The sequence below is a fragment of the Bifidobacterium apri genome, from assembly GCF_009299485.1.
Lineage (GTDB): Bacteria > Actinomycetota > Actinomycetes > Actinomycetales > Bifidobacteriaceae > Bifidobacterium > Bifidobacterium apri.
In genome coordinates this window covers 230,686-288,356 of the sequence record NZ_WBSO01000003.1, presented here as the reverse complement: position 1 = coordinate 288,356, position 57,671 = coordinate 230,686, and the positions used below count along the sequence as shown (strand labels likewise).

The 57,671-nt window shown below is 56.4% G+C and carries 51 protein-coding genes, 1 tRNA gene and 1 pseudogene (2 of these 53 only partly in view); 20 read left to right on the top strand and 33 right to left on the bottom strand.

Going from position 1 to position 57,671, the window contains the following annotated elements:
* From DSM100238_RS09460 to DSM100238_RS03815, 8 genes are all read left to right on the top strand, one after another.
* Positions 1 to 204, top strand: the 3' portion of a protein-coding gene (locus DSM100238_RS09460; RefSeq protein WP_205730685.1) for a hypothetical protein. Its footprint begins 30 nt before the window's first position; 204 of the gene's 234 nt are visible here — the last part of the coding sequence; its start codon lies off the left edge, out of view; it ends in the stop codon at positions 202 to 204.
* 51 nt (positions 205 to 255) lie between these two features.
* Complete coding sequence (locus DSM100238_RS09455; protein ID WP_205730684.1) at positions 256 to 708, top strand: DUF4368 domain-containing protein; 453 nt, start codon at positions 256 to 258, stop codon at positions 706 to 708.
* Positions 709 to 872: 164 nt separating this feature from the next.
* Entirely contained in the window at positions 873 to 1,217 is a 345-nt protein-coding gene (locus DSM100238_RS03840; RefSeq protein WP_152355375.1) for a TnpV protein, read from the top strand.
* Positions 1,218 to 1,364: 147 nt separating this feature from the next.
* Entirely contained in the window at positions 1,365 to 1,799 is a 435-nt protein-coding gene (locus tag DSM100238_RS03835) for a GNAT family N-acetyltransferase (RefSeq protein ID WP_205730683.1), read from the top strand.
* Between the two features lie 44 nt (positions 1,800 to 1,843).
* Entirely contained in the window at positions 1,844 to 2,365 is a 522-nt protein-coding gene (locus DSM100238_RS03830; protein ID WP_152355373.1) for a GNAT family N-acetyltransferase, read from the top strand.
* Positions 2,366 to 2,563: 198 nt separating this feature from the next.
* Positions 2,564 to 2,920, top strand: a complete 357-nt coding sequence (locus DSM100238_RS03825) for a GNAT family N-acetyltransferase (RefSeq protein WP_205730682.1) — start codon at positions 2,564 to 2,566, stop codon at positions 2,918 to 2,920.
* 380 nt (positions 2,921 to 3,300) lie between these two features.
* Positions 3,301 to 3,474: a DUF3847 domain-containing protein gene (locus tag DSM100238_RS09740; protein ID WP_205730681.1), complete on the top strand. Its 174-nt coding sequence runs from the start codon at positions 3,301 to 3,303 to the stop codon at positions 3,472 to 3,474.
* Between the two features lie 170 nt (positions 3,475 to 3,644).
* Positions 3,645 to 3,971 (top strand): MobA/MobL family protein, encoded by a 327-nt coding sequence (locus tag DSM100238_RS03815; protein WP_205730680.1) that lies wholly within the window; start codon positions 3,645 to 3,647, stop codon positions 3,969 to 3,971.
* A 185-nt stretch (positions 3,972 to 4,156) separates the two neighbouring features.
* On the opposite strand, the gene DSM100238_RS09690 is transcribed toward DSM100238_RS03815, so the two are convergent.
* The 3 genes from DSM100238_RS09690 to serS form a co-directional block, all read right to left on the bottom strand.
* Positions 4,157 to 4,435, bottom strand: a complete 279-nt coding sequence (locus DSM100238_RS09690; protein WP_420809195.1) for an IS1/IS1595 family N-terminal zinc-binding domain-containing protein — start codon at positions 4,433 to 4,435, stop codon at positions 4,157 to 4,159.
* A gap of 858 nt (positions 4,436 to 5,293) precedes the next feature.
* Positions 5,294 to 5,378, bottom strand: a tRNA-Ser gene (locus DSM100238_RS03810).
* Between the two features lie 100 nt (positions 5,379 to 5,478).
* The gene (serS, locus tag DSM100238_RS03805) at positions 5,479 to 6,765 is read right to left on the bottom strand and encodes a serine--tRNA ligase (RefSeq protein WP_152355372.1); all 1,287 of its coding nucleotides are present in this window, start codon (positions 6,763 to 6,765) and stop codon (positions 5,479 to 5,481) included.
* Between the two features lie 145 nt (positions 6,766 to 6,910).
* Here serS and DSM100238_RS03800 point away from each other — a divergent pair, with 145 nt between their 5' ends.
* The gene (locus DSM100238_RS03800) at positions 6,911 to 8,164 is read left to right on the top strand and encodes a diacylglycerol/lipid kinase family protein (protein WP_376831050.1); all 1,254 of its coding nucleotides are present in this window, start codon (positions 6,911 to 6,913) and stop codon (positions 8,162 to 8,164) included.
* A gap of 93 nt (positions 8,165 to 8,257) precedes the next feature.
* Here DSM100238_RS03800 and DSM100238_RS03795 read toward each other — a convergent pair whose 3' ends face one another.
* Positions 8,258 to 9,139 (bottom strand): PRD domain-containing protein, encoded by an 882-nt coding sequence (locus DSM100238_RS03795; protein WP_152355371.1) that lies wholly within the window; start codon positions 9,137 to 9,139, stop codon positions 8,258 to 8,260.
* A 26-nt stretch (positions 9,140 to 9,165) separates the two neighbouring features.
* Complete coding sequence (locus DSM100238_RS03790; RefSeq protein WP_152355370.1) at positions 9,166 to 11,295, bottom strand: glucose PTS transporter subunit IIA; 2,130 nt, start codon at positions 11,293 to 11,295, stop codon at positions 9,166 to 9,168.
* A gap of 526 nt (positions 11,296 to 11,821) precedes the next feature.
* On the opposite strand from DSM100238_RS03790, the gene pgm reads away from it, so the two are divergent.
* Positions 11,822 to 13,516 carry a phosphoglucomutase (alpha-D-glucose-1,6-bisphosphate-dependent) gene (gene pgm, locus DSM100238_RS03785; RefSeq protein ID WP_152355369.1) on the top strand — a complete coding sequence of 565 codons (1,695 nt, stop codon included), beginning with the start codon at positions 11,822 to 11,824 and terminating at the stop codon, positions 13,514 to 13,516.
* 471 nt (positions 13,517 to 13,987) lie between these two features.
* Here pgm and DSM100238_RS03780 read toward each other — a convergent pair whose 3' ends face one another.
* The 7 genes from DSM100238_RS03780 to DSM100238_RS03745 form a co-directional block, all read right to left on the bottom strand.
* Entirely contained in the window at positions 13,988 to 14,785 is a 798-nt protein-coding gene (locus DSM100238_RS03780; protein WP_152355404.1) for a GntR family transcriptional regulator, read from the bottom strand.
* A gap of 226 nt (positions 14,786 to 15,011) precedes the next feature.
* Entirely contained in the window at positions 15,012 to 16,376 is a 1,365-nt protein-coding gene (locus DSM100238_RS03775) for an aspartate aminotransferase family protein (RefSeq protein WP_152355368.1), read from the bottom strand.
* 84 nt (positions 16,377 to 16,460) lie between these two features.
* Positions 16,461 to 17,972 (bottom strand): amino acid permease, encoded by a 1,512-nt coding sequence (locus DSM100238_RS03770; RefSeq protein ID WP_152355367.1) that lies wholly within the window; start codon positions 17,970 to 17,972, stop codon positions 16,461 to 16,463.
* Positions 17,973 to 18,052: 80 nt separating this feature from the next.
* Positions 18,053 to 19,132, bottom strand: coding sequence for a phosphotransferase enzyme family protein (locus DSM100238_RS03765; RefSeq protein ID WP_240812319.1), 1,080 nt, complete (start codon positions 19,130 to 19,132; stop codon positions 18,053 to 18,055).
* A gap of 251 nt (positions 19,133 to 19,383) precedes the next feature.
* Positions 19,384 to 19,668, bottom strand: a complete 285-nt coding sequence (gene brnA, locus DSM100238_RS03760; protein WP_152355366.1) for a type II toxin-antitoxin system BrnA family antitoxin — start codon at positions 19,666 to 19,668, stop codon at positions 19,384 to 19,386.
* Positions 19,669 to 20,149: 481 nt separating this feature from the next.
* Positions 20,150 to 20,596, bottom strand: coding sequence for a MerR family transcriptional regulator (locus DSM100238_RS03750; protein WP_152355364.1), 447 nt, complete (start codon positions 20,594 to 20,596; stop codon positions 20,150 to 20,152).
* 306 nt (positions 20,597 to 20,902) lie between these two features.
* Positions 20,903 to 21,994 carry a zinc-dependent alcohol dehydrogenase family protein gene (locus DSM100238_RS03745; protein WP_152355363.1) on the bottom strand — a complete coding sequence of 364 codons (1,092 nt, stop codon included), beginning with the start codon at positions 21,992 to 21,994 and terminating at the stop codon, positions 20,903 to 20,905.
* On the opposite strand from DSM100238_RS03745, the gene DSM100238_RS03740 reads away from it, so the two are divergent.
* A complete protein-coding gene (locus DSM100238_RS03740; RefSeq protein ID WP_152355362.1) occupies positions 21,981 to 22,205 on the top strand; it encodes a hypothetical protein in 225 nt (74 codons plus the stop codon). The two genes, DSM100238_RS03745 and DSM100238_RS03740, sit on opposite strands and share 14 nt — an antisense overlap.
* Positions 22,206 to 22,256: 51 nt before the next feature.
* Positions 22,257 to 23,354, top strand: a complete 1,098-nt coding sequence (locus DSM100238_RS03735; protein WP_152355361.1) for a ribonuclease H family protein — start codon at positions 22,257 to 22,259, stop codon at positions 23,352 to 23,354.
* On the opposite strand, the gene DSM100238_RS03730 is transcribed toward DSM100238_RS03735, so the two are convergent.
* Positions 23,341 to 23,691, bottom strand: coding sequence for a HigA family addiction module antitoxin (locus DSM100238_RS03730; RefSeq protein ID WP_240812318.1), 351 nt, complete (start codon positions 23,689 to 23,691; stop codon positions 23,341 to 23,343). The genes DSM100238_RS03735 and DSM100238_RS03730 overlap by 14 nt on opposite strands.
* A complete protein-coding gene (locus tag DSM100238_RS09685; RefSeq protein ID WP_376831048.1) occupies positions 23,657 to 23,845 on the bottom strand; it encodes a type II toxin-antitoxin system RelE/ParE family toxin in 189 nt (62 codons plus the stop codon). Before DSM100238_RS09685 ends, DSM100238_RS03730 begins: the two co-directional genes overlap by 35 nt.
* A gap of 696 nt (positions 23,846 to 24,541) precedes the next feature.
* Between DSM100238_RS09685 and DSM100238_RS03720 the strand changes: the two genes are divergently transcribed.
* Entirely contained in the window at positions 24,542 to 25,282 is a 741-nt protein-coding gene (locus DSM100238_RS03720; RefSeq protein WP_152355359.1) for an ATP-binding cassette domain-containing protein, read from the top strand.
* An 11-nt stretch (positions 25,283 to 25,293) separates the two neighbouring features.
* Positions 25,294 to 27,174: an ABC transporter permease gene (locus DSM100238_RS03715; RefSeq protein WP_152355358.1), complete on the top strand. Its 1,881-nt coding sequence runs from the start codon at positions 25,294 to 25,296 to the stop codon at positions 27,172 to 27,174.
* A 124-nt stretch (positions 27,175 to 27,298) separates the two neighbouring features.
* Here the strand turns inward: DSM100238_RS03715 and DSM100238_RS03710 are convergent.
* Positions 27,299 to 27,466 (bottom strand): annotated as a pseudogene (locus DSM100238_RS03710) (zinc-binding dehydrogenase); the annotation flags it as partial.
* A gap of 75 nt (positions 27,467 to 27,541) precedes the next feature.
* On the opposite strand from DSM100238_RS03710, the gene DSM100238_RS03705 reads away from it, so the two are divergent.
* Both DSM100238_RS03705 and hypD read left to right on the top strand, forming a co-directional pair.
* Complete coding sequence (locus DSM100238_RS03705) at positions 27,542 to 28,372, top strand: radical SAM protein (protein ID WP_338071665.1); 831 nt, start codon at positions 27,542 to 27,544, stop codon at positions 28,370 to 28,372.
* 102 nt (positions 28,373 to 28,474) lie between these two features.
* Positions 28,475 to 31,057: a trans-4-hydroxy-L-proline dehydratase gene (hypD, locus tag DSM100238_RS03700; RefSeq protein WP_205730678.1), complete on the top strand. Its 2,583-nt coding sequence runs from the start codon at positions 28,475 to 28,477 to the stop codon at positions 31,055 to 31,057.
* Positions 31,058 to 31,132: 75 nt separating this feature from the next.
* Here hypD and DSM100238_RS03695 read toward each other — a convergent pair whose 3' ends face one another.
* From DSM100238_RS03695 to DSM100238_RS03645, 11 genes are all read right to left on the bottom strand, one after another.
* The gene (locus DSM100238_RS03695) at positions 31,133 to 32,272 is read right to left on the bottom strand and encodes a proline racemase family protein (RefSeq protein WP_152355357.1); all 1,140 of its coding nucleotides are present in this window, start codon (positions 32,270 to 32,272) and stop codon (positions 31,133 to 31,135) included.
* Between the two features lie 76 nt (positions 32,273 to 32,348).
* Positions 32,349 to 32,927, bottom strand: coding sequence for a TetR/AcrR family transcriptional regulator (locus DSM100238_RS03690; protein WP_240812316.1), 579 nt, complete (start codon positions 32,925 to 32,927; stop codon positions 32,349 to 32,351).
* A gap of 144 nt (positions 32,928 to 33,071) precedes the next feature.
* Positions 33,072 to 33,812 carry a D-proline reductase (dithiol) protein PrdB gene (gene prdB / locus DSM100238_RS03685; protein WP_240812315.1) on the bottom strand — a complete coding sequence of 247 codons (741 nt, stop codon included), beginning with the start codon at positions 33,810 to 33,812 and terminating at the stop codon, positions 33,072 to 33,074.
* A 15-nt stretch (positions 33,813 to 33,827) separates the two neighbouring features.
* The gene (locus tag DSM100238_RS03680; protein ID WP_152355355.1) at positions 33,828 to 34,016 is read right to left on the bottom strand and encodes a CBO2463/CBO2479 domain-containing protein; all 189 of its coding nucleotides are present in this window, start codon (positions 34,014 to 34,016) and stop codon (positions 33,828 to 33,830) included.
* Positions 34,017 to 34,038: 22 nt separating this feature from the next.
* Positions 34,039 to 35,763 carry a D-proline reductase (dithiol) proprotein PrdA gene (gene prdA / locus DSM100238_RS03675; RefSeq protein ID WP_152355354.1) on the bottom strand — a complete coding sequence of 575 codons (1,725 nt, stop codon included), beginning with the start codon at positions 35,761 to 35,763 and terminating at the stop codon, positions 34,039 to 34,041.
* A gap of 44 nt (positions 35,764 to 35,807) precedes the next feature.
* Entirely contained in the window at positions 35,808 to 36,989 is a 1,182-nt protein-coding gene (locus DSM100238_RS03670; RefSeq protein ID WP_152355353.1) for a proline reductase-associated electron transfer protein PrdC, read from the bottom strand.
* A 270-nt stretch (positions 36,990 to 37,259) separates the two neighbouring features.
* Positions 37,260 to 38,549, bottom strand: coding sequence for an alpha/beta fold hydrolase (locus DSM100238_RS03665; protein WP_152355352.1), 1,290 nt, complete (start codon positions 38,547 to 38,549; stop codon positions 37,260 to 37,262).
* A 47-nt stretch (positions 38,550 to 38,596) separates the two neighbouring features.
* Complete coding sequence (locus tag DSM100238_RS03660; RefSeq protein WP_152355351.1) at positions 38,597 to 39,553, bottom strand: ABC transporter permease; 957 nt, start codon at positions 39,551 to 39,553, stop codon at positions 38,597 to 38,599.
* 1 nt (position 39,554) lies between these two features.
* Positions 39,555 to 40,685, bottom strand: coding sequence for an ABC transporter permease (locus DSM100238_RS03655; protein ID WP_152355350.1), 1,131 nt, complete (start codon positions 40,683 to 40,685; stop codon positions 39,555 to 39,557).
* 4 nt (positions 40,686 to 40,689) lie between these two features.
* Positions 40,690 to 42,576 (bottom strand): dipeptide ABC transporter ATP-binding protein, encoded by a 1,887-nt coding sequence (locus DSM100238_RS03650; RefSeq protein WP_152355349.1) that lies wholly within the window; start codon positions 42,574 to 42,576, stop codon positions 40,690 to 40,692.
* 77 nt (positions 42,577 to 42,653) lie between these two features.
* Positions 42,654 to 44,408 (bottom strand): ABC transporter substrate-binding protein, encoded by a 1,755-nt coding sequence (locus DSM100238_RS03645; RefSeq protein WP_205730677.1) that lies wholly within the window; start codon positions 44,406 to 44,408, stop codon positions 42,654 to 42,656.
* A 657-nt stretch (positions 44,409 to 45,065) separates the two neighbouring features.
* Between DSM100238_RS03645 and rpiA the strand changes: the two genes are divergently transcribed.
* Complete coding sequence (rpiA, locus tag DSM100238_RS03640) at positions 45,066 to 45,764, top strand: ribose-5-phosphate isomerase RpiA (protein ID WP_152355348.1); 699 nt, start codon at positions 45,066 to 45,068, stop codon at positions 45,762 to 45,764.
* A 208-nt stretch (positions 45,765 to 45,972) separates the two neighbouring features.
* Positions 45,973 to 47,274 carry an O-acetylhomoserine aminocarboxypropyltransferase/cysteine synthase family protein gene (locus tag DSM100238_RS03635; RefSeq protein ID WP_205730676.1) on the top strand — a complete coding sequence of 434 codons (1,302 nt, stop codon included), beginning with the start codon at positions 45,973 to 45,975 and terminating at the stop codon, positions 47,272 to 47,274.
* Between the two features lie 298 nt (positions 47,275 to 47,572).
* Here the strand turns inward: DSM100238_RS03635 and DSM100238_RS03630 are convergent, their stop codons facing one another.
* Both DSM100238_RS03630 and DSM100238_RS03625 read right to left on the bottom strand, forming a co-directional pair.
* The gene (locus DSM100238_RS03630) at positions 47,573 to 47,662 is read right to left on the bottom strand and encodes a 30S ribosomal protein bS22 (protein ID WP_004268639.1); all 90 of its coding nucleotides are present in this window, start codon (positions 47,660 to 47,662) and stop codon (positions 47,573 to 47,575) included.
* Positions 47,663 to 47,776: 114 nt separating this feature from the next.
* Entirely contained in the window at positions 47,777 to 48,415 is a 639-nt protein-coding gene (locus tag DSM100238_RS03625; protein ID WP_152355347.1) for a hypothetical protein, read from the bottom strand.
* Positions 48,416 to 48,513: 98 nt separating this feature from the next.
* Between DSM100238_RS03625 and radA the strand changes: the two genes are divergently transcribed.
* Positions 48,514 to 49,938 carry a DNA repair protein RadA gene (gene radA / locus DSM100238_RS03620; protein WP_152355346.1) on the top strand — a complete coding sequence of 475 codons (1,425 nt, stop codon included), beginning with the start codon at positions 48,514 to 48,516 and terminating at the stop codon, positions 49,936 to 49,938.
* 140 nt (positions 49,939 to 50,078) lie between these two features.
* Here the strand turns inward: radA and ribF are convergent, their stop codons facing one another.
* From ribF to nusA, 5 genes are all read right to left on the bottom strand, one after another.
* The gene (gene ribF, locus DSM100238_RS03615) at positions 50,079 to 51,383 is read right to left on the bottom strand and encodes a bifunctional riboflavin kinase/FMN adenylyltransferase (RefSeq protein WP_152355345.1); all 1,305 of its coding nucleotides are present in this window, start codon (positions 51,381 to 51,383) and stop codon (positions 50,079 to 50,081) included.
* A gap of 68 nt (positions 51,384 to 51,451) precedes the next feature.
* Entirely contained in the window at positions 51,452 to 52,456 is a 1,005-nt protein-coding gene (gene truB / locus DSM100238_RS03610; RefSeq protein WP_152355344.1) for a tRNA pseudouridine(55) synthase TruB, read from the bottom strand.
* Positions 52,449 to 53,066 carry a 30S ribosome-binding factor RbfA gene (gene rbfA, locus DSM100238_RS03605; protein ID WP_152355343.1) on the bottom strand — a complete coding sequence of 206 codons (618 nt, stop codon included), beginning with the start codon at positions 53,064 to 53,066 and terminating at the stop codon, positions 52,449 to 52,451. Before rbfA ends, truB begins: the two co-directional genes overlap by 8 nt.
* A gap of 287 nt (positions 53,067 to 53,353) precedes the next feature.
* The gene (gene infB, locus DSM100238_RS03600) at positions 53,354 to 56,128 is read right to left on the bottom strand and encodes a translation initiation factor IF-2 (RefSeq protein ID WP_376831056.1); all 2,775 of its coding nucleotides are present in this window, start codon (positions 56,126 to 56,128) and stop codon (positions 53,354 to 53,356) included.
* 216 nt (positions 56,129 to 56,344) lie between these two features.
* A complete protein-coding gene (gene nusA, locus DSM100238_RS03595) occupies positions 56,345 to 57,409 on the bottom strand; it encodes a transcription termination factor NusA (protein ID WP_152355341.1) in 1,065 nt (354 codons plus the stop codon).
* A gap of 159 nt (positions 57,410 to 57,568) precedes the next feature.
* Between nusA and DSM100238_RS03590 the strand changes: the two genes are divergently transcribed.
* On the top strand, positions 57,569 to 57,671 hold the 5' portion of the coding sequence (locus DSM100238_RS03590) for a hypothetical protein (protein WP_152355340.1). 713 nt of this gene lie beyond the right edge of the window; 103 of the gene's 816 nt are visible here — the first part of the coding sequence; its start codon is at positions 57,569 to 57,571; its stop codon lies beyond the right edge, outside the window.

The following is a 57,671-nucleotide window of genomic DNA, read 5'->3' as shown; positions in this document are numbered from 1 at the left end:
CCAACAACGGCAAGTGCATTTCTCAACACCTGTTCACAGTACACCAAAGTCCTGGTCGGAACGCTCCGCAAGACACAGCACCGTATCAATGAAGATGTGGTACTTTCTCTTGTCTCCGAAATGCTCAAAGCCATTGACGAGTATGCAAAACATGACCGTGCCGAATTTGTCCGAGTGGTACAGGAAGCGCAGCCCAGCCAGTAGGCGGCAGAGGTCAGGAAACAGCGCACACGCCTTGCTACCGCCCAGCAGAGAGTGTCCGAGCTGGAAGTCCTGCTCTGTAAAATCTATGAGGGCAACATTTTGGGAAAGCTGTCCGATAGCAGATACGCCACTCTGGACGCTCAATACGAAAAGGAACAGTCCGAGCTTACCGCTGAAATCTCTGCTTTGGAAAAGGCAATCAAGAGCTACGAGAAGCATGAAAAGGACGCTGACCGTTTTATCGCTCTGATTGACAAGTATGAGAACTTCGACAAGTTGACGATTGCCATGCTCAATGAATTTATCGAGAAAATCCTTGTGAATGAGCGTGACCGCAAGGGCAGCATTCAGACCACACAGGAGGTTGAGATGTACTTCAATTTCGTGGGTCGTTTCGTTCCCCCGGTATTTGGCGAAGCGGAGCTGGCCCCAGAGGAATTAGAGGAAATCTCCAAGCGTGAGGAACGCAAGGACAAGACTTCATCAGAACTACTTGAAGCGTAAAGCCAGCGGAGCACAGAAGCGATACGAGGCTAAAATCAAAGAGAAGAAAAGGCAGAAATTGAAGCCCAGAAAGCCGCCATTCGTGCAGAGGACATTGCAAAGGGCGTGTTCGTTCCGGTCAGCCAGCTACCCACACGAGAGCCGCAGCAAGGAGGACAAACACCATGAACATCACTTACTCGCAGAATGGAGATTATCGAATCCCCAACATCGTTATCCGCAAGACCAAGCCCATCGGACACTACGGCATACTTCGCAAAGAGTATCTGGAAATGCACCACCCGATATTGTTCAATGAGCTGGTGCTATCCGACAAGCTCTTTGAGCATTGCACCGAGATTGACGAAGCGGCACAAAACCGCATGGAGCTGATCATGCGGTCGCTGGCAAAGCAAAACGGCGTGACCGAACAACTGAAAGCCGAAAACCAAATGGAATGGGTACGGCAAATGAACGCTTGCAAGGCACAGGCAGAGGAAGTTGCGAAAGCGGAATTGATTTATTATTGAGAGAGGAAGTCCGGGCAGAAAGCTGTTCAGACTTTTCTCATATATTCCAAAGTTGCAATAGAATCGTTACAAGTTTATGGCATAATTTGAAAGCGTAAGTAGACAAGAAATCGGAATTTATTGGAGTGACTGAATATGATAAAAAAGATGACAATAGATGACTATGAAAAGCTTTTTGAAATGTGGCAAAGTACACCCAACATGGGCTTACGAAGTTTAGACGATTCAAAAGAAGGCATTTCCCTTTTTTTAAAGCGAAATCCTAATACAAACTTTGTTGCTTACGATGATAACAAGTTGATAGGAGCGATATTAAGCGGACACGATGGTAGACGAGGTTATATTTATCACACGGTTGTTTTGCCGGAATATCGCAGACAAGGCATTGCTACCAATTTGGTGGATATGGCCGTGAAGTCATTGCAAGAAGAAGGCATTACCAGAGTATGCTTAAATGTGATGGAAACAAATGAGCAAGGCAAGAAGTTTTGGATAGATAGAGGTTGGGAGAAAAAGGATTTTTTAGGATTTTATAGTAAATCGATAACCAATAAAGAAAATCTGCCTTTGTTCAGTATGTAAAGAATAATAATATTAAATTCATGTTTTAGGAGAAAACATACCGTATGATTAGGCAAGCAACCTTTAATGATCTTGAATTGATTGAAGATACATATAACGAGCATTTCAGACATGAAATGGAACATGGCGCTTTTACAGTTTTCAAAAAAGGTGTATATCCAACTAAATGGGACGCAGAAAAAGCTATAATTTCTGGAACATTGTATGTTTATGAAGTTGATGACAATATTGCAGGAAGCATAATTGTCGACAAAGTACAGCCCATTGAGTATGAAGACATTAAATGGGAACAGGCGTGCACAAACAATGAAGTTATGGTAATTCACTTGCTTATGGTGCGTCCCAGCATGACAGGAAAAGGCATAGCCTCTTCTCTTGTTAGGTACGCTATGGAAATGGCAAAGAATAATTCTTGTAAAGCATTAAGGCTTGACACTGGAAATCAAAATATTCCTGCGGTATCGCTATATAAGAAATTAGGTTTTCAAGTTGTTTCAACTGCTTCTATGAAAGTAGGCAATATCATAGCACATGAAGGGCATTTATTCCTTGAAAAAGTGTTATAAACAAATTTGTGGCAGGAGATGTTATTATGATAATGGAAATACAGGGAGCAACAACAAATGATATAGATAGTATCGAAAAATATATGGAAACATACACGATGAGGAAGAAAAGGAATTGACTACAATTGGTTGGATTCGAAATATACATCCGACCAGAAAAACAGCTGAAGATGCTTTGGAGCGAAAGATTTATTCGTCATGGAGGACGAAGGCAAAATTGTAGCGGTAGCTATCATCAATCAAATCCAGGCGGATGAATACAAGTATGCAACATGGAAACATAGTGCAAAAGACAATGAAATCATGGTACTGCATGGTTTGGCAGTTGACCCATACCAAAAGAGTAAAGGGTACGGTAAGGCATTCGTAGCATTTTATGAAAATTATGCAAAGCGGCATAATTGTATCGCACTGCGCATGGACACAAATGTGCGAAACGCAAAGACAAGAAATTTATATCGAAAGTTGGGATATGAAGAAATTGGTGTTGTAAAATGTGTATTTAACGGTATTCCTGATGTGCAGTTAGTATGCCTTGAAAAATACTTAGTGTAAGTATAAAAAGGCAGTACAACGTAAAGATGACTTCCAGTTTGTCGAGCTGATACAATCCCCTTAGGAACTAAAGGGTGCACTTCTATACTTTCTTTCGGGAGTAGTGTGTCCTGCGGAGCTTCATTCTCCGTCAGCAGAAGAAAACTACATGACCAAGAACGTTTCGTCACGATCTTCCGTCAAGGGAGCTACACTCCCATGCGACGCTTGTGCGTCTATCCCTTGTGGACTTGCTGGCGGCGAACGGTTTTGACAAACCGTTCGCCGCCAGCAAGTTTGAAAAACTGAATACCAAAAAACTGACCGTTTACTGGTCGCAATCTGTGAACAGTTGACGGTCTTTTTTTTATCCCCATTTTCAAAAAAGGAGATCAAACAACATGGCAAAACCGAAAACCCTCGAACAACTACGAGCCGATAAGGAGAGAGCCGAGACGCGGCTTGCACGGGAACAGCACAAGCTGGAGCGTCCGGAAAACCGAAAGAAGTATCTGGAGAAAGGCGAGAGACAAAAGCGCACCCACCGCCCTTGCAAATCCGGGCGGCACGATTGAGAGTCTTGCCCCGGAGGTCAAAGATCTCACACACACCGGAATAACAGAGCTGATGGAGTACATCTTTTTTTCTCTGTCCGAAGTTCAGCGAGCCGTCCGACACATGGCGATTACCCATATCAGTAAAGTCAACAGAGAAAAGCAGATGAACGTCAATGCCACTATTCCATATGAGTGTCACACAGACCAAACGAAGCGCAGGACAGTCCGTTATTGCTTCTGCCGCTTATCGAGCCAGAGAGCGTTTGTATAGCAAGTATTATGGCGAGTACAGCGACTACACCCGTAAGGGCGGCGTGATCTGTTCCGACATTCTCCTGCCGTCCCATGCACCGCCCGAATACGCAGACCGTCAAACACTATGGAACGCCGTGGAAAAAGCCGAGCGTGGAAAGAACGCTCAGCTTGCATACATCTTTGACATTGCCTTGCAGAATGAGCTCTCCCTTGAGGAAAACATCGCTCTTGCAAGGCAATTTTTATTGGGCAGTTTGTGAGCCGGGGCATGGTGGTTGACTTCGCGGCATATAGGAACCAAAGTCATTGCTTTAGACTTCTCGTTCAGGTGTTCAAGACGGGCATGTGCAGGTCAGTCATTCGATTGAGGTGCCGGGTTCCGGGGCGTCTCCGTCGAAGGTTCCGTCTGTTGTTTGTGTTCACTTAGATGTGGACGGTTTCGTCACTATTTCTGAACAGTCGTGGCGTTCATTTTGGACGGTGTGGTCGGTTGCGGAATTGGGCATCGATGCCGTCCGGTATGGCGATCCGGCTTGGCGCTCTTCATGTAGCATGCCCATTCGCCTGCGAGGACACGGTGTCGTCTGGGAAGGCCGCGTGTCGCGCCCGTCGTCCTGCAACCCGGACACATCCAGCGTTGGCGCCCGAGCCGGTCATGGCCGTTCTTCTTCATCCTCGACCCGCACAATCCACACTCCGGGGCCCTGTTCGATCGTGTCCTCATCACTCCATGAAGACACAGGAACCAAGTCCGACACCCCGACACACTTACGGCCACAACGCCCGCGGGGATTATCAGCAATAACTTTGGTTCCTATATGCCTCAGATGCGCTGTTGGGGTTCACCGCGGATGCATCAGCCACCGTGTCGCCGGAAGGACTGCCGAATGGTACGGCCTGTGTCACAGCGGGCGTGGCGGCTTAGCGGTGCAGCCCGGCGGCGCGGCAGGATGCAAGTCGAGCATTGCGGAAGCATTGCATCAGGCGGCAACAAACGGCTCGGCACCCCGCCAGACGGCGTACCACACAATCCGGTTACACCACACCCCGGCCCAGCATCAACAGTTTGTAAGGACAGACAGCGGCATCAAACGGCTCGGCATCCCATCAGACGGCGTACCACACAATCTGGTTACGCCACACCCCGGCCCAGCGTCAACAGTTTGTGAGGACGGCCGGCGGGAAGCACCGTGAAACCGCTGGAACCGCGCGGTTTTCGGGTTAAATGACAAAATGTGTGTTTTATTCTGCCGCTTATCCCTACTGCCGCAAGGCGTGTCGCGGAGTGATTTTGGATCCGGGGCATTATCGGCGTCCCTGCTTGACTTTTCCGGAAAACCTGATCCAGCGGTTTCAGATGACAGGCGAAAGGACATCATCCCAGACACCCTCCAAATAGCAACCGGTAGAAGGGATATGACACCGACATTCACACGGATGGGGGCTTGACGCCAGGGCCCACCGAGCAGGATGCGCCAATGACGCTACCTTGACACGCCGGAATAAAACACACATTTTGTCATTTAACCCCGGTTCGGCTTGATAACAAGAAACCCCGTGGAGTGGACTCCACGGGGTATTGCGGACAGGGCGAGATTCGAACTCGCGGTGGCTTGCACCACAACGGTTTTCAAGACCGTCTCCATAGACCGCTCGGACACCTGTCCATGCGTTCGCACGCACAATCTTGAAGTCTACCACGAGGTCTGCATTTGGCAGAACCCGCACCTGTTCATCGATATCAGCGTGCGAACACGAATGCGAGACTCAGGCCTCCCACTTGCGCGGTTCAATGACTTCCTTGCCGCCCATGTACGGACGCATGGCCTTCGGAATCTCGATGGAACCGTCAGCCTGCTGATGATTCTCGAGGATCGCGACCAGCCAGCGTGTCGTGGCGAGCGTGCCGTTGAGCGTGGACACTGCACGGGTGGAACCGTCCTCAGTGCGCTCGCGGATGTTAAGACGACGAGCCTGGTATTCGGTGCAGTTCGACGTGGACGTGAGCTCACGGTAGCGGTTCTGCGTCGGCACCCAAGCTTCGCAATCGAACTTGCGCGCGGCTGAAGCGCCCAGATCGCCGGCAGCAGTGTCGATAATGCGATACGGCACTTCGACCTTGCCCAGCATCTCCTGCTCCATCTGCAACAGGTGCTGATGCTCGGCGCGGGAGTTCTCCTGCTTGCAGTAAACGAACATCTCGACCTTGTCGAACTGGTGGACGCGGATGATACCCATCGTGTCCTTGCCTGCGGCGCCAGCCTCACGGCGGTAGCAGCTGGACCAACCGCAGTAGCGCAGCGGGCCGTTGTCGAGGTTGAGAATCTCATTCTCATGCATGCCGGCGAGCGCGACCTCGGACGTGCCGACCAGATACTGGTCATCAGGCTCGCGCAGACGGTAGATCTCGTCCGCATGGGAGTTGAGGAAGCCGGTTCCGGCCATGACTTCGGGGCGCACCAGCGTCGGGGTGATGGCGAGTGTGAAGCCGTGTTCCTCAGCCTGGTCGACAGCCATGGTGAGCATGGCGATCTGCAGGCGGGCGACCGCGCCACGCAGGAAGTAGAAGCGGGAGCCGGAAACCTTGACGCCACGCTTCATATCGATGCCGGCGACGCCCTCACCGAGCTCGAGATGGTTCTTCGGTTCGAAACCTTCCGCGGCGAAATCGCGAATGGTGCCGACCTTCTTGACGACCACATAATCGTCTTCGCCGCCCTCCGGGGCTTCGGATTCGACGATGTTGCTGAGTTTCCACATCGCGGTCGTATAGTCGGCAGCCGCCTTGTCAGCGGTGTCCTTGTATTCGGCGACCTTGTTGGACAGTTCCTTGGTCTGGGCGATGATCTTCGCCTTGTCTTCGGGGGCTGCGGTGGCGATCTTCTTGCCCATGTCCTTCTGTTCGGCACGCGCGGCTTCGAAGGCCTTGAGCGACTCGCGACGGGTCTCGTCGGAGCGGAGCACCTCGTCGACAAGTTCGACGGACTCCCCGCGCTTGCGCTGGGATTCCTTCACAATGTCCGGGTGTTCGCGAATGAATTGAATATCAAGCATAGTTCAAGACTAATGCGGCAAGCAGACACATCACAGACCCCTCTATGCGACACCGTTATCAGTGCGCGCGCATTTCGTGGAGGGACCGTCAAATTCTCGAGATTTGCCCATAGACATCCCAGTAAAACCGATAAGAATAGGCATTATGCAGTCGTCCAAGATGCCCATAGCGGTTGTTGTTATCGCAATCATCATCGCCGTCGTAGCGATCGGTATCGCCGTATTCTTCCTCGTGCGCCGGCTGCGCCGCCGGCATGTCGCCAAAGTGCTTGAGCAGCGTGAGGACGACCAAGTCCATTACGCGTTCATCATCAATCCGTCCAAGCCGCAGGCGGATCAGCGCAGACGCCAAATCAAGTCGTTCTGCGAAAGCAAAGGCATCAAACAAATCGAGTTCATCGACACGCAGCTCGACAAAGACGGCCGCGCATGCGCGCTCGAAGCGCTTGGACACGGCGCGGATGTCGTCATCGCGGTCGGCGGCGACGGCACGGTTCGCACGGTGGCGAGCGCCATGTCCGGCAGCGAACATGCGATGGGCATCCTGCCGATCGGCACAGGTAATCTGTTCGCTCGGAATCTCAACATTCCCGTGGACGATTTCGAGGCGGCGCTGACCATCGCCACATCCCATGGTTCCAGGAAAGTCGATGTCGGGCGCCTGTCCCTGTTGGATGATCCGAATGAAGATCATCCGCATGCGTTCATGATCATCGGCGGTGTCGGTTTCGACGCGCAGATGATCGAGGAAACCGACCCGAAACTCAAGAAGAACATCAGCTGGCTGGCCTACTTCGTCAGCGGGGCGAAGAACCTGTTCACACCGAAATTCAAGGCCGATGTGACCGTGACGGATGCGCAGGGCAACACGCACACCGTCGAAGGACTGGTATTCCGCACGTTGATGGCGGGCAATTGCGGCGAAATACCGGTATTTTCGCTGATGCCCAGCGCTTCCTATGACGACGGGCTGCTTGACTTCGAAATCATCGACACATCCGGAGGACTGCTCGGATGGGCGAACCTGTTCAATGATGTGGTTCATCAGACCATCACCAAGAAGCCGCAGCAAAGTCCGCTGTCCACGAATTCGACCATCGAACAGATGCAGGGCGTCAGTGCCGAAATCAAGCTTGAAAAGCCGGCGCTCGCGGAGGTGGATGGTGATATGCTCGGCCGTACCCGGCATATTCTCATCACCGTCGACAAGCAATCGTTGACCGTGCGCGCACCGGAAAGCGATCCCGCCAAAGCCAGCGCGCCGGGTGCGGCAACGGCGACGGCATCCGCCCAACTCCGCGACAAGTCAACGACAACCTCCCCGTCACGATATCAAGAACGGTCCGTAGCACAACCCCAAACAAGTCTGTCTCTTGCCGAAGCCACTGTCGGCGCATGAAAACGCCGGAGCGCGCTCCCGGCATCCAGCTTTCGCCCGATGCCACGAATCGGCGCAGACGGAGGGCGACGACCGCCCCGTGCCACGTGTCGACTAGCTGCGTTCCGGGCCCGACGGCGCTACGCCGGCCTGTTCTTGCTCATCGACATCAGAGACCACACGGGCGACATGCAATGCCAGATAGGCGATTTCCGCCGCCGTCAACTCTGCCCCCAATCGGATGGCAACGACATCGGCGATTTTCCGTGCACACCGCACCTGATCGGGATAGGACTGCCTGATCGCTTCAATCACCGGCTCAGGCTCGCTGTCCAGTTGACGGCCTTGATAAATACGCACAAACAGATACCGCAGATGCGTGATGAACCGGCCGACACTGACATTATGCCGTCCGAGCGAAATATTATAGGTCTTCTCGATAATGGCGAGCATCTGCTGAATCACACCCGTCATGGTGTACGTATATGACAAATCCCCATTCGAAAAGCCCGCGTTGACCAAATGCAACGCGAACGCCACCGCCTCACTGCGGGGCAATGCGCCATGCAGGCTGTCGTTGAGCGCCGAAACCAGCGCCTCCCCCTGGACATACTCCCTGGCATACAGGGAACGGACTTCCGCATCGAGCGGGTATTCCATGGACACTCCGCGCTTGGCGCGACGCAAAGCACCGACCACATGGTCAGCAAGCGCCATGACGAGCGTGGGCGTCTCCTCGGCTTGCTGCCCGAGCCCCACACGCGTCATGGCGTCAGTGACCAGCCGAATCGTCTCCGGAGGAATATCCGCAAGCAATTCGGCCACATGATCCGGATCGCGGCCATCGGAAGGAACGAATTTCCGCACAACTTTGGCGTCATCGACCCTCTGGCCGGGCTTGGCTTTGAAACCAAGCCCACGACCAGTGAGGATCACCTCTTGACCGCCGTCGCGCGCGAGCACGACATTGTTGTTGAAAACGCGGAGAATATCCACGGCGTTCCTTCCGATCAGCCCACAATTCAGCGGGAGATCTCCAGGACGGCGTCTCCCGGCTTGACATCGACCCCCGTCTTCGGGGTCACACCGCCAAGCGCCGCGGTGTTCAGAACCGTCATCACAGTGACGGTGTTGAAACCTGCTGCCTTGACTTTACCAAAGTCCACGGTCACCAGCTTATCGCCGACAGTGACGCGCTGACCTTTGGCCACGACCGGAGCGAAACCTTCACCGTTCATCTTGACCGTATCGATGCCGATGTGCACGAGCACTTCGACACCATCATCGGTCTTGATGCCGAAGGCGTGTCCGGTTTCGGCGACTGTGGACAGCACGCCGGACACCGGAGCGTAGACGGTGGAATCAACAGGCTCGATACCGACGCCTTCACCGAGCGCGCGGGATGCGAACACCGGATCGCCTGCGTCATCAAGAGAGATGACATGGCCGGCAACCGGGGCGGCAACCGTCGTGGTGGCGGTCAGCGTAGCAGTCGCAGGCGCCGCAGGAGCAGCGTCGGACTGGGCGGCCGGAGCATCAGCAGCCACAGCGGGGGTCTCATCCATCGCCTGCTGGGCTTCAACCGCATGATCGGCGGCCTTCTGCTCAGGAGTGCGATAGTCGAGGGTGATGATCAGGAACATCGACAGGAAGAACGCGACAGCGATAGCAATCGCATAAACCCACATCTGGCTGAACACCGGGATGGTCAGCAGCGATGTGAAGGCGAATGCATTGGTGGTCACGCCATGCACGACCTGGCCGTTAGCCAAGGTGGACGGGAAGACCCAGCCGAGAATCGCGATGACCACGCCGCCGACGAAGCAGCCGATCAGCATGCGCTTGTACACCAGCTTGTAACGCAGGTGGATGCCGTACAGGCTCGGCTCGGACACGCCGCCAAGCAGGCCGGCCATCAGGGCGCCAAACGCGGTCTGACGCATATCGACGTTCTTCTCGCGCATCGCGATGACCAGCACACCGGCGGTCGCGCCGAAGCAGGCGAAGTTCCACACGCCCATCGGGCCTTGGATGAAGTCGTAACCCAGCGTGTTGATGTTGACCAGCATGAGGGCGTTGAGCGGCCAGTGCAGGCCGAGCGGCACGAGGAACGGATAAAGCATAGGAATGAGGATCGCGAAGATGAACGGCGCGTTGTTGTTGAGCCAAGCCAAGCCGACACCGAGGCCGTTGCCGACCCACACACCCAGCGGGCCGAGCAGGAACGCGGTGATCGGGATCATGATGACCATGGACAGGAACGGCACGAACACCATCTGCACGCTGTCAGGGATGACCCGCTCCAGCGCCTTGTAAACAAGCGCGAGCACGGCGACCATGAACAGCGGCACGAAGACGGAGCCGGAGTAATCGTTGAGCTGCAACGGCAGACCGAACACCTTGGTGGTGCACGACTGCGTACCCAGCGTGGCGTTGGTCACGCAGTGGAGGGCGCCCTTGGCCGCGGCCAGACCGCTCTTGTCGCCGAAGATGCCGGACCACTTGTCAGGCGCGGACAAGGCCATGAACTGCGGGGTCATCAACGCCGCCATGATGGTGGCGCCGACCCAGCCGTCGACCTTCAGCTTCTTCGCGCCGTTGTAGGCGATCATAATCGGCAGGAAGTAGAACACGCCTTCATAAGCGGCCTTGCACAGCAGCAGGGTCGGGCTTTCCGTGTCGTTGGTGATGACATGGCAGGCGATCAGCACGTTGAGGATCGCGATGATCAGCGACGCGCCGAGCAGCACGTTGATGATCGGGCGGAACGTGTCGGACAGGAACTCGAAGAAGTTGTCGACCCACGCGTGCTTGCCCTTGACCTTGGAACGTTCCTGGGCCTTGACTTCGGCGTTCGACAGTTTCCTGGAGCCGTCGTTGTTGACTTCGCCGCCGCCGATATTGGCCATTTCAGGCAGCTGCATGATCCTGTCGTACATGGAGGCGACACCGCCGCCGATGACGACCTGATACCGGTTGCCGCTTTGCGGGACGGCTCCGAGCACGCCCTTCATATGGTCGAGGCGGTTCTGGTCCACCTTGCCTGCGTCGACAAGTTCGAACCGCAGACGGGTGGCGCAGTGCGTCAGGCTTGTGATATTGCCGGGACCACCGACCGCGTCGATGATCTGCGAGGCAGTTGATTCAGCCATCGTCTTTCCTTCCTTGTACTGTTCTTCCACTTCGTGTTCACAAGGCGTCAGCAACAAAAAAGACCCGAGCCATGACAGCATATAGCCGTGCCGCCACGTCTCAGGTCTTGCGTCTTGTTTGACTTGCAACCCTGCAATAAACGAATCGCTTACACTATAGCGCTCCACCTCGTTTCTTGCAAGCATATCGAGGTCGATGACATGGAGCCCTTGATATTCCGCGGGTATCCAGAGCCGATGCCGTGCCGCACGCGCCGTGGGCACAGCCCAAAGCGGCCACGAACCGAGCCTCGCCAGACCGATGGCGCACACCGATACGGCACGCGTCTGCCGATTGCCGCCCATGCCGGCGCCATCGCCGATTGTTTGCATCAATTGTCTGCAAACGATAGCAAAACAGCGAACAGCAATGATTCCGCCGATGCAAACGTTTCATCAGTCTTATCTGTGGCAAGAATCGGCGATCGTTGCCATATGCCGGGATGCTGTTGAACGAACATCCAAACGACGTGGCACAATTGAAGGTATGGTAGCAAAAAACGCGGGTCTTCCCGCCACCCCAGCTGATTTGATTGACGTCGACGAGGTCATCGGCAAGTACTATGACATCATCCCCGACGTCAACGTCCCCGAGCAGCGCGTGAGCTTCGGCACGTCCGGCCACCGCGGTTCCTCCCTGAAGACCTCGTTCAACGAGGCCCACATCGTCGCCATCACGCAGGCCATCGCCGAGCACCGCAAGGCAGCAGGCATCACCGGCCCGCTGTATCTCGGCCGCGACACCCACGCCCTGTCCCTGCCCGCATGGAAAACCGCCATCGAGGTGCTGGTCGCCAACGGCGTGCGCGTGCGCATCGACTCCCGCGACGACTTCACCCCGACGCCGGTCGTGTCCCAGGCGATTCTGACGCACAACCGCGCAGCAGACGGCACGCAGCGCTTCTCCGGCGACGATCTCGCCGACGGCATTGTCGTCACCCCGTCGCACAACCCGCCCACCGACGGCGGCTTCAAGTACGATCCGCCGACCGGCGGCCCGGCCCCGGCAGAGACGACCAACGCCATCGCCAAGCGCGCCAACGAACTGCTGCCTGACTTCAAGAACGTCAAGCGCATCCCGTTCGAGCAGGCTGTCAAGTCCGATCTCGTCGAACGCTTCGACTTCCGCAAGCACTACGTTGAGGATCTGGGCAACGTCATCGACTTCGACGTGATCAAGTCCTCCGGTGTGCGCCTGGGCATCGATCCGCTCGGCGGCGCATCCGTCAACTACTGGCCGCTGGTCAACGAAGTGTACGGCACCTCCATCGAAGTCGTGCGCCCGCAGGTCGATCCGACCTGGCGTTTCATGACCATCGACCACGACGGCAAGATCCGTATGGATCCGTCCTCCCCGTACGCAATGAAGGGACTCGTGGACTCCCTCAACAACGGCGCTTGGGACAAGTACGATCTCGTCGGCGGCACCGATCCGGATGCCGACCGTCACGGCATCGTCTGCCCGAACTGGGGCGTCATGAACCCGAACCACTACATCGCCGTGGTTGTCGAATACCTGTTCGGCAAAGACAAGAACGGCCAGCCGAACCGTCCGGATTGGCCAGAAGGCACCGGCATCGGCAAGACCCTCGTGTCTTCCTCGCTCATCGACCGCGTGGCAGCCTCCATCGGCGCCAAGCTCGTCGAAGTGCCGGTCGGCTTCAAGTGGTTCGTTGACCCGCTGTTCACCGGCGAAGTCGCATTCGGCGGCGAAGAAAGCTCCGGCATGAGCTTCCTGCGCAAGGACGGCCGCGTGTGGACCACCGACAAGGACGGTCTCATCCCCGACCTGCTCGCTGCGGAAATCACCGGCAAGATGGGCAAGAACCCGGCAGAGCTGCACAAGGACCAGGTCGCCCGCTTCGGCGAAAGCTGGTACAAGCGCATCGACACGCCGACCACCCTTGAGCAGAAGCAGAAGTTCGCCAAGCTCACCGGCGACGACGTGACCGCCACCACCCTCGGCGGCGAGGAAATCACCGCGAAGCTCACCAAGGCTCCGGGCAACGACGCGCCAATTGGCGGTCTCAAGGTGACGACCAAGAACAACTGGTTCGCCGCCCGCCCGTCCGGCACCGAAAACATCTACAAGGTGTACGCCGAGTCCTTCGACTCCCCCGAGACCCTCGACAAGGTGCTCGAGGAAGCGACCGAAGTCGTCGACAAGGCGCTCGCTGAGTGATTGACATGGCGGCGAGGACTGCCACACCAATCGTGGCAGTCCTCGTGACAGTCCTCGTGGCAGTCCGGACCGCCTGAAAAGCCGGAAGACTGAAAGACCCCGTTGCGGAATGTGCTCCGCGGCGGGGTCTTTCGTTGTGTGTGGGCGGGGACGCCGCGGGGCTGTTGGGGTGTGAGGCCACATTTGACGTTGCGGCATGGAGCGACGTTGGCGCGGGGGACGTTGACGCGGAATGCGGGACGCGAGGCGCTGTGTTGGACCAGGGGATTCAAGGTGCGAAGCACGGAGCCGCTGCAGGCGGCGGATAACAGATTGGAGAGCAATGCGGATGCGTTTCTCACAATCTCGCGAAATCGCTGCACCGCACGAGATATTCAGAAACAGGCTCAACATCTCGTCATTGGTGGTCTCACGAACGAGATATTGAGAAGACTTGACATGCCCGATACCCATAACAAACAATGCTACAGATCAATCGACAGACACAGACCGCGCCTTTGAACCCTCAGCAGTAGTAGCAGAAAGACGCACGTACCCGGAGTGATGCATAGTAAATCGCATTCGTGATGCGATATAGACATCTATCGCGCGCTCAAACGGAATTCCCTGCTCTGATATTGCGATCCGCTTGATTTTCATCAGTGGCGTTCCAATACTGATCTCAAGAAGCTCCGACTCAAACTCATCGGACAGTATTGGCTCAAGCACTTCTTCGACCGATCCTGGACGCACTTCATAATATCGGTCAAAGATACTATAGAAAGGTTCCGTCAAATCCTTAGATAAGAATTGCGGAAACAAGGCTGTCGGCAAATGACTCATTTCCAATGACAACGGTCTCTCGTCAACTCGGCGCAATCTGACAACATTGAATATTGTAGATTCATGCGGCAATTTCAACATTCTCATGTCTGACGGCGATGCCGGCGCAATCGCAGCAGACACTACGCTGGAAGACAGGATACCGCCTTGCCTTCGGACGATGGCGGGCAATGACTCTTCGGTGTTGATGTTCCGTTCAAACCTGCCATCGGAAACGTAGACGCCTCCGTTACGGCCAATCAACCGCTTGATTTCATGATGCTGTTCCATCACCGCCAAGGCATTTCGAAGTGTTGCGCGTGACACTCCAAGCTGCTTAGCCAATTCACGTTCAGATCCGAGCCGCTCTCCTACTTGGAAATCACCATTGCGAATGAGCGCATGGATTCTCCGTATCTCATCCGTCTTCCAATCCTCGTCATCGCTGATATGTCTACTCACCGTCATTTCTGTCACCCGTCTTCTTATACCGTCCGCATGGTTTCCTCCTTACCAGTCGAATGTAAAAAGATCATTTCCCGTTTCTTGCATGCAACCTGTATGCAGACAATGCCCGGACCTGTGAGTGGTTGCGGGTCCGGGCATCGTTGTTGGATTTCGCGGGGCAAGACACGCCAGCGCCCGCGTTCGGATGCGTAGGATGTGCCACACGCATCCGACGGTTTCCTTCCTGTTACAGCTTGAGCGTCGTCAGAGTCTTGGTGAACGCGTCCATGAACCAATCCACGTCGTCCTCGCTGAACACCAGCGGTGGACGCAGCTTCAAGATGTTGCCGTACCGTCCGCACACCGAGGTGAGTACGTGGTTGTCGCGCAAGGTTTCAAGGATGTCCAGCGCTGCCTGCTGATCGGGGTCTGTTGTGCCAGGCTTGACGATTTCACAGCCGATGTACAAACCCGCTCCACGCACATCGCCGATGCACGGGTGTACATTCTGAAGCGAGGCGACGGCCGCCTTGAACAGTGCGCCGACCCGTTTTGCGTTACCCATCGTATCCTCGTCGCGCATCACATCAAGCGTCGCCTGTGCCGCGGCCATGCATACCGGATTGCCGCCGAAGGTGTTGAAGTATGGGATCGAGCCGGCGAAGGGCTCAAGCACTTCATGGCGCGCCGCCATGAGCGAAGTTGGCAGACCGTTGGCCATCGGCTTGCCGGAAGTCACCAGATCAGGCACGATGCCTTGACGTTCGAAGCCCCAGAACGCATCGCCGGTCCTGGTGAAACCAGGCTGGACCTCATCGGCAATCCACACGCCGCCGAGTTCATGGACCGTGTCGATCACCGGCTGGAGATACCCGACCGGGTCAGGGTAGACACCATCGGAGGAGAAAATCGAATCAGCGAGGAACGCAGCGAATTTCACGCCATGGCGTTCCATATCCGCCACTGCCTTACGTACTTCCGCGGTCATCCAAGCGCCAAAGGTTTCCGCGCTGCACGATTCAGCTGGTTTGCCGTCAATCTCAAAGCGATAGGTATCGGGGGTGGGGACCATTCGCATCTTCAATCCGAGCGTCTGGGCCGTACCGAGCGCCGGGGAAAGCTTCGACGTCAACGCCGAATTGCCGTGATACGCCTCATGCGTGACGATGACGCCCTCTCCGCCGGTATACGCTTGGGCGACGCGAACAGCGAGATCGTTCGCTTCCGAACCGGTGCATTGGAACATAATCCGGTCAATCGGGCCAGGCATGGTGGACAGGATATCCTGCGCATAATTGAGAATGTTCTCATGCAAATAGCGGGTGTGCGTGTTCAGCAAGGATGCCTGGCGCGTAATCGCTTCGACGACCCGCGGATGGCAGTGTCCCACGGAAGCGACGTTGTTGTAGACATCCAGATACTCCACACCGTCGGCATCCCACAGATGGGAGCCGCGACCCTTGACCAGATGTACCGGATTGCGGTAGAAGAGCCGGTATGCGGGGCCCAATACCTCGCGTTCCTCGGTGAGCTTGCGCGTCTCCGGATCCAGTGCAGCCGCCATCTCCGGGCGGAAGCTGTTGGTGTCCATGATTGTCGAACGGGTTGCCATGGTGTTCTTCTTTCGTCATGTTAAGGGTTCCGCGATGCATACGCGGAACCCGTGATTCATTACTCAGTCAAATTCACAATCGCATCAGTCGTCAGTACGATAGACCACCTTGCCTCCCGAAGCTGCGAACTCTTCTTCAGGCGACAGCACAAGATGCTTGCGCCCATATACTGCGAAGAACACTGTGGCAATGATATAAATCGCAACCATGGTGTACACAGCAAGCCGGTAATCCGGATTCAGCAATACGGCGATAAAAATCGAGAATGCCAAGAGTCCCGCGATGGCCGCGCCTGGAATACCATATGGGCTGACGAATGGGCGCTTAATGTCAGGGAGCTTCTTGCGAAGCAAGACAAAGGACACCATCTGCAGCAGATACGCGAGAACAGCTCCCCACACCGCGATATTCAGCACAACCGAGCCTGCTCCGGAGCCGCCATACGCAATGATGAACAATGCCGCGAAACCGATGATCGCGCCCACTATCAATCCCCAATAAGGAGTCTTCTTCTTACCGGTAAGACTGAGGAATGCAGGGTAATATCCTGCTCGCGACAACGAATAGAGGTTCCGTCCGTATGCGAACATAATCCCTTGAACTGAAGCGAGAAGTCCAATCAGGGCAAATGCCGACAACACCGCCGCAATATTGCCGGGCAGAATCGCGCGATAGCCGTCAAGCAACGGCTCATCCGAGCCAGCGAGCGCCTTAGAGCCTACGACAGCTGGATTGAGGAACACGATAATCAGCGCGGAAAGTCCCAAAGTGAAAATGCACCAACGCGATGCCTTCGGAATGTTATGTTCGGGGTCGCGGACTTCTTCTGCCGCCAAAGGCAACTGTTCAATACCCAAGAACAGCCACATCGCAAACGGCATCGCATAGAATATCGCTCCGGCGCCATATGGAAGGAACAGTGAATTCCCATCTGTGGGTTTGATGTTCAGCAGCGAGCTGAAGTCAGCTTTCCCAGTGGCCAAAGCACCGACACCGAAAATCAGCACGATGGCAAGCGCTGCAATAGACATTACTTCAGCAAATCGGAATGACGTCTCCGCTCCCATCCAGTTCACGATGACGAATGCAATATAGATAATCAGCCACCATATCCATTGCAGTCCGCGATTATCAAAGGAGAATCCAGTCAGGTTCTCCATAATCGCATCAGCATATGCAGATGAGAAGTAGACGATTGTCGCAGCCGTCATAACATATTCAACAGTCTCTGCGAGTCCGGTGAAAAATCCTCCCCAAGGCCCCATGGCTGCACGCGCGAAGGAATATGCTCCGCCAGTATGGGGCATCGCAGACGCCATTTCGCTAATGGAGTTGAGCATACATTGGTACATGACGTACACGATGATTGCGGCAATAAACATGCCGCCCCACCCCGCCTGAGCAATGCCGCCATTCCATCCAGAGAAATCACCTGAAACGACTGCCGCGATGCCAATGGCCCACAGGCCGAATGCACCAGCGGTACGCTTCAGCTGACGCTTCGCGAAGTAATCTTTCTCGGTCTTCACGTAGGTTACCGAGCCAATACCGGTTCTGTGATCGCCTGGTTTTTCACCGGCTTCTACTGCTGTCATGATTCCTATCCTTTCCTTCGATTCCACATTTCTTGTTGATGCTGATTGGGAGCGGCAACCGACATCCGCTCCCGCTAAAGTCACTCAAGCAACCACATCGGGTCGTCGAGATATCGTTTCGCGCACATCACCGAACCAGGAGCTTCCTGTTCGGCCATGCCGTCAGGTAACGCGTCGGCACGATGGTTGGTGGTCCATCCGAGCATTTGCAGACGTCGAATCATGGACAGCGCGGACATGACGGCAAGCTGTTCCTCGTTGAAATCGCCGGCGACTTTTTGGTAGCCACGGACCCATGCCTTTGCCAGTTGCGGCGCATACGGCTCATGCTCGATAAAACTCAGTGAAGAGGCATAATCATAGAGATACCAGCTGTATCCCGCATCATCGAAATCGATGACCGTCAATTTCCCGTCAGTACCTTTGATGATGTTCGATGGCCGCAAATCCGCATGAATCAGCCCCCATGTCTGCCTGGTACGCGGGACTTTGACGACCACATCCATGGCTTTCCACAGCGCTTTGTCGCACAATGCGCGTTCAGCATCAGTCAGGTCGGCGCTCTCCCAACGCCCCCATCTCGGGGATGGACCGACCATATTCGATAAATCCCAGCTGAATCGTTTGAACCCGAACGGCGGTTCCCACCGCCGGGACTGCTCGTGAAACAGGGCTGCCCAGCCGCCAATCGTCTCATAGTATGGCGCAGGATTATCCAGATCCTCGAGAACTGTGCCTTCTACGAATTTCGTTGAGATGACAGTCCAACCCACACCGTTGGCATCATGAATGCGCGTGACGAACGTGCCACGGGTCGTCGGAACCGGGTTGATAAGGTGCACACCGTCGATCTCATGCAGTGCATTCAGCCAAGCGATTTCAGACGCCACTGCCTCGGGGCCACCCACATATCCAGGTTGGGAGACACGCACAACGCCCTCATGCTTGCCATCAATATCGAGTATGAATGTCGCGTTTTCCGATACTGTGATCAGATCGAGACGGGCACGCGAATGGTCGATGCCCCAAGCCCCACACACGCCTTGGAAAAGCCAGAAGGGTGCTGGGCTGCCCTTTTTCAGTGCACTGAACGCGTTGAGACTCGCCGTTTTTGCCGGCGCATCCATCAAACTGACAATCGCCTGTGCCATCTCGACCATGCCTCCGTTTCTGCGATACGTTCGCCGGTCGCATCATGTCTGGGATGCGGCCCATGACGCCCGTCTCTTCTGGAGAGATCAGCTGATACGCTGTTCGAGCGCCCGATACCGGCATTGTGGCAGAAACGTGGAGTGGAATCACAGGCGTACGGTTACGCTAGAGTAACGGCTTGGCCTGCTGATTTTAATGGCTTGTTACAGACGGTAAAGACCCTTCTCGACTAGAGCCGTGCAGCTCGCATTGGAATCCGTCACGCCCGCACCACGGATTGGCCGTGCGCATGCGAAGCGCGAATCCGTTCAGCAAGCCATGTATTCACTACTGCATTACGACTGATTGCAAGCTCTTCGGCTTCTTCATCCAGCCCTTCGACAATCCAGTCAGGCATGGTCAAGGTGATACGCTTCTGGACGATGGGATGCCGCTCAACAATGGGATGGTCCACATCGAAGTATCCGGGTGCTTCCTCGCCATGATCGAATCGCTCTTCCAACTCTTCCGCAGTAAGCGATTGCTGTTTACTCGCATTGGTCATAATATCGCTCCGTGTCTTTCCTCGACCGTCTAGCAGAGATCAAACGGATGCGGTTCCCACGTCTCGTGGTTATCGCAGTCCAATGTTTTCCATCAATACCGTCGTTGCCGGATGGGAGTTTAGCGCGAATCGGCCTATCGGACGTTGATCTCCCACGCGAGGTGCGGGAGTTTGTGCGAATATCACGTTCATGCGGATAATCTCCCAACAAGAACATTGGAATTCCGCGATTCTTGAAAATCGGTTCCGAGACAGGGTTTGGGAGAACAGTGACGAATCGGTGCATCTGCGATAAAATCCCACGAACATCCGGGACTTTTCTGCAGAATGGCGGATTTACGTATCATCTCCCACAAACCATGGGAGATGATACGATGCTCTACTCGTGCGATGCGCCCCCAATGTGGCCGCTCCGTCATGCGCAGACCAGGATCGGCACCAAGTGGACGCCGCGCATCACACTGCGCGACACCCGGCGAGTTCAGTGATTCAACCGATGCCGCACCGCGCGCATCTTGGGGCTCAGCTCCTCATCAGGCAGCGCATCAACTTGCTCGCACGATCCCAGCCGGTCGGCTGTCTGGTAGTACCACAGCTTGTAGTCGAGCGCGTCAAGATTGTCCTGCAATTCACGCATCTTGGCAACAACCGCGTCACGCTGGTCGCGAATCATATCGAGCCGCTGCTCGATGGTCACATCACCTTGGTCGCATAAGTCGACATACTGTTTGATGTTCTTGATCGGCATGCCGCCTGCCTTCAAGCATCCGATGATGTTGATCATCGGCATGTCTTCATCGCGGAACACGCGCGCCCCGCCGCTGGTGCGCCCGACGAACGGCAGCAATCCCTCACTGTCGTAATACCGCAGTGTCGAAGTGGCTACTCCAAGCTTGCTTGCCATTTGGCCGATGGTGTATGTCGCCATCAACGACTCCTTTCCGTCCCCGATTGCCTCTTCGAAAATCCTTGAAATCCTGACATTCTGAAGACATCCTACCGACGCAGTACAACCCCACAACCCAATATCGCACCATCGCAACACTATTGCAGAACACCGGCGCGCACCTGCCGCCCAAGATTGTGGTCCTAGGCGGCAGAGACAATGCGGGAGTCCGACGTGGCTGCAATGTCAATGTCGGCTCAGATGCGGTTCCGGCGTGGCTCCGATGCGGATGCGAACTGATACATCAAGCCCACGCATCATGCCACCCATCACGCTCGTTGTCGACCGTCAGCCCTCGACTTCGGACACCTTCACCAACGCCTTAATGACGCGGCGCGCGTCCATATCGGCGTACGCCTGCGGCACGTCATCCAAGCTGTACGTCTTGGTGAACACACGTCCTGGATGGATGTTGCCGGCGAGGACTTCGCGCAGCAGGCGCTGACGAGCGTAGGTGCGCACAGGCGCCGGACCGCCTTTGATACCGATATTGCGGTAGAACGTCGCCTCTGCCGGAATCTGCACCCCGTGCGGCAAACCGACACGGCCGATGACGGAACCCGGACGTCCGACGCGCAGCGCAGTGTTGAACGACTGGGCGGATCCGACGCATTCGAGCACGGCATCGGCACCGGAGCCGGTGAGTTCCATGACGCGCGCGACCGCCGCGTCATCACGCTCGGGCACGATGTCGGTGGCACCGAATTCGCGGGCGATTGCGGCGCGATCCTCATGGCGGCTCATGGAGATAATCCGGGTAGCGCCCAGCAGCTTGGCGGACAGCACACCGCACAAGCCAACCGCGCCATCGCCGAATACGACAGCGGTATCACCAAGCTTGACTTCAGCGCTGACGGCCGCATGGTAGCCGGTGCCCATCACATCGGACAGGGTCAGCAGGTCGGCGAGCATCTCATCAGAACAATCCTTCGGACTCGCCGGCGCGCCGGGGATATCGCCTGCGGCGAGCGCCCCGGACACGTTGACAACCGTGCCATTGGCGTGCGGCACATGCAGATATTCGCTCTGGCAGCCTTCACCTTCGGCGCCGCCGAAGTAGCCGCCGTTCAAGCAACTGGATTCGAAGCCGGCCTTGCAAGCCGCGCATTCGCCACAGCTGATGGGGAACGGCACGATGACGAAATCGCCGGGTTTGACGACGGTCACGTCAGCGCCGGCCTCGGTGACGACGCCGATGGATTCATGCCCGATCGGGGTGCCGGCGGAGTTCACGTCCTGACTGCGGTAGGGCCATAGGTCGGACCCGCATACGCAAGTGCGGACGACACGGATGATCAGGTCGCCGGGCTCCTGGACGGTTGGGATGGGTCGTTCCTCGACGCGGATATCACGAGGACCGTAATAGATGGTTGATTTCATGATGGTTGCACTCCTTGTGTTGTGGCGCGGATCACGCAGTTTGCCGCCGCGAGCGTTGCCCGGCAAACACGCGTCGCCAGGAACGATTCCGTATCCGCGTCGTGATGCTTTCACTCTAAAGGTTCAAGTTCACTTCAAGTCAAATGGCGACACGCCCGAATGGTCAGACAGCCGCATCCCCCTGTGTGCAGGGGCGAACCGCGTCGATTGAGCGTTTCTGCGGTCGCTGCAACGTATCCCCACCTGTCCGTAAGGTGGAGGCATGACGATCACGGTTTCGACGGATGGGTCAGCACTGGGTAATCCGAATGGCCCGATGGGGTGGGCATGGGCGGATCACACGCCGCATGCGGGCGGGACTCCCGGGCATGAGCACGAAGGCGATTGCGATGCAGGTGGCGCATCCAACGGCACCAACCAGATCGGCGAACTGTGCGCAGTACTCGAAGCACTGCGCGCCCACCCTGGAGCGGAACCGCTCACCATTGAATCCGACTCGCAATACGCCATCAACTGCTCCACGGCTTGGGTACGCGGATGGAAGAAAAACGGGTGGAAGAACTCCAAAGGCCAGCCGGTGAAAAACCGCGAGCTCATCAAGGCAATTGACCATGAGATCTCACAGCGCCCCGGCCCAGTGAAATTCGTGTGGGTCAAAGGGCACAACAACAATCCCGGCAACGAGAAAGTCGACCATCTCGCCCACGGGTACGCGGGCGACTGCCGCAGCGGCGTCAAACCAGGGTATCTGCCGCTCGAAGGCTGGCAGTCGCTGCTCGCCTCCGAATACGCCAAAGGCACCACCGTGCCCGAGGACGCGCATATGCTCATGGAAGGCAAGATCTCCGCCGCCGAATACCACTTGGGACGTGCCGAAGACACCGGCGGCGTGCCCGGTACGAGCGACCGCAAGCCGGATTCGCGGACTTCTTCCGGCAGCAAACGCGCCGAATCGCTGGCTGAGCAGCTGGCCGAGCCAGAAGGTGTGCCTGATGATTTGCCCGATTACCACAGGACCGCGGAAGCCGCGACAACGGGCGCGGATGATGGCACCAGCACCGTTGAACCCAGCACCATCGAACCTGCCGATTCAGCCGACGACGAATCAGCCGCATCAACTCCCGACAACCAGACCACACCGGCGGCCTCCCCGACCCCTCCTGCACCATCCGGTGGCAATCGTCTGCGCGTGGTCCCCGGCTTGACTCTTTCCGGCACGCTGCGTTTCTCCCCGCCGCCATCCAGCAGCCCGACATTCAGCGGCGAACCCCGCCGCATCCACGGACTGGTGGAAATCGACGGATACGTGCAAGGCGACGGCTCCATCGAGCTCAACGGCGCCCGATTCATGCTTGGGTAAGCGGGCGGCCGGCAGTCAGCGGGACGATCGGACCGAGCTGCGAAGTATCAAAGGTCATCAAGTCATAGTCGCGCTGTAAGCCGAGCCAGAATTGAGGTGTAGTCCCCAACGCCCCCGCCAAACGATATGCCATGGCGACACTGATGGCGCGGCGCCCGTTGACGATTTCCCCGACCGCGGTCTGTTCCACACCCATCGCTTTGGCAAGCCGATATCGACTGATGCCCAACGGCTCGAGAAATTCCTCCTGCAGGATTTCCCCGGGCGTGCTCAACCTTGAATGAGGGGCTCCCGCACTCGTCTCATCCACGGTGGTAGTCAGTGAAGTAGACATCATACGCCTCCTGCGTCATCTCATCCCAGCGGAACACCAGCCGGTATTGTTTGTTCACCCGAATGCTCCAGTACCCACGGAGATTCCCGGTCAACGCCTCGAGCCGATTACCGGGAGGCGCCCGCAGGTCAAGCAGCGAGTTTGCCGCTTTCAACATCTGCAGGCGCCTTGCGAGTTGCTTTTCGATTCCTGTAGGGCATCCCGCCGGCAATGGGCCACCATATAGAAAATCATTGAGTTCACGATTTCGGGTACGCATCTCCCAATAGTATCACGTTGCAATAGTATTGGCAAACGACACCTGAAGCTCAGATATGCCTGACCAACAGACAACGTCTCGGAGCCTCGCGGGAGATTATCGCGCATGCGCCATCCGAGCGATAATCTCCCGATATCGAGCCAAGGAGCGGACTCAAGAATCGCGGAATTCCAACGTTACCATTGGGAGATCATCCGCAGGGACGCAGCATCGCGCAATACTCCCAGACGAAGCGCGGGATACCATCCGCCAAATCACGACATCCGGACATTCTCCCACGCCGTTCGGCACACCGTCACCAGACAATCCAATCCGAATCACGCTCCCAATCACCCACGGCGTCTCAACCGGCATTCAACACTGAGCCCAACGCCCCGCCACACAACAAGCCATCCCCGCCCTGACCGGAAGACACCGATACGAAAAGCAGCGCCCATGCCGCCCTGAGATATACTGAGCATTACGGTTTCTGAAGTGCGCCACTTCACACGGAAACCAGATGACACATCATCGAGGAAGCCATGAGCATGTCGACACCACACACACACCGTCAACGACGTCACGCCTGCACCGACGCAAGCAACTGGCCCGAGCATCGTCCTGTCACTGAGTGATATCACGTTTTCATATTCAACCAACACGAACATTCTTCGCGATATCTCACTTGATTTTCCAAGCGGTTCATGGAGCGCAATCATGGGCCCCTCCGGGTCAGGCAAGTCGACACTACTCTATTGCGCCAGCGGGCTACTATGCCCCCAACACGGGCATGTTATCTGCGGCACCACCGATATCACCACACTCAAAGGCAATGACCTGACAACGTTCCGCCGCGAACATTTCGGATTCGTATTCCAAAATTACAATCTGCTCCCGGAACTCACCGCCACCCAGAACGTCCTGCTTCCCAGCATGTTTGGATCACACACGCTACCCGAGCAGGACGCTCGCCGTGCGCTCGCGGATGTAGGTTTGGACCAGTATGCGGACTCCTACCCGGAAGACCTCTCCGGCGGGCAACGGCAACGCGTCGCCATCGCGAGAGGACTGGCGCTTCATCCGGATATCCTATTCGCCGACGAGCCGACAGGAGCGCTTGATTCCAAAACGACACGCGAGGTGATGGATCTCTTCCGCATGGCATCCGACAGAAAACAGACCGTGATCATGGTCACCCACGACCCCAATGTCGCGGCATGCGCAGATCAGGTCATTTTCCTTGTTGACGGTTCGGTTGTCGGCATCCACCGCGGCATGACCGCTGCGGATATCGCGTTGGCCTTCAGTACCGGCAACTTCGCTTCAGCTCCGTCAACAACCGAAGACGCTCAGTAAGAAGGTGCGCCATGTCATCGCAACTCAGCGTGGTTTCCCAACAATTCCGTAAACGCCACGCCTCCTCATACCGAACGCTGTGCATCTCCACGTTTGCCACGTCGGCATTGGTCACCGCATGTGCGCTCGTATGGAAATCCGCCCAGCTTCAAGATGGAGCCACAGCAGGCAATACCATCCAGCGCATAGAGACCAACGCCTACTATTCAGGTTCACAGACGCTAACGGGAATCATGCTGCTGTTCTCACTACTGACAGCATTACTGCTTATCGTCTCTGCAACCGGTTTTGTCGTCGAAGAGCAGCGGAAAAAATACGCTCTGCTCTATCTCAATGGCGCAACCGCAACACAGATTCGCATCATTTTGCTTCGATCACTCGGCGCATACGGCAGTGCAAGTTCCGTCATCGGTTGCCTTGCCGGCTGCGCTCTATGTTTCCCTCTTGCGACGCTGCTCGTGTCCGCCGGCGGGGCAGCACCATCGTTCACCGTGATCGTGCATCCATCCGCGGCAATCGGCTCGTTGGCAATCATGATCTGCACACTCACAATAGGCATCCTCTATGCCTCCAAGCGCATCACGAACGTGTCGCCTCTGGAGACGATTCGAGAAGTGGTCACCGAAAAAACAGGAACACATACCCGCCGCATGGTCGTGGCGACGATACCAGCCATCGGCGGCATGGCGATTGGATTCGCACCGACGCAAATCCAGCCCGAAGCAAGAGTGTTCTGTGAAATACTCCTGTTCATCATCGCTTCCGCCATCGCAGCCCCGGGGATATTCCCCACTATTGTGCGAGGCATCACCGCCGCGTTCACCTCCTCGGCCCCAGTTGTCGTAGCGAGCCGAAGAAGCGTCAGGAACGCAAGCCGCACAGCCTCCATCGCCCTCCCTGTCACGATTCTGATGTTGGTTGTGTGCCCATTCCTCACCCTCATGGATACCGCGACCGCCGAAAGCGTATCAACCCAAATGAGCGCAATCCCATCGTCCATCGTTGCACGCGGGGATTCAGCGTATGAGCCGGCATTGTCAACGTACCTGCAACACGAATCGACAATCAGCTCATCCACAGTGTTCACGACACAAGGGTTCGCCATTGACGATGACGACACCACTCTGTATTCCATTGCTTTCACGGATCGGCGATCCTTGACAGCCAATGCTTGTGGCATGACAACATTGGAAGGTGATCTGGCGGATCTGGGCGAAAACAAGGTAGCGGCCGTCGGGAACGGGAAACATCTCGGAGACACCATCACCATCCGCGGTATAGACAACACCGCGCACACCGCGACGATCGTCGCGATTGTCGACGACATCCCAGGATTGTCGCCTTCCTACCTTGCGTTGAAGGGATCTTTGCACTCGCAGGGGAAAGCACAACCGTTGATGGCTTATATCAATGCAACTCACAGCCGCGACGTCGTCGATACTTGGAATGCAACGCACGCGGACAACACCATCCAGCTATATACCAAACAAGGGTTCATCGACTATTTCATCGAATACCGTAATAACGGCAGGTCCGGAACATTGCTGCTCATCGGCGGCGCCGCATTGCTCGCGGTCCTGTTCCTCGTCCAGGCGGCCGATACGGCGGCACGAGAGCATCTCGAACAAGACAGGATGCTGAAAACGATATGTGCAACGCCTCAAGGAATCGTCGGCATTTCAGCGCTTGAAGGAGTCATTGACGTCATTGCCGCGGCGATACTCAGCACTGTGGTCTATGCCGTGATCTGGTGTTCCCTGATTGTCATATCATCATCGGACATGTCTTTCAGACCGCCGATCAGCGCCAAGGCATTCATCGTGTTGACGCTCGTATGTTTGCTGACGACAGGGATCGTGTGCGGGGCGCGTACGCGTAAAGAGCTGGGATGACGAGGCGACAAAGCCGCCTGCAGCTCATTGACCCGACCGCTCGTGTGACCTGCCGATCAGCAGCCACAGGTAGAAGACGAATCCGAACAACGCGCACACCCCACAAATCACATACATCGAGCGGAATCCGCACCCCGTGCGGCAAGCCGACGCGACCGATGACGGAGCCCGGACGTCCGACGCGCAACGCCGTGTTGAACGATTGGGCGGATCCGACGCATTCGAGCACCGCATCGGCGCCGGAACCCGTGAGCTCGACAACACGCTTGACGGCAGCGTCATCACGCTCAGGCTCCATCGAGCTCAACGGCGCCCGATTCATGCTGGGGTGAGCGGTTTCTGTTTACGTGACCATGACATATCGTTCATGCTTCCCCCCGTACAGTGGATGCAATACAGCTGGAAAGGAGGATCACTTACGATGCACGTGCCGTATGTCTTCAACATCCAGCATTTCTCCACTCATGACGGGCCGGGAGTGAGAACCACCATTTTCTTCAAAGGATGCCCCCTGCGTTGTGCGTGGTGCCATAATCCTGAAAGCCAGCGATTTACGCCAGAAACCATGACGAACCGGGACGGGCGCGAAACAATCGTCGGCAAGCAATACACCATCGACGAATTGATGGAAGATGTCATGAAAGACATCATCGTCTATGAGCAATCCGGTGGAGGGGTCACATTATCAGGTGGCGAGGCTTTAGCGATGGATGCCGCGTACATCCGCGAGCTGGCACAACGACTCACCGAGAATGAAATCAGTGTTGGAATTGACACCTGCGGCGTCGTCTCTACAGAGCGAATCAAAGCAATTGCACAGCATGCTGATTTCTTCTTATACGACCTCAAACTCATCGACGATGACGCACACCGTAAATATACCGGCGGTTCGAACCGTCTCGTACTGAATAATCTGATAACCCTCAACGATTTGCACGCACGAATTTTTCTACGGCTTATCATGGTTCCCGGCGTCAATACCAATCGCCATACCATCCAGCGCACGATGGAATGGCTGCAAAACCACCATATCACCCCTGAACAAATCAATCTGCTCCCCTACCATCGGCTTGGCATGGATAAATACTCTCGACTTGGGAGACGCCCCGTCCTGTTCAATATCCCAGACGACACATTGATGCAGGACATCAAGACCCAAGTCGAAAGTTACTATGACACCGTCACCATCGGAGGATAACCATGCGCAAGCCACGCCCACCGTTCGCATCCCCTCCGATTTCCATTTCCGCACATCATTGCAAGCATCACCGTGCGCGGAACCGCACCCAGACACGTCCAGGTGCCAGAGGCGGAGCAGAAACCATCGCGAGATAGCACATTCCTTATTTTTCAATGTCCTGGAACGGTATTGACACGCACAGACGCACACGACTTGTTACTGAAAGTCGTTCCAGATATCCAGCAAAGCAATCACAGCAAGAAAGCGAATCGACCGATGTCACAATCAACGACCAACGTCGCATCCGACGAAGAAGGAATGAACTTGGACATGCAACGCGGATCTACCATCCGAGTGAAAAGGCTCCGCGAGCAGAGTGTCAGCACGCATCCGACAATCAGTCTGGAGCGTGCCCTCATTGAAACAGATGTCTATCGCAAGTATGAGGGCAAAGTCCCCACGCCTGTATTGCGAGGCATGTTTTTCAAAACCTTGATGCAACGCAGGACTCTGTACCTTGGGGATGATGAGCTCATCGTCGGCGAAAAAGGCGTCGCACCGCAAAGCGCGCCGACATTTCCCGAGCTGTGCTGCCATAGTCTCACGGATCTCGACAATATGAATCATCGGGAACATGTCTCATTCCACGTCACTGACGAGCAACGGCGCATCCAGAGGGATATCATCATTCCCTTCTGGCAAGAACGCGCCACCATGACCAAGATGATGGACATGCTGCCCCAAGCATGGCATGACCTCTTCAACGGAGGCATGTACACCGAATTCATGACCCAGCGCGGCCCCGGACATACTGTTGCAGATGGGAAAATCTACCATTATGGTTATGCGGATTTCATGGCTCTCATTGATGCCGAACTCACCCGCATTGATTTTAATAACGATATGGATGCCGAACATAAACAGGCAGAATTACAAGGCATGCACCTTGTATGCGAAGGCATGATTATTCTCGGCAGAAGATACGCCCAGTTGGCCAGGCAGAAAAAGAAAAGCTGCGAGGATCCGATCCGCCGAGAAGAACTCGAGCAACTGGCCGACATATGCGACCGGGTTCCAGCACATGCCCCACGCACCTTCCGGGAAGCCGTCCAGATGTACTGGTTCACCCATATCGGTGTTACCTCGGAGATGAACAACTGGGACGCATATTCCCCCGGAAAGCTTGATCAACATCTGGAACCGTTCTACTGTGAGGAAATTGCCGACGGGACGTTAACCCGCGATCAGGCGCGCGAAATCTTGGAATGCTTGTGGGTGAAATTCAATAATCAACCTGCTCCGCCCAAAGTGGGTATCACGCTGAAGGAATCTGCCACATATACTGATTTCTGTAATATCAACACCGGGGCTTTGCGACCAGACGGCACGTGTGGAGTCAGCGATGTCAGCTATCTCATTCTAGAAGTCATGGATGAAATGAGGCTGCTCCAGCCAAGCTCGAATGTCCAGATTTCCCGGAAAACCCCTGAGCATTTCCTTCATGAAGCCGTAAAAATCAGCCGTGAAGGTTGGGGACAGCCTGCATTCTATAATTCTGAAGCCATCATCCAAGAGCTGCTGACGATGGGTAAATCATTGGATGACGTCTACGAGTCCGGTATCGCCTCTGGATGTGTGGAAACCGGCACAGCAGGGAAAGAAGCATATGTACTCACCGGGTACCTGAATATCCCCAAAATCCTCGAACTGGTGATGTATCGCGGTTACGATCACTACAGCGGCAAACGCATCGGCATCGATTGCGGGGATCCCGCGACCTTTGCCAGCTACGAGGAATTGTACGCCGCATTCGAGCGGGAACTTATGTATGTTATTGATGTCAAAGTAGCAGGGAACAACCTTATCGAACGTCTGTTCATGGATGCGCTTCCCGTCCCGTTGCTTTCGACCATCACCGATGACTGCATCGCAAAGGCCAAGGACTATAACTGTGGCGGAGCGCGTTATAACACCAGCTATATCCAGTGCGTGGGCATGGGCACAATCGTCGACTCGTTGAGTGCGCTGAAGCGGCAGATATTCGAAGATCATCGATTCACTATTGCTGAGATTCTTGACGCATGCGAACACGATTTCACCGGCTATGACAGCTTATATGACCAGGTATCCCGACATACGCCGAAATACGGAAATGATGATGACGCAGCCGATGACATCGCACGCCAAGTGGCGAGGTCGTTGCAACGCATTATAGCCGGCCGTCCCACACCCAAAGGGTCAAAGACCATCGTGGAGTTCCTGCCCACAACATGCCATGTGTATTTTGGACAGACCATGCTCGCATCCCCAAATGGACGTCATGCGCACGTACCCCTTCCAGATGGCATCTCCCCAGAAAAAGGTGCGGACATCAACGGTCCCACCGCTGTCATCCGGTCAGCTGCCAAACTGGATCAGCTGAAGACGGGTGGCGCACTGCTTAATCAGAAGTTCACGCCACAAGTTGTCGCTGGAACGAAGGGGATAATCGGTATCAGCACACTGATTCGTAGTTATTTCGCTATGGACGGCCACCATCTTCAATTCAATGTTGTCGATCGCGCCACGCTGCTTGACGCGCAAAAGCACCCTGACCAATACCGGAATCTGATCGTACGAGTCGCCGGTTATTCGGATTATTTCAACAACTTGGACAAGGCTTTGCAAGACGAAATCATCGCACGTACCGAACAGACCTTGTAATAAGGTTGGCATCCACCATGTGCGAGACGGTGCCGGCGGACAGCTGCCGGCACCGTCTCGCACAATCCAACAGGTTCACACAAGGAATCCTTGCGGGTAGATATCAGTATCGTCTAGGCGGTATGTTGAGACCCCAGTGATGAACGCCTTTCCAGTGATCTGTGGAATCACCGCAGGATACTGCGAGACGGTCGTCGACCGAATCGGACTGCCGAGGAATCTTGAACCGGTAATCGATTCGAAGACAGCGCGATCTCCAATTCCCATCGCTCCTCGTGCGACGAGCATTGCCAGTTTTGCGCTGGTCCCTGTCCCACAGGGAGAGCGATCAACTTGATGGCTGCCAAACACTACTCCATTGCGATAATGCCCTGTTTCTCGGCTATATTGTCCGAACTCCACAAGGTCGACTCCACTGACATCCACGAGTGGGTGCTTCACCGAAATCTGTTGACGCGCCGCCTCGAGAATCGCCATACCGATATCGGATATCGGCTGAGCATGTGCCGCATCAATGTCATACCCCAATCCCAGCGCGTCGAAATCCACCAGGGCGAAGAAACTTCCCCCGAATGCAATGGTCGCTGTGACTTCCTTCACCGGTATCTCCGGTTGATCTATATGGATGACAATTTCATTCCTGACTACAAATGATGGCACATTGGTCAATGTCGCATTCTGCACGGCATGGTCACGGACATGCACTGTCACGGTTATGAGCCCGGATGGCGTGTCCAGATGGACATCGATATCATCATCCGCGATATCGGCAAAGGACTCGTACGGCCCAGTAACCAATCCTGATTCCACAGCAAAAGTAGAGACGCCGATTGATCCGTGCCCGCACATATTGAGGTATCCACCGGAATCGGTGAATACCACACCAAGATCGGCATCCGGTCTTGTGGGCTTGAAGAGAATCGCCCCAAACATATCACGATGGCCACGAGGTTCAAGCATCAGCATTTTGCGCACATCATCGTAAGTCGTGATGAGTTTATCCCGTACCTTCGCCGCGCTCGGCTCATCATCAAGCGTCGACAACCCGTTGACGAGGATACGTGTGGGTTCTCCCTGGGTGTGGGATTCTACAGTCGTCAATGTCGGGCTGCCGTTGAACATGGCATCATTGAGTACATCTCGCGCTGCTGCCAATGCTCTGAGACGAAACCGCGTTGGCGGGGTCTGGATCCGGACGTCATGTGCATGTGCCATTTAGGGCCTCCATTCCCTATGGCACGCATGTGCATCGGATGCCGCGCCATCATACCTTAGCGGTCCGCTGCCCTCGTCAGATTCTGCGAATGAACACAGAAAGCACAGCGGCGACAATCCTTGTCGGCTCGCCTACCAACGGCTGGCTGCCTTGGTGCAGACACCAGTCGTACAGCATGGAACGTTCTGCCATGGCATATAGACGGACGATGTCATGCGTGGAGTAATCCTTAGTGATTTCGCCGATTTCTTGCCCTTTTGCGACCAGCCTGCGATGAATTGCAAAATAGAAGCGATCCTGATCCACCAAAGATCGGTCGCCTCGCACATTCAGCTGGGATGCAAGCTGCGCACTAAGCAAGTCAACCGGAATATGTTGTTCTATATAACCGAACATCTGCTGATTGAGATATCGAATTTGCTCCGCCGGAGAATCATTCGGGTCAAGTGTGGCATCCAATTCCCGGTAATGCTCATCGAATACATCGCTCAGCGTACCCAGTAGCACCGATTTGCCTTGGAAATGATGGTAAAACGTTCCTTTGGCGATTCCGGCTTTGGCAATGATGTCATCGATGGTCGTCTTCTCGTACCCCTGTTCTTTGAACAGGCTCCAAGACGCTTCGATGATACTGGTTCTCGCATCACGTGCCATAAAGCTCAGCCCCCTCATTTTGGTGAATCGTTGCATGCTGACACCATTTTATGTCGATTCTTCAAGCCGAGTGGGCATCCGCTTAATGAATGCTTCCGGCATGCCGGCGAGAGTGTAGCCCCTCGCCGGCATGCACAGCATTATTCATACATTGTGACGGTATTCATATGGCAGAGCCTTCATCTGACCGAAATGGTCGAACTCCCCCATGGCATTGAGCGTATCTTTGAGAATTCCCATCTGCATTGCAGGATTGTTCGGTTCACCGGCATTCGAGCCGATCGGTACGTGCGGCGCAGTGATGCGCGGAGCACCTTGTTGCCGAGCAATCGGCGGCAAGGCCGCAATAATGCAGGTTGACATGCCGGCTGCTTCGCATGCGCGCAGCACCAATGTACATGAACGATGGCAAGTGCCACAGCCACCTGTCGCCAGCACGATGTCCGCACCTTCATCTTTGAGCTTCCGGGCAATCTCCGGCCCAGTGACATGCTCGAACTTGTCGACATTGCCACCGCCACCCATGAAGCCGTAGAATGTCGGAACCAGACCTCCGATGAATCCTTCATCCACCAGTTCATGAAGCCGGTCAATCGGCAACATCGCATTGACATCCTTATTGATATCAGAGTTGTCAAACCCGCCGTGCGTTACCATCAGCTGATCAGACGGCGTATCCGACGGGATTTCGCGATAGCTCCAGTCACCGGCAGTATCGAACGGTTTCTGATCCTTCTTGTGGATTCCACCAGATGTGATGAACGCCACCTTGCATTCGCTAAGCGGTTTTGTCAACGGCGTCCATACCGGCTCCGGAGTAATCGGGACATATACTTCGGACTGAAGCCCGGGAACGGTTGTTAGTGTGAATTTCCTTGTCATCATGAATCCTTTGCTGTATTACAGTACGTTGACGTAGCTGAGGTAGAATTCGCATTCTTGCCCAAGCTGCAGTGGTTTATCTGAGTAAATCATGCGAAGTGGCAACGAAAGAACGCCCATACGCCCCTTGACGCCGATGCGGACACCGACCTCAGTGATCTCTTTGATCACACCTTTGATTTTGACCGGTTGGAGTTCCACTTGCATAGTTGCACCTTTCGCCTGTGCATCACGGAATAAGCTGGTTATTGGCTTCAATCACCGAGGCGTCCCACTTGCGTTCCGGCGGCTTAATCGGAACGCCTGCCATCTTGTTTTTCAACATAAGAATGGCGCGCTCAGCATCTTTCGGCGTGGTGGTGTTGTCCGCAAGAATCTCGTTTTCGAAACCTTCGGGATCCTTGTTGAGCTCAATCATCGCGTCCATGTACTTGTTGCCGACGACCAGTTGACCTTGATAGGCGGCAAAAGTGACACCCACAACCGGAACACCGCGGGAACCGATGGCTGCGATGTTCTCGGAGAAATCGATGTGGTTGTTGCCAAATCCTTCTGTGGTGACAATGGCACCATCGACTTCCATCGCCTCGATCAGAGCACCCAACCGTTGAGAAACGAATGTCTTCTCATCATTGACCTGAGGCGATCCGATGAAGACGACACCCGTCAAATCAAGTTCATTGTCAGCCTGCAACGCCTCGACCAGCGGCTCACGGAAGAAGTGACGCGTAATTTCCTTGGTGGCCGGCCCAATGCAGGCGAGTGCGTGGATACCGCCGTCAAGGACCTCATTCGGGCTGAGCACGACCGGCACGTTGCCCAAATCGACGTTCTTCTGCCCTCCTTTGACGCCACACGGCTCATTGGGGACAAGCAGATTGTCATGCATAGCGCCCTGCCCCATAATCTCCTTCACCAGGACAACACGCGGCTTACCTGGACGCCTTACATCGGTGAAGGTTTCCTCACCAATCGATGGCACCGCAGACAGATCTTTAATCGCCTCTCGACAGGCGTGAACAATCACGTCGCATGCTGAGTGAGCAGCAAACGGGCCGCGACGCTCCATTCCTGTCCCTTTTTCGATTTTTACATCAACCCGAATCATGATGTCATTGTCGTCTGGACTTCCGGGACGTCCATAGCGGATCTTCTCATCCATGAACCCCTCACAGGAGCCGAACTCATGGACCTGGACGCCTGCCTCATCCATACCTGTCAGCACGAAGACCGCGCCAGACAGCACATTGGTAACGCCCTCACCGAGCTTGCCTTCTGCCTTCGCCGCGATGGGGATAACATCCATGATGGTGTTGGAATAGACGTGGCGATCAGCCGGTTTGATGATCTTCATCGTGACTTCTTTGACCAAAGGGTTCACTTTGACCGCTTCCTTGGTCAATCGCTCATCGATGACAAGCACCCCGTTCTTGTATGAGGTTGTGTCGCCGAGTTTCACATCCGTCACCGGATACTCTTTTTTCACCAATTGCCGTAAGATGCGTTCAGGCTCTTCATGCTGCACACTCGCGGACTGCCCGTCTGCCGTTGGCATATTTCCTACGGGAAGCGTCAAGTCGAGGTTTTCGGCATGATCGACATGGAGATGCAAGTATCCGCCCTGATACGTACCTGATGTTTCGGGGACATCGGCAGCTTCAGATGACTCAGCTGCCGCTGGCGAAACCGGCGCTGCGTCATCGTTCACACCATCGAGCAGGTCGGCGGTCAGCTGGGTGAGTGCCTCGCCATCGTCAATCAACGTCGCCCCCAATGCTTGGCCGATGGTCAAACCGCCGTCACTGAGCGACATCAGATTGGAGTCGATCAGATCAGGAAAAATCGAAGGGTCTTCGAAATCATCCGCGCTGAGTATTGTTCCCGCCGGACGACGGCAGCAGAGTACAGCCGGATCGTTGAGATGCGCCTGAAGCGTTTCCTGTGACAGTGACATAGGAATACCTTTCTCTAATTGGTTGTGATGTTGTGTGTGGAGATTTATCGATTGGTTGCACGGAATGCCCTGATGAGAGGCTCACCGCCCGCTCGCATAAAGGCATCGGTCGCATGATGCACGCGCAGCCCGAGGCGCGGCGCAATTTGCATCACAGTATTCGAGCAATCAGTGCAATGGGAGATCAGTATGCTTTGCGCTCCTTCCTTTTTCAGAGCAATCACGTTCTGTGCCTGCCCCGGACAGATTCCTGGATTACGGCATTTCAGCCGACCATTCGCTAGACGACAAGCGTTCTTGCATAGGCGTATCCCGACAAGTTCGGCGCCTTTTGCTTTGGCGATGGCGCGAAGGCGCTCCTCGCTTGCCCCACAGGCGCAGACGATGATTCCCATCGCGCCGGAATCGGCAAGTTCGCTGTCCCCGATGATGATGCCGCCACAAGTCGCTCCGATGACGGAGTCAAGCGTACCGAGCGATCCCATATACGGGCCTCCGATAATAATCTGCTGGTCAGCGGAAACGTGGACACCGAGTGCGTCGAGCACTTCCCTCACGGTTTTGCCTACGGGCACATCGTAGATAACCAATGATGTGGTGTTATCGAATCCGCTGCCTTCGATATGTCCGGCAACGGTGATGTCCTTAGTGGTGCACGCTTGCCTGTGTATTACAGCCCTGTTCACTCGCATCAGCGATTCAACGTTCATGACCACCGCCCCAGCGGCGCTGGGAATGGCATCCGGGGGAAGCAACGTTCCGAGGACATCCCTAATGATTGCCCGCTCGTCACCGGCAGGATAGCGATCTTTGAGAAAAGCGATCTCGATCTGTGAATCGATTGTGACGCCGTCGGCATCGGCAAGTGTATGGCGCAATGCCTGTATGGCTGCGACATGTTTTTGTTTGATTGCCACTATCGCCCGGCGCGCCCCGATGATGCGCTTGACGATAGTCAAGCCGGATAGAATCGTTGCGCTATCGGTTTCCAGCCGGGCGATGTTGTGTTCCAATAACGGCTCGCACTCTGCGGCATTGGCGATGACCACATCACAGCCTTTGCCGTATGCAAGTTTCTTTGCTGTCGGAAATCCGCCACCACCAAGCCCGACCAACCCCGAGCGCTCAATCATCTCAAGCGGATCATCACATGGTGCGATATCCGTTGACGGGATGTCCCCGAATAGTGTCGAGGCCTGGATGATGTGATGCTTACGAGCTACCATGCCGCCCTCTTTCCTTGGAGTAATGCCCTATCGAATCAGTGTGAAGGTGATTATCGAACATGCTGAAGTGTCTTACGTTCTAGAACACGTTCTATTGAAAATTATAGAAATCCACGTTACGACTACAGCATCCCTCGCATTACTCGATTGTTACATAGACTACGTTCTATTACCGATAGATGAAACTATCTCAATTCGGGTACCAGATGCCACAACACATCAGACAACAAAAAGGCACCCCCATATCGGGAGTGCCTTTGCAACAATGCATTATCGGCTCAAATCAACACCGCGTTCAAGCAGCAGCGTTTCAAGACGAGCGAAAACACCTGGAAATGCAATGCCGTCATGCTGGTATTCGTTCGTCACCCAAGCCTTTGCATTGCCGATTCGGCTCAAGGTATCCAGCTGAATCGACGAGTCGACATATAAATCATCGAAATACACCAATGCTTGCAACGGAACCTCATTCGACGCAAGCACCTCAGGATCATAGATTTTCGGCCAGCGTGTTCGCTGCATCAGCAAGTCAACAGCCGGCTTGAACGGTGTAAGCTCACGGATTTCATCAAACATCCATGGCAACGCCATCTCTCCGAAGAACAACAGCGGGCGCTGATCGACACCAAATTCAGCATGAAGCGGCAGCTCACGGGCAGCAGCCCAATCAAGCGGACCATTCTCTTCGCTGCCATAGATGAATTCCTGCAGCGGCCAGTACAAAGGGCTACTCGCATTCGAGGTATTGGCAAGCACCCGATAGAGGAAGACACTCGAAAGTTCACCTGTGGCGTCAAATGCTTCATCCAGCAGCCAGTGCAGCCGTTCGAACCCGTGTTGCATTCCCAATCCCTGGCCAAGACTCTGCAGTCTACGTACCGAGAACAAATCACCGTTTGGCAACAACACATCACCCGCAGCCAACCGATCGGCAATCGCACCTACCACAGCCACATCCTGCGGATATCTCTCGTAGAATTGACGGGATTTGATCGCCGCCCGCGGATACGTATGGCGGTATACTTCATCAGCGTTCGGCGGTACGCCCGGAATGCCTCCCGTCGTCCGGCACGATGCCAACGCATCGGGATACAGCGACAGGTACGCCAAAGTCAGAAATCCCCCATAACTCTGCCCTATGGTATGCCACCGCTTCCCCGAGAAGCAGGTGACACGAAGCCGCTCAAAATCCCTAATAATCGAATCTGCCAAGAACTTGCTCAAATAGTTGGCAGCCGTCTTCGCATCCGGCAAAGACGCCATGAACGCACCGTCAAGCCGGGTAGAACGCCCAACACCTCGCTGGTCGGGGATGATAACCCGATACCGCTTCACCGCTTCACTCAGCCAAGCGCCTCCAGGCATCGGACGCTCACCCTCCCCACCTGGGCCGCCTTGTAAATGCAACAGCAGCGGCAAGTCATCATCGCGCTTTTCAGGGTCAACGACCTCACGATAAAACACAGTGATCAATCCGGCCGACTCATCGTGATAATCCAGGGGAACTTCGAACGTATGGTCACGGACGGCGAACCCCGGAACGAAATACCAATCACTCATACAGTACCTTCCTTATTCAGCGTGCATCGTATCCATGCACACATTGATTACTTGCGAAGCGTTGGTTCCAACGCCACGTGCAGCACATCGACCAGCAGATTCATCATGACGATGAAGAAACCGCCAAGCAGCACCACACCGATGATGACTGGCCGATCCTGAGTATTGACCGATGTCACAGCGAGGGAACCAACACCTTGCAATCCGAATACCTGCTCGATGATGATGGAACCACTCAGCAAAGAACCAATATCGGCGCCAAGCTGTGTGGTCAGCACAGTCAACGTTGAGCGCAGCCCATGTTTGTATATCACTGTGTGTTCAGGCAGACCCTTTGCCCGAGCAGTGCGAATATAATCTTCACCCAACACATCCATCATCTCCGCACGCGTGAGCCGCTGATACAATGCGGCCATCAGCAATGCCAAAGTCAACCACGGCAACGTCATATGCCAAGCCCATTGCGCGAATCCATTCGCCAGCTGGCTGTACCCCCCAGGAGGAAACAGCGTGAATTTATGACGTTTCGGCAGAAAATACAGCAAATATAGCAGAAACATACCCAAGACGAACGAGGGGAAGCTGATGAACAGCTGGCTGAGAATCTGAGCCAGACGATCCTTCCACGTTCCAGGATGTGTCGCCGACACCACACCCAGCGGGATACCAATCAGCAGCCATAGCACAACTGCGCCTCCGACCAAGGAGAACGTCACAGGAAGTCTGGATGCAATAAGCCCAGCCACCGGCATCTGGTTACGGTAGGAAATACCGAAATTCCCGCTCAGCGCATGACTGACGAACAACAAGTATTGCTGCCATAATGGTTTATCCAAGCCGAGGTTATGCGTCACCTGGTCAAGCACCGTCTGGCTGGCTTTCTCCCCGGCAATCAGTCGAGCAGGATTGCCCGGGGCGATATAAAACAGCGCGAATACGAAAATCGACAACGCCAAGAGGATAATCACCGCGGACACGAACCGCTTCACGATGTTCTTGATCATGTCAACGACCTTTCTTCTGGATTGTCTGGTCAGATACCGCCATCCCCTGTTCTTGCAACGCGGCAAGATCATCAGACGACGCACTGATCTGGGCTACGACAGGGACGACAGACGCAAGCGCACGAACGCCTTTCTTCTTGCGACGCTTCCTCAGAATTCGCCGCCCCGACTTCGGATCAAGGGCGTCACGCAAACCATCGCCAAGAATATTGAAGGACAGCGTAGTCATCAGAAGGAATAAACCAGGGAAGAACACCATCCACGGTGCCACCATATACATCGAGTTATTCGCCGCCTCCGACAGCATACCTCCCCAGCTTGGCGTAGGCGGAACGACCCCCATGCCTAGGAACGACAACGACGCCTCGAATACAATACAGCTCGGAATCCCTTGAGTCGTGTAGACGATGATGGTCTCGGAGAGGTTCGGCAGTATGTCTTTTATGATGATGGATGAATCAGAGGCGCCAAGCGAACGAGCCGCTTCAACGAATTCTTTCTTCTTGAGCACCTGCACTTGGGCGCGAATCACACGTCCGGTTACCGCCCACGAGAAAAATACCACCACGAACATACACATCTGTATGCTTGCGCCGAACACCGAGACCAATGCCAGAGCGCAGAGCAGAAAAGGCATAGTCATCACGAAATCGGTAATCCGCGACAGCACATCGTCGATCAAGCCACCGAAATATCCAGCTGTAACGCCTACAATCACCGCGATCAACGACCCGCATATTGAGGCCACGACACCGACGAGCAACGATACGCGAGCGCCATACGCGATACACACCAATTCGTCTCGTCCCAACTGATCGGCACCAAACCAGAAGACGGCATTGGGACCTACAGGCAAACCGTTGTCCGTCAATCCACTGTTGCGGTACTGCTGCGTCGGGCCGTGTCCGGTAATCGTTGCAATCACCGGGGCGCATATAGCTATCAATACGAGCAATACGATGAACGTCAAGGCAATCATCGAAGCTTTGTTCCGCTGAAGTCGACGCCAAACCGCCCGGCCGGTGCTCAATTGTTCAATCCTGCGTTTCCCGCTCTGCCTGTCGTCAGTATTCGAATCGGTATGTGACGCGGCAACCGCGGTTTCACTGTCATGCACAGCCATGTCGTTCATATGATCAACTCCTCAGCATCACGCGCGACTCAGTCGCCGGGGTTTCTGGCGGGATCTCGTGCACGGAGGCCTCCAACAGGCGCTTCGTGAATTCGGCTTGTGGATTGCTGTATACGCGTTCGACGTCGCCGCGTTCCACGATCTTTCCGTTCCTTATCACCGCTACGCGATTGCACACATGCCGGACCACAGCAAGATCATGAGAAATGAATAGGTAGGTGTATCCAAACGCCTGCTGCAAATCCTGAATCAAATTGAGTATTTGAGCTTGGATGGAAACATCCAGAGCGGAAACAGGCTCATCAAAGATGATGAGCTCCGGGTCCAATGCCAATGCCCGTGCAATGCCGATGCGTTGCCGCTGTCCACCGGAGAATTCGCCGGGGTACCGATTGTAATGTTCGGGATTCAACCCCACCAGTTCCATGAGTTCGCTGACCCGTTGCTTCACTTGGGCGGCGCCCCAATGATGCTGGATGTGCAACGGTTCGCCGATGATCGAACCTACGCGGCGCCGCGGATTGAGCGACCCATATGGGTCTTGGAACACTAATTGCACCTGACGACGTTGTCGACGCCATTCGCTTTTGCTCACCGTCGCATTGTCCTTGCCGAGCAGTGTGACCGTGCCACTAGTCGCAGGAATCAATCCGGCTATCACCCTTGCAAGAGATGTCTTGCCACAGCCAGACTCCCCTACCAGACCGATGGAATCACCGCGGTTGACCGTCAAATCAACACCTTTGAGGACTTCCACAGCGCTGCGCTTGCCTGCGCCATACACCAGGTGCAAATCCTTGACTATCACAACCGGCATCGCGTTGTCTGCCGGCCATTGACCATCATCAAGCCCGTTTGCTTGTGCTTGAGCGCGATCCTTGGCACGTTCGACGACAAAGGCATCAACCTCGGCTTTCGCTGGCGGAGCAACTGGATCAGTTTTCAGCCAGCAACTCATACTGACGCCATCGCTGAATGTCACCCTTGGCGGCGTCCGAGCGAAGCAGCGCTCTTTCGCATTAGGACACCGGGGCGCGAATACACATCCTGTAGGGATATCAAGCAGGCTCGGCATTCGCCCCTCAATCGGGGTCAGACGCTGATGATTATCAGCAGCATCAGGAGACGAATTCAGCAATCCCAAGGTATAGGGGTGCGCAGGCCGTGAGAACAATGCCGAGACCGGTCCGGTTTCCAGCTGATGCCCGGCATACATGACCATGGCACGATCAGCAAATGACCCAAGCAAGGTCAAATCATGCGAAATCATAATGACGGTGGTTCCCAATTTGCCCGACATGTCCTTGAGCACATTGAGCACCTGCTTCTGGATTGTCACATCCAACGCTGTGGTAGGTTCATCGGCGATGATAATCTCCGGCTTAAGGACCAAAGCCATAGCGATCATCACACGCTGTCGCATACCACCAGAGAACTGGTGAGGATAATCATTGAACCGGCGCTCGGCATGTTTTATGCCGACCATTTCCAGCATTTCGATGGCACGTTGCCGCGCCTGTGCACGTGGCGTATGAGGTTCATGGGCGGTAATCACCTCAACGATCTGCGAACCGATAGTGAAATACGGGTGCAGGCTGGACAACGGATCTTGAAAGATCATGCCGATCTTCCGCCCACGTAGATTTCTCAGCTCATTGGCAGATGCAGACAGCAGGTCATGCCCGTCGAACATCACTGACCCCGATATCTCAGCCCCCGGCAACAGACCGGTGATCGCCTGGGTAAGCACGCTTTTGCCCGATCCTGATTCGCCGACAATACCGAAGACCTCCCCCCGCTCAACCGAAAACGAAACGTGCTGCACAGCATGAATCACACCGTCTTCCGTGGGCAAATCCACACTGACATCATCCACTTGGAGAATTGACATGTCATAGCTCCTTTATCGAACGAATCATCATGGAATAACCGTTGTGGCGCCCGCACACGACGGGCGCCACAGCAGCATCAGCGTTCGACCGAGACGTTGGTCCAGTCGTAAGTTGCAGACAGGGCAAAGATTGAGGCGTTCTTTATCGCGCTACTATGAATCAGCGTCGCGTCCACAGAGTACAGCGGCAGCACCGGCGGATCAGCCATCACTGCATCGTTGACCTTGCTCCACAGTTGTGCGGCCTTGGTCGAATCCGTGCTGGTGAGCGCCTGTTTGGCCAGCTCATTGGCCTTGTCATTGTTGTAATTGCTGTAGTTATACACTTGGGCGGTGCCATCATAGGTGAACTGGGGCTGGAATACCGAACGGGCGGCCCCGCCGACCCAATCCGGGTTCCATCCACAGAGCGCCAGGTCCCACTTGCCATTCTTCGTGTTATCGGGAGTGGTCATGAAGCTGGCATAGAAGTCGGACGAGGGCACTGGGACAAGCTCGATAGTTACTCCAGCCTTTTCCATATCCTGCTGAATGATCTGCGCGATAGCAGCCTCTGAGCCTGCATCTGAGCGATATGCCAGTTTGAGCGTCAAATTGGATGCGCCAGCTTTTGCAAGCAAACTCTTCGCCTTTGCCGAGTCTCCCTTATTCCCATCCGTCTTGTATGGGTCATCGTTTTCGTCGAATCCGACAACGCCTCGACCGAAAATTCCGATTGCCGCTTCAGCAAGCGATTTGCCGCCGAGCTTCTGCACCAGAGCCGCCTTGTCCACTGCATATTGCAACGCCTGCCGCACTGCCGTCTTCTTCAGCGCCCCATCATTATTGCTGGTCAGCATATTGAAGGCGAGATAATGCGTGCCGCCTTGAGCAAATGTCGTCATATCGTCTCCGTTGGTCGCTTGCAAGGTTGTCCATTGTGCCGCCGGCACACTCATCGCCCATAATCCATCGGCATCACCGTTGGAGACCTGCTGGACAGCACTATCAGTACTCACACCGAAGGTGATTTCTATTCGGTCAGCATTCGCCGCGCGCAGCGGATCCGAGGATCGCTTCCAATTTGGATTCCTCTTCAGGTACAAATGGCCGTCCGCTTTGTACTCATCGACGGTGTACGGCCCGGATGAGATGTAGTTCGCTCGATATTCTGGGCTGTCAGGCGTGTAATCCAAGGATTCTTCCGCCACCGGGGAGACATTGGACAGTGACACCATGTAGATGAAATCAGAGGCTTTCTCCTTGAGTTTGAACACAATGGTTGAATCATCCGGTGTTGAAATGCCGGAGACACTGTCATTGAGAATATGTTCCTTGATGTTCTGCGCCGTTGGATTCTTCGTATCATATGCAGCGCAGAACTCCTCCATGCCTTCGATGACGTTGAAATACGAAGCCGTAGAAGCCGGTAGCAACGGATTGCATACCCGCTTGAATCCGTTCGCAACGTCTTTTGAAGTGATCGCGCGAGCTTTTTTGGTGCTCCACATGACGTTCTTGCGCAGCTTGAACGTATATGTCAAGCCGTCGGCTGACACTGTCGGCAGGGACGCCGCCAAATCGGGCTGCGGATCAATCTGCTCTTTCGCATCGTTGCTAGCTTTGTAACTGATGAGCTGGCGGCTGATTGCACGTTGGAACGTATACGTGCTAACCAGTGAACTACCGGTTGGATCAAGATGATCGATATCGTCGGTGCCGACCAGTTTGATGGTGCCTCCGCTTGTCGAACCACCTGACGAGCTGGCAGTGGATCCGCTACCGCAACCGCTACATGCGATGGCCGAGATGGCAATCACCGCAATCATGCTGATAATATTTTTCCTGTTCATTGCACATCCTCTCTATTCGGCGAATACTCATCACCGAGATATCCCTGACCGGGAATCACCTGCGAAGCGCAGAGCCTGCACCAGCATTTCGCAGATGCCATCACATCGTTCAGAAGCGGTGGCACTAACTATCTAAGAAAACGATTTCGCAGTTCTGTTTGCACCAACGTAACGATGCAATGAACCGCAGTCTAGAATGAAGTAGAACTGTGACCGATGGATTACAACAACGAAACTTGAACACTGCTATCATCATCGATGTTGTTCAACGCACAGGATACCTTGTGCCACTTCGATAATCATGCATGCAACAATGGCGATTTCCCCGGAGACAATCAACTCCGAAATATCCATGCTCCATCCGCATTCTACTCATCATGCGTATACCGCGGTACACCATCTGGCCTCTGCGGCATTCAATCCGTATTCGTCAGATCCAAACACCCACAAGACCAGACCAACCGGTGTAGATGGTCGAACAATCCTTCATTCTTTGACTTCATCGCATCATCCACCGTGAAATACCGCCGCATCGATACTATAGAAGCAGGCTTCGGCGCATATGCGAGGCGAAGCGACATCGTGGCAGGCTGATGCGGGCGCTCCCGCATGCCGTCTGTCACGGCGTCTGTCATACAGCGAGCTCAAAGGAGCATTATGGACAAGGCACAGCAAGACGCATTGAAGAAAGCGGCCGGCATCGAAGCCGCGAAGCTCATCCAGGACGGCATGATCGCCGGTCTCGGCACCGGTTCGACCGTGCGTTTCCTCGTGGACGAGCTTGGCCGCCGCGTGCAGGAGGAAGGTCTCAAGTTCACGGGCGTCACGACTTCTCGCCGCACGCAGGAGCAGGCTGAAGGCTATGGCATCAAGATCGTCAACATCGACGACGTCGATCACATCGATATCACCATCGACGGCGCCGATGAGGTCGACAAGAACTTCAACGGCATCAAGGGCGGCGGCGCGGCTCTCCTGTGGGAGAAAATCGTGGCGATCAATTCCAACAAGGTCGTGTGGATCGTCGACCAGTCCAAGGTCGTCGACACCATCGGCAAGTTCCCGCTGCCGGTTGAGGTCATCCCCTTCGGCAACGGCCAGGTGATCCGCAAGTTCGAGGCGAAGGGCTACAAGCCGACGCTGCGCCTCGACGCCGCAGGCAAGCCGGTGCTCACTGACGAGAACGATTACGTCGTAGACCTGCACCTGGAGCGCATCGACCACCCGCAGGAGCTGGCAGAGGACCTCATCCACACCGTGGGCGTGGTGGAACACGGCCTGTTCCTCAACATGGTCGACCAGGTCATCGTCGGCGACCCGGCAGGCCCCCGCACCCTGATCAACCCGAACAAGTAACCCTGACCCATTGCGGCGATCTGTGATATCGCCACGACAGCCCCGGCCTTATGCGTGGAATCCGCCACGCATAAGGCCGTTATCATCGAAGTCGCGCGAACATCGCCACACATGAGACATAAGAGAGTCGGTAGATAAGCTGGGGATACACTGTATATGGTGCGTTGACGCATTCCAACTCGATGCCCTATTGCAGAAAGGCAACCCCATGACCGACATGACGGACGAATCCCAATCCATTGACACCATCTGTGTGCAGGGCGGCTGGCAGCCGAAGAACGGCGAGCCTCGCACACCACCGATCGTTCAATCCACCACATTCAAATACACGAGCAGCGAACAGATGTCACGGCTGTTCGACCTGTCTGAATCCGGTTACTTCTACACTCGTCTGTCCAATCCCACGAACGATGTCGTAGCCAAGAAAATCTGCGAACTCGAGGGCGGCACTGCGGCCATCCTCACCAGCTCCGGCCAGGCGGCGAACTTCTTCGCGCTGTTCAACATCTGCTCCGCCGGCGACCATATCGTCGCCTCGAACGCCATCTACGGCGGCACCTACAACCTCATCAATGTGACCATGCGCCGCATGGGCATCAACTGCACCTTCGTGCACCCGAATTGCACGCCCGAGGAGCTCGACGCCGCGTTCCAGCCCAACACGAAGGCCGTATTCGGCGAATCCATCGCCAACCCCTCGCTGATGGTGCTTGACTTCGACAAGTTCGCCGCAGCCGCGCACAACCATGGTGTTCCGCTGATTGTCGACAACACCTTCCCGACCCCTGTCAACTGCCGCCCATTCGAGTACGGTGTCGATATCGTGACGCATTCGACCACCAAATACATGGACGGCCACGGCTCGTGCGTGGGCGGCGCCATTGTGGATTCCGGCAACTTCGATTGGATGGCCCATGCCGACAAGTTCCCCGGTCTGACCACCCCTGACGAGTCCTACCACGGCGTGACCTACGCCAAGGAGTTCGGCAATGGCGGCGCGTTCATCACCAAGTGCGTGGCTCAGCTGATGCGCGATTTCGGATCCATTCCTTCGCCGTTCAACTCATGGGTGCTCGGCCAGAATCTCGAAGATCTCGGATTGCGTATGCAGCGGCATTGCGAGAACGGCTACCGGGTGGCGAAGTTCCTGGATGAAGATCCGCGCATCTCGTGGGTCAACCATCCGGGTCTCGAAACCGACAAATACTACCAGCTCGCACGCAAATACATGCCAAACGGCACCTGCGGCGTCATTGCTTTCGGCGTGCCGGGCGGCCGTGAGAAGGTCTCCGCGTTCCTCGATCATCTGCAGCTCGTGTCCATCGCCACGCATGTGGCGGATTCGCGCTCGTGCATCCTGTACCCTGCTGGCACCACGCACCGTCAGCTCACCGAGGAGCAGCTCAAGGAGGCGGGTGTCGGCATCGACCTCGTGCGCCTGAGCTGCGGTCTTGAAAACGCCGATGATATCATCGCCGACCTCAAGCAGGCTATGGACGCGGTGCTCTGACATCCCGCGCGCATGGTTTTCTGCGCAGTAATAACGCGAATAGCCGAACCGCGAACGGATGGTGACCCCGCCCGTTCGCGGTTTTCTTTCTCGGCGTGCGGTCACCAAATCAGGTTGCGTATGCCCGGACATATACAACATGCCTATGCGTCCTCTTGCCAATCGGTTACGCCGAATCTGCGTCCGGATGTCACCAGTTCAGGGCAGCCGCTCCGGCAAGGCAAAGAAAAAGCCCCTCCGAAGAGGGGCCTGAGCTGTGAGCTACTCGCATGTTGCGCGCGAGGCTTCACCGGTGCAACTACTTGCGCTGGTGACGAGTCTTACGCAGCAGTTTGCGGTGCTTCTTCTTGCTCATCCGCTTGCGGCGCTTCTTGATGACGGAACCCATCTGAAGCCTCCATTCTTATTACCGAAAGATTGCAACTCGCCTAATACTACACGTATTCAGCGACTTTGGATAACGACATTCCGACAGCGCACGCGAAAACGCGCTCCGGCATCGTCACAGCGGGAATTTCTGGCAGAAAGTCGTCACCGCGTCACTCGGACCGTTCGCTTGGAACACCGCGGTATCGTTGATCCAGACAGCGACCGCTTTCTTGCTGTCGGACGCATCCTTGCGGATCACATAACTGCCTGTGGTTTTGCCGCTGACTTTCACGTTGCCGGATGCGATCTCGTCACCGGTCAGCGATGCCGTCAGCGCCTGATACTGCTTTTTCGCGTCATCCGCACTGGACCATTGCGCGGTGATCAGCGCGATGTTCTTTGTGTCATCCCCGGTGGAATACGTCATCGTGTATTCTTCCAACGGCGACGCGGATGTCCAGTTCGCGCTCGGGTTGGCGTCGGTACGCGCGTAGTTGACCACGCTGTCCGGCATGGCCTTCAGCAGGCTCGTCGCGTCCGTGGGCAACGGCTTCGCGGAAATAGTCGGAGTCGACGGGGCCTTCGCCGCCGCGGACTTCTTGCCGTTCGACGTCGAACTGCTCGTCGGCGCACTCGTCGGTGTCGTCGTCTTGTTCAGCGCCCAGCCGGGCCAAATGAATGCCGACAGCAGCGCCAGTACAATAACCACCGCCGCCACTGCGATCACCGCAGTGAGCTTGCCGTGGGATGAGGATTGTTGAGTGTTCGCCATACGGTTTATTCTCGCACAGCGGCATGACGCATGCCGGCACCGCGAATGCGCGTTGAGCCCGCCGCGCAATGTCGTGAAAGTTCGCTAGCTTCGGCACTATGGCAAAGACTACAACGCAGTTTGTGTGCAGTGAATGCGGCTGGAACGGCCCCAAATGGTACGGGCGCTGCCCCGAATGCGGCCAATGGGGAACGGTAAGCGAATTCCATGAGGCACGGCCGGCCGCAAGGTCCCGCACCGCCGCCCCCGGACGCACTTCGCGCACCCAGGCGCAAACCGTTGTAGGCGAGGGCACAGTCAAGCCGATCAGCGAAGTCGGCACAGAAAGCGTCACCCGCATCCCCACCGGTTTCGGCGAATTCGACCGCGTACTCGGCGGCGGCATCGTCCCCGGTTCCGTCGTTCTGGTCGCCGGCGAGCCGGGGATCGGCAAATCCACGCTCCTGCTGGAGACGGCGGGCAATGTGGCCCGCACGAACCCGGGCCGCACCGTATTGTACTTATCCGGTGAGGAATCGCAGGCGCAAGTGCGTATGCGCGCCTCTCGCATCGACGCGGTGCAGGATAACCTGCTGCTCGCGTCCACCACAGATCTGGCTACGGTACTAGGGCTTATCGCCCAAGAGCATCCATGTCTGGCCATCGTCGATTCCGCGCAAACCATCATCTCCCAGGATGTCGATGGCATCTCCGGCGGGTCCACGCAGGTGCGTGAAGTCGCCAGTGCGCTGATCGATACCGCGAAAACCCTTGATATCCCGATTCTGCTGGTCGGGCATGTCACCAAAGACGGTTCGATCGCCGGCCCGCGCACACTTGAGCATCTCGTCGATGTGGTCTGCCAGTTCGAAGGCGATACGCAGACCGCCCTGCGCTTGTTGCACGCGGTGAAAAACCGTTTCGGCCCCACTGACGAAGTCGGCTGCTTCGATATGAGCGGCGAAGGCATCGAAGAGGTAGCCGACCCTTCCGGGCTGTTCCTGTCGGCCTCGCAAGAGGCGGTGGACGGCACATGTGTGACGTTCACCCTCGACGGGCATCGTAGCCTGCCCATCGAGGTGCAGGCGCTGGTCACCAAATCCGTGTTGCCTACCCCGCGTCGTGCGGTCAATGGCGTGGATGGAAACCGCTTGGCGATGCTCACCGCGGTCCTGTACCGGCATGGCAAAGTGAATCTGCTCGCGAACGACGTCTATGTCTCGACGATTGCGGGCGCGTCGGCGAAAGAGCCGGCTTGCGATCTGGCGATTGTCGCGGCATTGGCGAGCGCCGCCACCGGCACGCCGATTGCGCGCACCACCTGTGCGGTCGGCGAGATTTCGTTGACGGGACAGGTTCGGCCTGTTCCTCAGCTCGCTCACCGGTTGAGCGAGGCGGCACGGCTCGGGTTCACGCGTGCGGTGGTGCCGGCGACCCGTTCAGGCAAACGGCGTTCAGACGCCACGCCCCATGGCATGGAGCTGGTCGAAGTGACGTCGCTGCGCGACGCGCTGGATGCGCTCGGTCTTCGTAAGAGTCGTTGAGCGCAATACAACCCTGTCTGCGGCGCTCATGCCGTGGCGCCTGGGTGCCTTCAACGGCTTGCGTTGCCCGGTGCCATTGTTGCTCGCGCCGATGGTGAGTCCATGTTCACGCGGATTCCACGCCGGCTTCGTGCCGATTGTCAGTGTGCGTTCCGTGCGGCTTCTTCCGCTTGCTTGGCGTTGGCTGCAAGCTCGGCTTTCAGCGCGTCAACGGAATCGAATTTGATTTGCGGCCGCAGAAAACCGGTGAATTCGATGCGGACACGATGCCCATACAAGTCGAGCCAATCGTCGGTCACCGCGTAGGCTTCGACGACCCGCTCCGGTTCGCCGTTTTCGGTTTCAAATGTGGGTTTGGTGCCGATGGATATGGCTGCCGGCCACCGCCACGGCGAGTGCGGGGCGAGACGGGAACGAACCGGCGCAAGATCCAGCGGCTGCGGAATGCTGGCGACAGCCGAAGCGCTGTTTGTCGTCCCAGTGCCGTTCGTCGTCCCGGTGTCGGCTTGGTTGGTCTCTTCTGGCGTTGCCGAGCCGTCAGCGTCATCATGGTCCGGCTCGCCCAGATCGACCAGCCAGCCTGCATACACGCCATCGACCGGCAGATACCCGTCGATCGGCGCGCCAAGGTTCGCCGTAGGGAAGCCGATCCCACGGCCGCGCTGTTCGCCGTGGACAACCGTGCCTTCAATGGCATGCGGCGCACCCAAGATGGCGTCCGCGTCCTTGATGCGGCCTTGCGACAGCAGGTACCGCACGTTGGAAGAACTCCACACCCGTGCCTGTTGAGCTTGATGACGTTTGCTCCATGCCCGCAACTGCGCCTTGGTCATGCCGGCGGTCGGATCGTTCGGTTCCCCGGGCTCCTGCGGCATGGTATAGGAGACGTCCTTCGGGATACGCGTGTATCCCGGCCCGCGGTCGTCCACGATATCGAGTTCGAACACACCGGTGGCGAGCGCCAGGTTCTCGATGGCTTTGACATCACCGGTACGCCCGGCCCCCATATGCGCGTCCTGTCCCAGCACGAGGGTGCGCATGCCGAGTTTGCCGACGAGTTGGCCGAGGAAGAAGCGGAAGGATTTCGCGGCGAACGCAAGCGTGTACTGCACGAGCAGCACGTGGTCCACACCGAGTTCGTCCATGACACGCAGCCGCTGGTCAATGCTCATCAACTGTTCTGGGTCCGCGATATCCGCCGGCGCCTGCTGTCCCTGATGGGTTTTCGCATACTGGTGGACGATGCTCGGCCGCGGATTGAACAGGATGACCACGGAGAATGCGTTGTTGCGTTTGGCCAGTTCGACGGTTCTTCCGATCACCGCACGATGCCCCTGGTGCATGCCGTCGAACGATCCGACCGTTACGACGGATTTACGGTTGACGCTCAGGGTTGGCCAATTGACCAGACCGTTGTCGTCAGGGACCAGATTGGTGATGTTCATGCTGTTCCTCTTGTCGCTTCCGAAACTCTTGGATGATCTTGGATTGTCGCGTCTACTCTAGCAAAAGGTCAGGCGGCTGGGAATACCACAGTCGGGCGTGATTGTGCCGGCATGGTGTTGTCTGGGATGATGATGGCTACCACGTCTTCGCCGCCGTCTGCCGGATGCGCGATGGCTGCGGTGGCGGTGTCCACGCTGATGTCGATGCTGCGACCGTAACGCAGATCCTGAGCCTGACGGTCGCTGACGTCCACGACGGGCATGGTCATCCGCGCCGCCTGCCCCATAGTCATGGCGGCGTCCAGCAATTGTTCCTTCGTGGCGTCCAGCCGTGCCCTCATGCGGGTTTCCTGCCGTCCGTCACGCGTGGTGAACGTGCGTTCCTCGCAACGTGCGGCAAGCACGTGAGGGTTTTCGATGCTGAAGGCGCCGACCTGTGTGCGGCGCAACCGGGTGAGGTAGCCTCCGACCCCGAGCATATCCCCCAAATCGCGGGCGAGCGCTCGAATATATGTCCCCGCCGAGCAGGTGACACGGACATCGATATCCCGCGTGCCTTCGTGGGTGTCAGGCTCATGTATGTCAAGCACGTCGAAGCTGTCAATGGTCACGTTGCGGGCTGTGAGCACGACTTCTTGGCCTTCGCGCGCCAAATCGTACGCGTGTTTGCCGTTGATTTTCACCGCTGAATACGCACTGGGAACCTGGCTGATTTCGCCCGTCAGACGGGTACCGATGGCGTGCTCGACGGTCTGGCGGGTCAGCGCGGCGACTTGTGCGCGCACGCGATCTCGGTCCTGCTGTGGCCAGACGATGAGCTCGCCTTCGGCGTCCTCGGTGGTGGTGCGCGCTCCGAGCCTGATGGTCGCCTCGTAGGTTTTATGGTGATCGACGATGTAGTTGAGCAGCCGGGTGGCGTGCCCGAACCCGACAACCAGCACGCCGGTGGCCATCGGGTCGAGTGTGCCGGCATGTCCGACGCGCTTGCAGTGGAGCACTGATCGGACTGCGGCGACGACGTCATGGCTGGTGACGCCTTGCGGCTTGTCGATGACGACGAGACCGTCAGGCATCCTGCCCGCCTGTCAGCCCAGTTTCGGCGTCGGTGTCGTCGGCGGTATCGGCGGTATCGGCAGTATCAGCAGGGGCGTCCGCAGCGTTGCCGTCGGCATCGTCGATTTCGGTGTCGTCGTCATACTCGTCTTCGTACTCGTCATATTCGTCATCCTCCGCCCAGCGGTTCTCCCGCTCTTCAGGATGCTTGTACGGATCCGCTTCGCCGGCATACTGGGCATGTTCACGGCTTTTGGCGAGTTCTTCGTCACGACGGCGGGCGGCCACCAGAATATCTTCGATTTCTGTCGCCTCTCCCGGCACCTCGTCGAACTTGAATTTGAGTTCCGGGGTCAGGCGCAGCCCGGCCTTATGGCCGACCAACGTGCGCAAGCGTCCTTTCGCCTGGTTCAACGCCTGCTGGGCGCGCTTGCGTTCGCCCCGCTCCTTGCCGTCATGGCCAAGCTGGGTCCAATAGATGGTGGCGATCTGCAGGTCGTTGGTGACCCGCACATCGGTGATGGTTACGTTGTGGAGCCGCTCGTCGTGCAGCTGGCGTTCCAACGCCGATGCGACCACACGCTGGATGAGCGCCGCGATGCGCGCCGCCCGTGGATTCGTCCCTGCCAATGGTGTTCCTTTCTTGGGGTGGGCTGTCTTTCATCAAACATGCCCTGTACGTCTGCTGATTCGATATTCGCACAGCCCTGCCGCTGTTCCGCGTCTGCTGGCTGTGGGCGTAACCGGAAGCGGTATGAGGTATCCGGGTCTCCGGGACTCCTGGGGCTCCGGGACTCCGGGACCCGCCTTATGCCGGCTATGCAACAGTGCGCAACAGGCCAGTGCGCCGATGGAGTGCACTGGCCTGTTACTGAGGTTTGCGGACCGTTCCGGACGGCCTGAGCCGCCCGTGACGGTTATTTGCGTTCGATCTCGCGCATCTCGAAGGTTTCGATGATGTCGCCGATCTCGATGTCGTTGAAGGTGCCGAGGTTGATACCTGCCTCGTAGCCTTCCTTGACCGACTGGACGTCGTCCTTGAATCGACGCAGCGAGGAAATCTCCAGATCGTTGACCGTGGCGACTCCATTGCGCAGGATGCGGCACTTCGTACCACGCTTGACCTCGCCGTCCTGAACCATGACGCCGGCGATGTTGCCGAACTTGGAGGAACGGAAGATCTCGCGGATCTCGGAGTGCGACGTGACGACCTCCTCGTATTCGGGCTTGAGCATGCCCTTGAGGGAGGCTTCGACATCTTCGATGGCCTTGTAGATGATCGAGTAGTACTTGATCTCCACACCTTCGCGTTCCGCCAGATCGGCGACCTGACGGTTCGGGCGCACGTTGAAGCCGATGATAACGGCCTTGTCGACGCTCGCGAGGTTGACATCGTTCTGCGTGATGGCGCCGACACCGCGGTGGATGACCTGGATGCCGACTTCTTCGGACACGTCGATCTTCATCAACGAATCCTCGAGGGCCTCGACAGAACCGGAGGAATCGCCCTTGATGACGATGTTGAGCATATCCACTTCGGACTTCGCGAACTGCTCCTTGAGGCTTTCGAGCGAAACCACCTTACGGCGCTTGGCCAGCTGAGCCGCACGCTCGGTCGCCTGGCGCTTCTCGGCAATCTGGCGTGCCGCACGATCATCAGGAGCGACCAGGAACAGGTCGCCTGCGGTCGGCACGGACGTCAAACCGAGCACCTGGACAGGTGTTGACGGGGCGGCGGCCTTCATATGGTTGCCGTTCTCGTCGAGCATGGCGCGCACACGACCGTACGACGTACCGGCCACGATCGCGTCGCCAACGTGAAGCGTACCGGACTGCACAAGCACAGTCGCCACTGCACCACGGCCCTTGTCCAGTCGAGCTTCGACGGTGGCGCCTCGAGCATCCATGTCCGGGTTGGCACGCAGATCGAGTTCGGCGTCAGCGGTGAGCAACACCGCTTCAAGCAGCTTGTCGACATTCGTGCCTTGCTTGGCGGAGATGTCGACGAACATGGTGTTGCCGCCGTACTCTTCCGGTACCAGGCCGAATTCGGTGAGCTGGCCGCGCACACGCTCCGGGTTGGCGCCAGGCTTATCGATCTTGTTGACCGCGACGACGATCGGGACATGCGCCGCCTGCGCATGGTTGATGGCTTCAACGGTCTGGGGCATGACGCCATCATCCGCCGCGACCACGAGGATCGCGATATCGGTGAGTTCGGCGCCACGGGCACGCATAGCGGTGAAGGCCTCGTGACCAGGGGTATCAAGGAAGGTGATCTTACGCGATTCGCCGTCCAGCTTGACTGTCACCTGATAGGCGCCGATACGCTGCGTAATGCCGCCGGCCTCGCGAGCCACCACGTTGGTCTTGCGGATGGTATCCAGCAAGCGGGTCTTACCATGATCGACGTGGCCCATGACCGTGACCACCGGGGGACGCGGCTTGAGATTCTCGTCGTCCTGCAGCTCTTCCTCATCAAGGTCGATATCAAACTGCTGCAGCAGCTCTTTGTCTTCCTCTTCCGCGGAAACGATCTTGATGTTCCAGCCGATTTCCTCGCCGAGGATCTGGAAGGTCGCTTCGTCAAGGGACTGGGTTGCAGTGGCCATTTCACCAAGATGGAACAGCACCGTGACCAAAGCAGCCGGATTGACGTTGATCTTCTCTGCAAGGTCGGCGAGTGATGCGCCTTGACGAAGACGTACGGTCTGGCCGTTGCCGGCAGGGATGCGGACACCAGCGATGACCGGTGCCTTCATCTCTTGATATTCATGACGCTTCGCGAGACGGTTCTTGCGTGCCTTTGAGGACTTGCCACCCTGACGGCCGAACGCGCCTGCAGCACCGCCACGACCACGGCCACCACCGCGGGACGGACCGGCGTTGCCTGCGCCATTTTGGAAACCGCCGCCGAAATGATTGCCACTGCCGCCGGCGTGATTGGCGCCTGCACCTTGGCCTGGACGGTGCTGTCCCCACTGCCCCGGCCTAGCTCCGCGGCCATTGCCGAAACCGTTGCGGCCTCCACGGCCGCGGCCGCCTCGACCGCCTTCGACGCTCGGGCGCGCCATAGGATGCGGACGCGGAATATCGCCCGGCGTAGGCACATGCATGCCCTGCTTGCGGCTGAACGGATTGTTGCCCGGGCGTGGCCCCGGCGTAGCGGCATGCGGTGCCCCGGTACGCTGCTGAGGAGCGGCACCTTGGGCGTTGCGTGGGGTATGCGGGCCATTCGCCCCTGGGCGAGGACCGTTGCGACGCTGATTATGGCCCGGACGGCCTTGTTCGCCACCGCGACGCCCCTCACGGTTGTCACGGCGATCATCGCGGCGCTGGGAACGTTCGGGACGACCACCCTGCTGGGAACGCTGGCCGGCACGTGGACCCGGATGCGGTGCACCCGGCTTCGGTACCTGCAGATGCGCCGGCCCTGGCTTGGCGGCATGGCTTTCACCGGATGCCTGCGGCTGTTCCTGACGATGCTCAACATGCTGTGGGTGCGATGCAGCCTTTGCACCGCTTGGCTTCTTTTCGTTTGGCTTATTGGATGCATCCGCTTTCGGGAAGGATGCCTTCAGACGACGAACGACCGGCGCCTCCACAGTAGAGGACGCGGACTTGACGAACTCCCCCATGTCCTTGAGTTTCTCAAGGACGGTTTTGCTATCAACGCCAAGCTCCTTGGCCAGTTCATATACGCGCTGTTTTGCCACTCAGTTTTCTCCTATTCCGTGACTGCGCGTATATGCGCAGTCACACTTCGATGATGGCGAGCTTACCTTGTCTCATCGTGCGACCATGATCTGTTACCTCGTCTCCGTGTCACGGCCCGGAAGCATGACAACCGGGCCCGGATTGCCGCAATCCAGCATACCGGAGGCTGTGGATTGCGGCGCGAGCCGTGTCTAGTTGTTTTCAGCCGATTGCGCCGTGCGATCCTCGGCAGCCCGTTCGGCAGCCAGTTTCGCCTTATGCTGCTCAGCGGATTCGATACCGATCTTCCAGCCGGTCAGTTTCGCGGCAAGACGGGCGTTCTGTCCTTCCTTGCCGATCGCCAGTGACAGTTGATCGTCGTGAATGAACGCAATGGCGGTCTTGTTCTTCTCGCTGATGACCTGCACATCTGTCGCGACTGCCGGAGACAGCGCCGACGCGATGAACTTCGCCGGATCGGCAGACCAATCGACGATATCGATCTTCTCATTGCCGAGATTCTCCATGACAGCGCGCACTCTGGATCCCGCAGGGCCGATCAACGCTCCCTTCGGATTGACACCATCAGTGTTCGCCTTGACCGCGATCTTGGTACGGGCCCCGGCCTCGCGCGCGATCGCCATGATGGACACCGCGCCGGACACCAGTTCCGGCACCTCGCGCTCGAACAGGCGACGCACCAGTTCCGGATGGGAACGGGAGACGACGATCTCCGGTCCCCGCAGACCGCGAGACACATTGACCACATACACGCGCAGACGTTCGCCATGGCGATACCGTTCGCCCGGCACCTGCTCGCGACGAGGAAGCAACGCCTCGACATCGCCGACCGCGATATGCACGTTGCTCGGATCTTTCGCATCCTGCTGGACGATACCGGTGATCAGCTTGCCCTTCTGCCCGGCGAAGGCGCCAAGCACACGGTCATCCTCGGCCTTGCGGAACAGCTGGCTGATAACCTGACGCGCGGTCGCCGCGGCGAGACGCCCGAAATCATGCGGGGTGTCGTCATACTCCTCTCCCAGTTTCGGCGCCGGATGAGGATTGTCCTCGGTCGGTTCGGCCGGAATCTCATCCTGAGCCCAGATCGTGAACGTGCCTGCACGTTCGTCAAGCTCGACGCGGGCATGCTTCGCCGCGTGCGGTGTTTTGAGATAAGCCAGTCGCAATGCCTCGGAAAGTGCATCATCCAGCGTCTCGGCGTCAATTCCCTGACCAGCTGCCAGCTGGTGAATACCTGCCAGGTCCAGTTCCATCCTGCAAGACCTCCTATGTGAAGTTATTACCGAGCGCTTTGCCCAATTGGTCACAGTTACGTACTATTTTAGATGATTATGCAGACACGCAACTCTCTCCTTCGCCGTGCGCGCACTCTGTTGCGTTGTACTGCCGCATGCGTTGCCGCCATGGCGATCATGACATCCGCGACTGCATGCTCATCACCACGAATCGCAGGCCGGGCTGAGTCGGAGTATCAAGCCAGCGACTGCGAGCTCGCCTACCGCTCCGCCACCCACA

What these genes read in the sequence shown, in the direction of transcription:
- DSM100238_RS03660 (WP_152355351.1), bottom strand. Translation starts at nt 39,553, where the DNA reads ATGATCAAGAACATCGTGAAGCGGTTCGTGTCCGCGGTGATTATCCTC.
- DSM100238_RS03645 (WP_205730677.1), bottom strand. Translation starts at nt 44,408, where the DNA reads ATGAACAGGAAAAATATTATCAGCATGATTGCGGTGATTGCCATCTCG.
- DSM100238_RS03745 (WP_152355363.1), bottom strand. Translation starts at nt 21,994, where the DNA reads ATGAAATCAACCATCTATTACGGTCCTCGTGATATCCGCGTCGAGGAA.
- DSM100238_RS03770 (WP_152355367.1), bottom strand. Translation starts at nt 17,972, where the DNA reads ATGACAGCAGTAGAAGCCGGTGAAAAACCAGGCGATCACAGAACCGGT.
- DSM100238_RS03780 (WP_152355404.1), bottom strand. Translation starts at nt 14,785, where the DNA reads ATGACGGTGAGTAGACATATCAGCGATGACGAGGATTGGAAGACGGAT.
- DSM100238_RS03665 (WP_152355352.1), bottom strand. Translation starts at nt 38,549, where the DNA reads ATGAGTGATTGGTATTTCGTTCCGGGGTTCGCCGTCCGTGACCATACG.
- DSM100238_RS03830 (WP_152355373.1), top strand. Translation starts at nt 1,844, where the DNA reads ATGATTAGGCAAGCAACCTTTAATGATCTTGAATTGATTGAAGATACA.
- DSM100238_RS03630 (WP_004268639.1), bottom strand. Translation starts at nt 47,662, where the DNA reads ATGGGTTCCGTCATCAAGAAGCGCCGCAAGCGGATGAGCAAGAAGAAG.
- brnA (WP_152355366.1), bottom strand. Translation starts at nt 19,668, where the DNA reads ATGACCAATGCGAGTAAACAGCAATCGCTTACTGCGGAAGAGTTGGAA.
- serS (WP_152355372.1), bottom strand. Translation starts at nt 6,765, where the DNA reads ATGCTTGATATTCAATTCATTCGCGAACACCCGGACATTGTGAAGGAA.
- DSM100238_RS03670 (WP_152355353.1), bottom strand. Translation starts at nt 36,989, where the DNA reads ATGGTAGCTCGTAAGCATCACATCATCCAGGCCTCGACACTATTCGGG.
- DSM100238_RS03635 (WP_205730676.1), top strand. Translation starts at nt 45,973, where the DNA reads ATGACCGACATGACGGACGAATCCCAATCCATTGACACCATCTGTGTG.
- DSM100238_RS03690 (WP_240812316.1), bottom strand. Translation starts at nt 32,927, where the DNA reads ATGGCACGTGATGCGAGAACCAGTATCATCGAAGCGTCTTGGAGCCTG.
- DSM100238_RS03750 (WP_152355364.1), bottom strand. Translation starts at nt 20,596, where the DNA reads ATGGCGACATACACCATCGGCCAAATGGCAAGCAAGCTTGGAGTAGCC.
- DSM100238_RS03765 (WP_240812319.1), bottom strand. Translation starts at nt 19,132, where the DNA reads ATGGTCGAGATGGCACAGGCGATTGTCAGTTTGATGGATGCGCCGGCA.
- nusA (WP_152355341.1), bottom strand. Translation starts at nt 57,409, where the DNA reads ATGGAACTGGACCTGGCAGGTATTCACCAGCTGGCAGCTGGTCAGGGA.
- DSM100238_RS03815 (WP_205730680.1), top strand. Translation starts at nt 3,645, where the DNA reads ATGAGTGTCACACAGACCAAACGAAGCGCAGGACAGTCCGTTATTGCT.
- truB (WP_152355344.1), bottom strand. Translation starts at nt 52,456, where the DNA reads ATGCCTGACGGTCTCGTCGTCATCGACAAGCCGCAAGGCGTCACCAGC.
- DSM100238_RS09690 (WP_420809195.1), bottom strand. Translation starts at nt 4,435, where the DNA reads ATGAGGACACGATCGAACAGGGCCCCGGAGTGTGGATTGTGCGGGTCG.
- DSM100238_RS03625 (WP_152355347.1), bottom strand. Translation starts at nt 48,415, where the DNA reads ATGGCGAACACTCAACAATCCTCATCCCACGGCAAGCTCACTGCGGTG.
- DSM100238_RS03740 (WP_152355362.1), top strand. Translation starts at nt 21,981, where the DNA reads ATGGTTGATTTCATGATGGTTGCACTCCTTGTGTTGTGGCGCGGATCA.
- prdA (WP_152355354.1), bottom strand. Translation starts at nt 35,763, where the DNA reads ATGTCACTGTCACAGGAAACGCTTCAGGCGCATCTCAACGATCCGGCT.
- rpiA (WP_152355348.1), top strand. Translation starts at nt 45,066, where the DNA reads ATGGACAAGGCACAGCAAGACGCATTGAAGAAAGCGGCCGGCATCGAA.
- prdB (WP_240812315.1), bottom strand. Translation starts at nt 33,812, where the DNA reads ATGATGACAAGGAAATTCACACTAACAACCGTTCCCGGGCTTCAGTCC.
- DSM100238_RS03650 (WP_152355349.1), bottom strand. Translation starts at nt 42,576, where the DNA reads ATGTCAATTCTCCAAGTGGATGATGTCAGTGTGGATTTGCCCACGGAA.
- radA (WP_152355346.1), top strand. Translation starts at nt 48,514, where the DNA reads ATGGCAAAGACTACAACGCAGTTTGTGTGCAGTGAATGCGGCTGGAAC.
- DSM100238_RS03715 (WP_152355358.1), top strand. Translation starts at nt 25,294, where the DNA reads ATGTCATCGCAACTCAGCGTGGTTTCCCAACAATTCCGTAAACGCCAC.
- DSM100238_RS03840 (WP_152355375.1), top strand. Translation starts at nt 873, where the DNA reads ATGAACATCACTTACTCGCAGAATGGAGATTATCGAATCCCCAACATC.
- DSM100238_RS03735 (WP_152355361.1), top strand. Translation starts at nt 22,257, where the DNA reads ATGACGATCACGGTTTCGACGGATGGGTCAGCACTGGGTAATCCGAAT.
- DSM100238_RS03825 (WP_205730682.1), top strand. Translation starts at nt 2,564, where the DNA reads ATGGAGGACGAAGGCAAAATTGTAGCGGTAGCTATCATCAATCAAATC.
- pgm (WP_152355369.1), top strand. Translation starts at nt 11,822, where the DNA reads ATGGTAGCAAAAAACGCGGGTCTTCCCGCCACCCCAGCTGATTTGATT.
- DSM100238_RS03680 (WP_152355355.1), bottom strand. Translation starts at nt 34,016, where the DNA reads ATGCAAGTGGAACTCCAACCGGTCAAAATCAAAGGTGTGATCAAAGAG.
- DSM100238_RS03790 (WP_152355370.1), bottom strand. Translation starts at nt 11,295, where the DNA reads ATGGCTGAATCAACTGCCTCGCAGATCATCGACGCGGTCGGTGGTCCC.
- DSM100238_RS03775 (WP_152355368.1), bottom strand. Translation starts at nt 16,376, where the DNA reads ATGGCAACCCGTTCGACAATCATGGACACCAACAGCTTCCGCCCGGAG.
- DSM100238_RS09740 (WP_205730681.1), top strand. Translation starts at nt 3,301, where the DNA reads ATGGCAAAACCGAAAACCCTCGAACAACTACGAGCCGATAAGGAGAGA.
- DSM100238_RS09685 (WP_376831048.1), bottom strand. Translation starts at nt 23,845, where the DNA reads ATGTTGAAAGCGGCAAACTCGCTGCTTGACCTGCGGGCGCCTCCCGGT.
- DSM100238_RS03655 (WP_152355350.1), bottom strand. Translation starts at nt 40,685, where the DNA reads ATGAACGACATGGCTGTGCATGACAGTGAAACCGCGGTTGCCGCGTCA.
- DSM100238_RS03835 (WP_205730683.1), top strand. Translation starts at nt 1,365, where the DNA reads ATGACAATAGATGACTATGAAAAGCTTTTTGAAATGTGGCAAAGTACA.
- DSM100238_RS03705 (WP_338071665.1), top strand. Translation starts at nt 27,542, where the DNA reads ATGCTTCCCCCCGTACAGTGGATGCAATACAGCTGGAAAGGAGGATCA.
- DSM100238_RS03695 (WP_152355357.1), bottom strand. Translation starts at nt 32,272, where the DNA reads ATGGCACATGCACATGACGTCCGGATCCAGACCCCGCCAACGCGGTTT.
- ribF (WP_152355345.1), bottom strand. Translation starts at nt 51,383, where the DNA reads ATGAACATCACCAATCTGGTCCCTGACGACAACGGTCTGGTCAATTGG.
- DSM100238_RS03800 (WP_376831050.1), top strand. Translation starts at nt 6,911, where the DNA reads ATGCAGTCGTCCAAGATGCCCATAGCGGTTGTTGTTATCGCAATCATC.
- DSM100238_RS03730 (WP_240812318.1), bottom strand. Translation starts at nt 23,691, where the DNA reads ATGATGTCTACTTCACTGACTACCACCGTGGATGAGACGAGTGCGGGA.